This window comes from Brevundimonas sp. UYEF29, assembly GCF_040546195.1.
In the GTDB taxonomy this organism is placed as follows: domain Bacteria; phylum Pseudomonadota; class Alphaproteobacteria; order Caulobacterales; family Caulobacteraceae; genus Brevundimonas; species Brevundimonas huaxiensis.
In genome coordinates, this window is sequence record NZ_JBEPNH010000010.1 from 1 (window position 1) to 57,671 (window position 57,671).

51 protein-coding genes and 1 tRNA gene (1 of these 52 running past the window's edge) are annotated in these 57,671 nt (G+C 65.8%); 23 read left to right on the forward strand and 29 right to left on the reverse strand.

Features of this window, described 5'->3' with window-relative positions; genetic code table 11:
- The first annotated feature begins 428 nt into the window (after positions 1-428).
- Positions 429-1,892, forward strand: a complete 1,464-nt coding sequence (locus ABIB58_RS13670) for a carboxylesterase/lipase family protein (RefSeq protein WP_354041589.1) — start codon at positions 429-431, stop codon at positions 1,890-1,892.
- Here the strand turns inward: ABIB58_RS13670 and ABIB58_RS13675 are convergent.
- The 3 genes from ABIB58_RS13675 to ABIB58_RS13685 form a co-directional block, all read right to left on the reverse strand.
- The gene (locus ABIB58_RS13675; protein ID WP_354041593.1) at positions 1,889-2,875 is read right to left on the reverse strand and encodes an alpha/beta hydrolase; all 987 of its coding nucleotides are present in this window, start codon (positions 2,873-2,875) and stop codon (positions 1,889-1,891) included. The genes ABIB58_RS13670 and ABIB58_RS13675 overlap by 4 nt on opposite strands.
- A 96-nt stretch (positions 2,876-2,971) precedes the next feature.
- Positions 2,972-4,258: an MFS transporter gene (locus tag ABIB58_RS13680; RefSeq protein ID WP_354041596.1), complete on the reverse strand. Its 1,287-nt coding sequence runs from the start codon at positions 4,256-4,258 to the stop codon at positions 2,972-2,974.
- Positions 4,259-4,346: 88 nt separating this feature from the next.
- A complete protein-coding gene (locus ABIB58_RS13685; protein ID WP_045811473.1) occupies positions 4,347-5,183 on the reverse strand; it encodes a 2-keto-4-pentenoate hydratase in 837 nt (278 codons plus the stop codon).
- A gap of 135 nt (positions 5,184-5,318) precedes the next feature.
- Here ABIB58_RS13685 and ABIB58_RS13690 point away from each other — a divergent pair, with 135 nt between their 5' ends.
- Positions 5,319-6,368 (forward strand): LacI family DNA-binding transcriptional regulator, encoded by a 1,050-nt coding sequence (locus ABIB58_RS13690; protein WP_045811472.1) that lies wholly within the window; start codon positions 5,319-5,321, stop codon positions 6,366-6,368.
- A gap of 40 nt (positions 6,369-6,408) precedes the next feature.
- On the opposite strand, the gene ABIB58_RS13695 is transcribed toward ABIB58_RS13690, so the two are convergent.
- A complete protein-coding gene (locus ABIB58_RS13695) occupies positions 6,409-7,071 on the reverse strand; it encodes an RpiB/LacA/LacB family sugar-phosphate isomerase (RefSeq protein ID WP_045811471.1) in 663 nt (220 codons plus the stop codon).
- A 171-nt stretch (positions 7,072-7,242) separates the two neighbouring features.
- On the opposite strand from ABIB58_RS13695, the gene kduI reads away from it, so the two are divergent.
- From kduI to ABIB58_RS13715, 4 genes are all read left to right on the forward strand, one after another.
- Positions 7,243-8,088 (forward strand): 5-dehydro-4-deoxy-D-glucuronate isomerase, encoded by an 846-nt coding sequence (kduI, locus tag ABIB58_RS13700; RefSeq protein ID WP_045811493.1) that lies wholly within the window; start codon positions 7,243-7,245, stop codon positions 8,086-8,088.
- Positions 8,089-8,110: 22 nt separating this feature from the next.
- On the forward strand, positions 8,111-8,869 hold the full coding sequence (gene kduD / locus ABIB58_RS13705; protein ID WP_354041603.1) for a 2-dehydro-3-deoxy-D-gluconate 5-dehydrogenase KduD: 759 nt from the start codon (positions 8,111-8,113) through the stop codon (positions 8,867-8,869).
- A 21-nt stretch (positions 8,870-8,890) separates the two neighbouring features.
- Entirely contained in the window at positions 8,891-9,934 is a 1,044-nt protein-coding gene (locus ABIB58_RS13710) for a PfkB family carbohydrate kinase (protein ID WP_354041607.1), read from the forward strand.
- A 159-nt stretch (positions 9,935-10,093) separates the two neighbouring features.
- The gene (locus tag ABIB58_RS13715) at positions 10,094-11,737 is read left to right on the forward strand and encodes a pectate lyase (protein ID WP_354041610.1); all 1,644 of its coding nucleotides are present in this window, start codon (positions 10,094-10,096) and stop codon (positions 11,735-11,737) included.
- 60 nt (positions 11,738-11,797) lie between these two features.
- Here the strand turns inward: ABIB58_RS13715 and lldD are convergent, their stop codons facing one another.
- Genes lldD through ABIB58_RS13730 form a run of 3 tightly spaced genes read right to left on the reverse strand, consistent with a single transcriptional unit; the run spans position 11,798 to position 14,533 of the window.
- Entirely contained in the window at positions 11,798-12,931 is a 1,134-nt protein-coding gene (gene lldD, locus ABIB58_RS13720) for an FMN-dependent L-lactate dehydrogenase LldD (RefSeq protein WP_354041614.1), read from the reverse strand.
- A 9-nt stretch (positions 12,932-12,940) separates the two neighbouring features.
- A complete protein-coding gene (gene lra1, locus ABIB58_RS13725; protein WP_045811466.1) occupies positions 12,941-13,702 on the reverse strand; it encodes an L-rhamnose 1-dehydrogenase Lra1 in 762 nt (253 codons plus the stop codon).
- A 24-nt stretch (positions 13,703-13,726) separates the two neighbouring features.
- The gene (locus tag ABIB58_RS13730) at positions 13,727-14,533 is read right to left on the reverse strand and encodes an IclR family transcriptional regulator (RefSeq protein ID WP_045811465.1); all 807 of its coding nucleotides are present in this window, start codon (positions 14,531-14,533) and stop codon (positions 13,727-13,729) included.
- A 140-nt stretch (positions 14,534-14,673) separates the two neighbouring features.
- Between ABIB58_RS13730 and rhmD the strand changes: the two genes are divergently transcribed.
- The 8 genes from rhmD (at position 14,674) to ABIB58_RS13770 (ending at position 26,446) form a co-directional block, all read left to right on the forward strand.
- Positions 14,674-15,867, forward strand: coding sequence for an L-rhamnonate dehydratase (gene rhmD, locus ABIB58_RS13735; protein WP_354041621.1), 1,194 nt, complete (start codon positions 14,674-14,676; stop codon positions 15,865-15,867).
- Positions 15,868-15,888: 21 nt separating this feature from the next.
- Positions 15,889-16,737, forward strand: a complete 849-nt coding sequence (locus ABIB58_RS13740) for a fumarylacetoacetate hydrolase family protein (protein ID WP_045811463.1) — start codon at positions 15,889-15,891, stop codon at positions 16,735-16,737.
- Positions 16,734-17,486, forward strand: a complete 753-nt coding sequence (locus ABIB58_RS13745) for an SDR family NAD(P)-dependent oxidoreductase (RefSeq protein WP_045811462.1) — start codon at positions 16,734-16,736, stop codon at positions 17,484-17,486. The genes ABIB58_RS13740 and ABIB58_RS13745 overlap by 4 nt, the downstream gene beginning before the upstream one ends.
- 9 nt (positions 17,487-17,495) lie before the next feature.
- On the forward strand, positions 17,496-18,410 hold the full coding sequence (locus ABIB58_RS13750) for an amidohydrolase family protein (protein ID WP_502909774.1): 915 nt from the start codon (positions 17,496-17,498) through the stop codon (positions 18,408-18,410).
- A 46-nt stretch (positions 18,411-18,456) separates the two neighbouring features.
- Complete coding sequence (locus ABIB58_RS13755) at positions 18,457-19,722, forward strand: sugar MFS transporter (protein ID WP_354041627.1); 1,266 nt, start codon at positions 18,457-18,459, stop codon at positions 19,720-19,722.
- On the forward strand, positions 19,722-22,004 hold the full coding sequence (locus ABIB58_RS13760; RefSeq protein ID WP_354041630.1) for a hypothetical protein: 2,283 nt from the start codon (positions 19,722-19,724) through the stop codon (positions 22,002-22,004). The genes ABIB58_RS13755 and ABIB58_RS13760 overlap by 1 nt, the downstream gene beginning before the upstream one ends.
- Before the next feature lie 26 nt (positions 22,005-22,030).
- Entirely contained in the window at positions 22,031-23,482 is a 1,452-nt protein-coding gene (locus ABIB58_RS13765) for an oligogalacturonate lyase family protein (protein WP_354041633.1), read from the forward strand.
- A gap of 207 nt (positions 23,483-23,689) precedes the next feature.
- Positions 23,690-26,446 carry a TonB-dependent receptor gene (locus ABIB58_RS13770; protein WP_354041637.1) on the forward strand — a complete coding sequence of 919 codons (2,757 nt, stop codon included), beginning with the start codon at positions 23,690-23,692 and terminating at the stop codon, positions 26,444-26,446.
- Between the two features lie 117 nt (positions 26,447-26,563).
- Here ABIB58_RS13770 and ABIB58_RS13775 read toward each other — a convergent pair whose 3' ends face one another.
- Genes ABIB58_RS13775 through uxaC form a run of 3 tightly spaced genes read right to left on the reverse strand, consistent with a single transcriptional unit; the run spans position 26,564 to position 30,949 of the window.
- Complete coding sequence (locus ABIB58_RS13775; protein ID WP_354041640.1) at positions 26,564-28,063, reverse strand: UxaA family hydrolase; 1,500 nt, start codon at positions 28,061-28,063, stop codon at positions 26,564-26,566.
- 4 nt (positions 28,064-28,067) lie between these two features.
- The gene (locus ABIB58_RS13780; protein ID WP_045811458.1) at positions 28,068-29,537 is read right to left on the reverse strand and encodes a mannitol dehydrogenase family protein; all 1,470 of its coding nucleotides are present in this window, start codon (positions 29,535-29,537) and stop codon (positions 28,068-28,070) included.
- Positions 29,534-30,949, reverse strand: a complete 1,416-nt coding sequence (uxaC, locus tag ABIB58_RS13785; protein ID WP_354041644.1) for a glucuronate isomerase — start codon at positions 30,947-30,949, stop codon at positions 29,534-29,536. Before uxaC ends, ABIB58_RS13780 begins: the two co-directional genes overlap by 4 nt.
- Before the next feature lie 210 nt (positions 30,950-31,159).
- Here uxaC and ABIB58_RS13790 point away from each other — a divergent pair.
- Positions 31,160-31,235, forward strand: a tRNA-Thr gene (locus ABIB58_RS13790).
- A 21-nt stretch (positions 31,236-31,256) separates the two neighbouring features.
- Positions 31,257-31,883, forward strand: coding sequence for a TetR/AcrR family transcriptional regulator (locus ABIB58_RS13795; protein WP_354041647.1), 627 nt, complete (start codon positions 31,257-31,259; stop codon positions 31,881-31,883).
- Here the strand turns inward: ABIB58_RS13795 and ABIB58_RS13800 are convergent.
- The 3 genes from ABIB58_RS13800 to ABIB58_RS13810 are packed head-to-tail and all read right to left on the reverse strand — an operon-like array spanning position 31,880 to position 34,812.
- Complete coding sequence (locus tag ABIB58_RS13800) at positions 31,880-32,644, reverse strand: prepilin peptidase (RefSeq protein WP_354041650.1); 765 nt, start codon at positions 32,642-32,644, stop codon at positions 31,880-31,882. The two genes, ABIB58_RS13795 and ABIB58_RS13800, sit on opposite strands and share 4 nt — an antisense overlap.
- 33 nt (positions 32,645-32,677) lie before the next feature.
- Complete coding sequence (feoB, locus tag ABIB58_RS13805) at positions 32,678-34,546, reverse strand: ferrous iron transporter B (protein ID WP_354041654.1); 1,869 nt, start codon at positions 34,544-34,546, stop codon at positions 32,678-32,680.
- Complete coding sequence (locus ABIB58_RS13810) at positions 34,546-34,812, reverse strand: FeoA family protein (RefSeq protein WP_055754847.1); 267 nt, start codon at positions 34,810-34,812, stop codon at positions 34,546-34,548. The genes feoB and ABIB58_RS13810 overlap by 1 nt, the downstream gene beginning before the upstream one ends.
- A gap of 151 nt (positions 34,813-34,963) precedes the next feature.
- On the opposite strand from ABIB58_RS13810, the gene ABIB58_RS13815 reads away from it, so the two are divergent.
- Positions 34,964-35,467 (forward strand): c-type cytochrome, encoded by a 504-nt coding sequence (locus ABIB58_RS13815; RefSeq protein ID WP_045811452.1) that lies wholly within the window; start codon positions 34,964-34,966, stop codon positions 35,465-35,467.
- A 4-nt stretch (positions 35,468-35,471) separates the two neighbouring features.
- Here the strand turns inward: ABIB58_RS13815 and ABIB58_RS13820 are convergent, their stop codons facing one another.
- The 4 genes from ABIB58_RS13820 to ABIB58_RS13835 all read right to left on the reverse strand — a co-directional run bounded on the left by ABIB58_RS13820 (position 35,472) and on the right by ABIB58_RS13835 (position 41,428).
- Complete coding sequence (locus ABIB58_RS13820) at positions 35,472-38,678, reverse strand: efflux RND transporter permease subunit (protein ID WP_354041823.1); 3,207 nt, start codon at positions 38,676-38,678, stop codon at positions 35,472-35,474.
- Positions 38,678-39,781: an efflux RND transporter periplasmic adaptor subunit gene (locus ABIB58_RS13825; protein WP_354041662.1), complete on the reverse strand. Its 1,104-nt coding sequence runs from the start codon at positions 39,779-39,781 to the stop codon at positions 38,678-38,680. Before ABIB58_RS13825 ends, ABIB58_RS13820 begins: the two co-directional genes overlap by 1 nt.
- A gap of 112 nt (positions 39,782-39,893) precedes the next feature.
- Positions 39,894-40,472 (reverse strand): hypothetical protein, encoded by a 579-nt coding sequence (locus ABIB58_RS13830; protein WP_354041827.1) that lies wholly within the window; start codon positions 40,470-40,472, stop codon positions 39,894-39,896.
- 191 nt (positions 40,473-40,663) lie between these two features.
- A complete protein-coding gene (locus ABIB58_RS13835; protein WP_354041666.1) occupies positions 40,664-41,428 on the reverse strand; it encodes a class II aldolase/adducin family protein in 765 nt (254 codons plus the stop codon).
- 173 nt (positions 41,429-41,601) lie between these two features.
- Between ABIB58_RS13835 and ABIB58_RS13840 the strand changes: the two genes are divergently transcribed.
- The 3 genes from ABIB58_RS13840 (at position 41,602) to ABIB58_RS13850 (ending at position 44,090) form a co-directional block, all read left to right on the forward strand.
- On the forward strand, positions 41,602-42,726 hold the full coding sequence (locus ABIB58_RS13840; protein WP_354041670.1) for a DUF2336 domain-containing protein: 1,125 nt from the start codon (positions 41,602-41,604) through the stop codon (positions 42,724-42,726).
- A 31-nt stretch (positions 42,727-42,757) separates the two neighbouring features.
- Positions 42,758-43,552, forward strand: a complete 795-nt coding sequence (locus ABIB58_RS13845) for an NAD kinase (RefSeq protein ID WP_502909775.1) — start codon at positions 42,758-42,760, stop codon at positions 43,550-43,552.
- Between the two features lie 61 nt (positions 43,553-43,613).
- The gene (locus tag ABIB58_RS13850; protein WP_354041677.1) at positions 43,614-44,090 is read left to right on the forward strand and encodes an Hpt domain-containing protein; all 477 of its coding nucleotides are present in this window, start codon (positions 43,614-43,616) and stop codon (positions 44,088-44,090) included.
- Between the two features lie 120 nt (positions 44,091-44,210).
- Here ABIB58_RS13850 and spbR read toward each other — a convergent pair whose 3' ends face one another.
- The gene (gene spbR, locus ABIB58_RS13855) at positions 44,211-45,350 is read right to left on the reverse strand and encodes a SpbR family protein (RefSeq protein ID WP_354041679.1); all 1,140 of its coding nucleotides are present in this window, start codon (positions 45,348-45,350) and stop codon (positions 44,211-44,213) included.
- 88 nt (positions 45,351-45,438) lie between these two features.
- The gene (locus ABIB58_RS13860; protein ID WP_354041682.1) at positions 45,439-46,236 is read right to left on the reverse strand and encodes a transglycosylase SLT domain-containing protein; all 798 of its coding nucleotides are present in this window, start codon (positions 46,234-46,236) and stop codon (positions 45,439-45,441) included.
- 166 nt (positions 46,237-46,402) lie between these two features.
- Here ABIB58_RS13860 and ABIB58_RS13865 point away from each other — a divergent pair, with 166 nt between their 5' ends.
- The gene (locus ABIB58_RS13865) at positions 46,403-47,137 is read left to right on the forward strand and encodes a TonB family protein (RefSeq protein WP_354041685.1); all 735 of its coding nucleotides are present in this window, start codon (positions 46,403-46,405) and stop codon (positions 47,135-47,137) included.
- Here ABIB58_RS13865 and ABIB58_RS13870 read toward each other — a convergent pair.
- Positions 47,134-48,147: an NAD(P)/FAD-dependent oxidoreductase gene (locus ABIB58_RS13870; RefSeq protein WP_354041688.1), complete on the reverse strand. Its 1,014-nt coding sequence runs from the start codon at positions 48,145-48,147 to the stop codon at positions 47,134-47,136. The two genes, ABIB58_RS13865 and ABIB58_RS13870, sit on opposite strands and share 4 nt — an antisense overlap.
- A gap of 48 nt (positions 48,148-48,195) precedes the next feature.
- A complete protein-coding gene (locus ABIB58_RS13875; RefSeq protein ID WP_354041691.1) occupies positions 48,196-50,043 on the reverse strand; it encodes a phosphoenolpyruvate carboxykinase (GTP) in 1,848 nt (615 codons plus the stop codon).
- A 195-nt stretch (positions 50,044-50,238) separates the two neighbouring features.
- Here ABIB58_RS13875 and ABIB58_RS13880 point away from each other — a divergent pair, with 195 nt between their 5' ends.
- Entirely contained in the window at positions 50,239-50,874 is a 636-nt protein-coding gene (locus tag ABIB58_RS13880; RefSeq protein WP_354041695.1) for a DUF938 domain-containing protein, read from the forward strand.
- Here ABIB58_RS13880 and ABIB58_RS13885 read toward each other — a convergent pair whose 3' ends face one another.
- Positions 50,875-51,366, reverse strand: coding sequence for a hypothetical protein (locus ABIB58_RS13885; RefSeq protein WP_354041700.1), 492 nt, complete (start codon positions 51,364-51,366; stop codon positions 50,875-50,877).
- A 279-nt stretch (positions 51,367-51,645) separates the two neighbouring features.
- Between ABIB58_RS13885 and ABIB58_RS13890 the strand changes: the two genes are divergently transcribed.
- Positions 51,646-52,425, forward strand: coding sequence for a pseudouridine synthase (locus tag ABIB58_RS13890; RefSeq protein WP_354041703.1), 780 nt, complete (start codon positions 51,646-51,648; stop codon positions 52,423-52,425).
- On the opposite strand, the gene ABIB58_RS13895 is transcribed toward ABIB58_RS13890, so the two are convergent.
- From ABIB58_RS13895 to ABIB58_RS13925, 7 genes are all read right to left on the reverse strand, one after another.
- Positions 52,422-53,174: an ATP12 family chaperone protein gene (locus tag ABIB58_RS13895; protein ID WP_354041707.1), complete on the reverse strand. Its 753-nt coding sequence runs from the start codon at positions 53,172-53,174 to the stop codon at positions 52,422-52,424. The genes ABIB58_RS13890 and ABIB58_RS13895 overlap by 4 nt on opposite strands.
- Positions 53,175-53,191: 17 nt before the next feature.
- Positions 53,192-54,691 carry a putative 2OG-Fe(II) oxygenase gene (locus ABIB58_RS13900; protein ID WP_354041710.1) on the reverse strand — a complete coding sequence of 500 codons (1,500 nt, stop codon included), beginning with the start codon at positions 54,689-54,691 and terminating at the stop codon, positions 53,192-53,194.
- Positions 54,688-55,713: an RluA family pseudouridine synthase gene (locus ABIB58_RS13905; protein WP_354041713.1), complete on the reverse strand. Its 1,026-nt coding sequence runs from the start codon at positions 55,711-55,713 to the stop codon at positions 54,688-54,690. The genes ABIB58_RS13900 and ABIB58_RS13905 overlap by 4 nt, the downstream gene beginning before the upstream one ends.
- Positions 55,710-56,105 (reverse strand): fluoride efflux transporter CrcB, encoded by a 396-nt coding sequence (crcB, locus tag ABIB58_RS13910; protein WP_354041717.1) that lies wholly within the window; start codon positions 56,103-56,105, stop codon positions 55,710-55,712. Before crcB ends, ABIB58_RS13905 begins: the two co-directional genes overlap by 4 nt.
- A gap of 40 nt (positions 56,106-56,145) precedes the next feature.
- Positions 56,146-56,634 carry a CC0125/CC1285 family lipoprotein gene (locus tag ABIB58_RS13915; RefSeq protein WP_295234736.1) on the reverse strand — a complete coding sequence of 163 codons (489 nt, stop codon included), beginning with the start codon at positions 56,632-56,634 and terminating at the stop codon, positions 56,146-56,148.
- A 64-nt stretch (positions 56,635-56,698) separates the two neighbouring features.
- Positions 56,699-57,424, reverse strand: coding sequence for an RluA family pseudouridine synthase (locus ABIB58_RS13920; RefSeq protein ID WP_354041722.1), 726 nt, complete (start codon positions 57,422-57,424; stop codon positions 56,699-56,701).
- A 16-nt stretch (positions 57,425-57,440) separates the two neighbouring features.
- Positions 57,441-57,671, reverse strand: partial view of a replication-associated recombination protein A gene (locus ABIB58_RS13925; RefSeq protein ID WP_354041726.1) — the 3' portion only. The gene runs 1,086 nt beyond the window's last position; the window shows 231 of its 1,317 coding nt (coding positions 1,087-1,317); the start codon falls outside the window, past its right edge; its stop codon occupies positions 57,441-57,443.

The window sequence follows — 57,671 nt, forward strand, 5'->3', positions numbered from 1 at the left end:
CTGCGCGGCCCGGCCTGTTGCTCACCCCACGCTGCGAGGCGTAACTAACCCAAGGACTCTGGTCGCCGCTGGATGAAAACTCAGGGGCACGTCATACCGTGATAAATCAACACCTTAACGCAAGTGTGGCCATGGGCATCTTTTTCCCACCCTCTCCGCCACCGGCCTGACAAAGGCCTAGGCCAAGTTCCAACATCATCGAAACGAGGCTTCGGCCTTTGTCGTCGGGTGTCTACGCCTGCATCTCGATCTCGCAGGCATTGCGCATTGAATGATCATGATACCGGTGTCAGGGTCGCTCTCGTTGGATGGCAGATGGGCGACGACCGATGATCACGCGACGTAAGGCGCTGCTGAGCAGCATGGCGATCGCAGGTCTGCTTTCGGCGCCCTCCGGCGTTCTTGCGGCGACTGCGCCAGATCGCGTGATGACAACCGCAGGACCGGTGATCGGTCTGCGACGGGAGGGAGTCAGCGTCTTCAGAGGCGTGCGATATGGAGCGCCGACGCGGCGGTTCCAACCACCAGAAAAGCCGACGCCTTGGCGCGACCCGGTTCGTGCAACACGTTACGGCGCGGCTAGTCCGCAGCGCGGCGATGAGCCGAATCAAAGTGAAGACTGTCTGTTCCTGAACGTCTGGACGCCGGGGACCGACGCGGGTCGGCGACCGGTGATGGTCTATATCCACGGCGGCGCCTATTCGAGCGGATCGGGATCGGACCCGCTGTATGACGGCACGCGTCTGGCGGCGCGCGGCGATGTCGTGGTGGTGACGCTGAACCACCGGCTGAATGTCTTCGGCTATGCCTATCTGGCGCGACTAGCGCCGGGGTTCGAAGATTCGGGCAACGTCGGCCAGCTGGATCTGATCCTGGCGCTGCATTGGATACGGGACAATATCGCTGCGTTCGGCGGCGATCCTTCCAGAGTGATGCTGTTCGGTCAGTCCGGCGGCGGCGCAAAGATCGCTACCCTGATGGCGACGCCGGCGGCGCAGGGTCTGTTCCACCGCGCCGCGACCATGAGCGGTCAGCAGGTGACCGCGTCCGGGCCGATCAACGCCACGACGCGAGCCACGACATGGCTGAAGGCTCTGGGCCTGACGCCGGATCGGGCGGCCGAGGCGGCGACGATGCCGGTCGAGCGGCTGCTCGAGGCGCAGAGCAACGAGGATCCGATCCTGGGCTTTGGCGGCCTGTATTTCGGGCCGGTGCTGGATTTCCGCACCCTGCCCCGCCACCCCTTTTATCCCGACGCAGCGCCGCTGGGCCGGTCGATCCCCATGATCATCGGCAACACGCGCGAAGAGACCTTGGGCTTCATGGGCAACGATCCGAAAAACGTCGGCCTGACGTGGGACACCTTGGCGGCGCGGCTGTCGCCCGGCGTCATGCGGATCGACATCACGCCCGAAGCCGTGATCGCCGGCTATCGCGCCATGCATCCCGAATGGTCGCCCGACCAGGTGCTGATCGCCGCGACGACGGCCGGGCGGTCCTGGCGCGGCGCGGTGATCGAGGCCGAGGAGCGGGCCAAGGCCGGCGCACCCGCCTGGGTCTATCAACTCGACTTCCCTGGCGAACTGGCCTCGGGCCGCCGGGGCGCCTTCCATACCGCCGACATTCCGTTGGTGTTCGACAATGTCGAGGCGCCCGGCTCGCGGACGCGCGGGCCGGGCGCGCAAACGCTGGCGGATCGCATAAGCGACGCCTTCATCGCCCTGGGCCGCGACGGCGATCCGAACCATGCCGGACTGCCGCGCTGGGACCGCTATGAGCTGCCCCGTCGCCAGACGATGTTGATGGATGTCCAGCCGCGCATGGCCGATGATCCGCGCGGCGACGAGCGGGCCTTCTTCTCGGCCATTCCCTATATCCAGCCGGGAACCTAGAGCGGAAAATCCAGCCGGGCGGCCCAGGCGCGAACCAGATCGGGCCAGACCTGGGCGGGCTTGCCCTGGATCAGGCGGACGCCGAAACCGTGGCCGCCTTCCTGGAACAGATGCGCCTCGGTCGGGACAGCGGCGGCTTTGAGCGCGGCCAGCAGTTGCAGGCTGTTCTCCACCGGCACGGACGCGTCGTCCATGGCGTGCAGCAGGAAGACGGGCGCTGCATTGCGCCACTCCATCTGCTCCAGAGAATAGGCTGCGATCCGCTCGGCCGACGGCCTATCGCCCAGCAGATGCGTCCGCGATCCGGCGTGGACGTACGGGTCCGCCATGGTCGCGACCGGATACATCAGAACGGTCAGATCGGGTCGCAATGAAACCGTGTCGGCCGCGTCGATCGGTTCGTAGGTCGCGTCCGTCCGGGCGCTGGCCAGCCCCGCCAGATGGCCGCCAGCCGAGGCGCCCAGCACGGCGATCTTCTGCGGATCGACGCCATAGTCAGCGGCGCGGCTGCGGATCACACGGACCGCACGCTGTGCGTCCTGAAGGGGTGCGTCGGCCCCGGCCGCCCAGCCGTCAGCCGGCAGGCGATAGCGCAGGACGAAACAGGTCGTGCCGCTGGCGGCGAAGACGCGCGCGACGTCATACCCTTCCTTGTCCAGCACAGCCCAGCGATAGCCGCCGCCGGGGATAAGAAGCATCGCCGAACCGTTCGGCCGCTCGGGGCGAAAGACGGTCAGGATCGGATCGGTGGTGTACTGGGCGTAGCGGTCGTGAAAGGCGGGATCGGTCGACCGCTCTGGCACGACGGGGGTGACGGTCACACCCTGCCCGCCCGGCGCGCCGGCGGGCCATAGGCGGATGATCTCGGTTGGGTCGGCCGGACCGGCGCGGCCGCCGTCCGCCACTGTCTGCGCGCTCGCCCCGGATGCGCCAACCACGGCCCCCATCGCCAGACCCAAAAGCGTCCTGCGTTCCAAATCCATCACGGTTCTTTCTTCGTGAAAAGACGACGGCCGGACGATCGCTCGCCCGGCCGCAATCCTTGATGACGTCGCGGCATTGAGCCACGCAGCCTTTCGTCAGACCTTGGCCAGTTCGTATTTCGGCGTGATCAGGTGAATGACCAGAAGCGCGATCAGATAGGCCGAGGCCGCCACGATGAAGATGGGCGTATAGGTGCCGATCTTCTCCAGGACGTAGCCGGCGTATTTGGCCATGGCCATGCCGCCGATGGCGCCCAGCATTCCGCCGATGCCGACGACCGAGCCCACCGCCGAGCGGGGGAAGACATCGCCCGGCAGCGCATAGAGATTGGCCGAAAAGCCCTGGTGCGCGGCCGTCGCCAATCCGATGATGCCGACCGCGAGCCAAAGGTTTGACGCCTCAGCCGCGAAGGCCACCGGCACGGCGCACAGGGCGCAGATCAACATGGTGATCTTGCGAGCCTTGTTGATGCTCATGCCCCTATGCATGAAGCGCGACGACAGCCAGCCCCCACCAACCGAGCCGATGTCGGACAGGAGATAGATGGCGACCAGCGGCGGGCCGAAGGTCTTCAGATCCAGCCCATAGGTCTTGCCCAGGAAGTCCGGCAGCCAGAACAGGAACATCCACCAGATCGGATCGATCAGGAACTTTCCCAGGGCGTAGGCCCAGGTTTCCTTGACCGTCAGCAGTTTGATCCATTTGACCTTTTCGACAACGTCGGCCGGGTCCTGCTCGATATAGGCCAGCTCAGCCGCGGACAGCTTCTTCTGCTCGCGCGGCTTGCGATAGACCAAGAGCCAGATCGGCAGCCAGATCAGGCCCAAGGCCCCGGTGATGACGAAGGCCATCTGCCAGCCGAAGGCCAGCACGAGGCCCGGAACGATCAGAGGGGTGACAATGGCGCCGATGTTGGTGCCGGCGTTGAACAGGCCCGTGGCGAAGGCGCGTTCCTTTTTGGGAAACCACTCTGCGACCGCCTTGATCCCGCCAGGGAAACCGCCGGCCTCACCGACGCCAAGGACCATCCGCGCCATCATGAAGTGTGACAGGTCTCGCGCTGCACCGTGCATGATATGACCGATCTGCCAGATGCCGAAGGCGATCCCCAGCCCCCAACGCGCGCCGATCCGGTCCATGATCCGGCCCCACAACAGGTAGGCGACGGCGTAGGACGCCTGGAACCAGAAGACGATGTCGGCATAGTCCGTCTCGGACCAGCCGAATTCAGCTGACAGCGTCGGCTTGAGGAATCCGATCATCTGGCGGTCGACGTAGTTGATGACCATGGCCGCGAACAGCAGCCACATGATCAGCCACCGGTACTTGCCCGGTGACGGCGCCTTGATCTGGAGAGGCGGCCTGACGGAAGCGTCTGACATGGTTATGAAAACCCGTTCCTGAATATTCCTCGACGCGTCCCTGCTCTTTTCCGTCCCTGAACGGCGGCGGGGTAGGCGTCCGATGATGTTACTGAGCTTCGGCCCTGACGACCGAACAGTGAAGTTCTGCGATACCCTTGAAGATGCACACGGCCTCGTCGCCCGCGTGAACACGGTGGACGCCGGTGACAGCGCCGGTCGAAACCAGCGTGCCCGCCTTCAGCGGGCGGCCCCAGCGCGCGCAATGTTCCAGCAGAAACCGCACGGATTCCATCGCGCCGCCCGCTAGGGATTGCGACCCGCCCGTGCCGACGCTGGCGCCATTGATCACCGTCTCGACCTCGATGCCGTCCAGACGCTCTCGCCAGTTCTCGACCTCGGGACCGATCATCAGTCCGCCATTGTTGCCGAAATCGGAGGCGACGACGGCGGAGCCCAGGTCGTTGATCGTCGAAAGCGGACTGCCGGCCAGCTCGACGCCGATGAAGACCTTGTCCACGACGCCCATGGCGTCTTCGATGGTCCAGTCGGTCTTGGCTGGATCGGCGTCGGCGCCGATCCGAGCAATGAACTCAGCCTCCACCGCCGCGAACCCGCCCTCGATTTCGGGCAAAGGCACGACCGTATCGCCGGGCGCCGGCCAGACGTTGCGCGCGAAAATGGCGCCGGCCAGACGATGGATCCCCAGCTTCGGCTGCTGCTCGGGCGGGACACCGCCCACCTTCCAGCCCACGACCTCATCGGGAAACAGACCGATGGCGACGTCCTGGATGGCGTAGGATTCGGCCATGCTTTGAGGGATCACGCCCGGATAGTCGGGCGTGCTGCGCGCCGCCAGACGCGCGGCGACGAACTGCTGTGCGATCGCCGCCGGGTCGGCCGACAGCGCGTCGTCCTGGCTCGCAAGAGAGGGGGTCGAAGTCAAAGGTGTCGCCTCGTGAATAGGCTCCGATAAGAGCGACGAAGGAAACCGGTGTCAATACGCTTTAACGGAGCCCCATGGCGTCGGCCGCGAGTCGCGGCTATGCCTTCAAGCTGCACATAGGGAAGGAGCCGAACCTTGGCTCAAGACGATCCGCGATCCGGCAAGCCGGGCAAGCGGGCAACTATAAACGATGTCGCCCGTGAGGCGCAGGTCTCCAAGAAGACCGTCTCGCGGGTCATCAATCAGTCGCCGTTCGTCAAGGAAGACACGCGCGAAAAGGTCAACGCCGTCATCAAGGCTCTGGGATTCACGCCTGATCCACAGGCGCGCGGCCTGGCCTTTCGACGCTCGTTCCTGGTCGGTCTGATCTACGACAACCCCAGCCCGACCTACGTCGTGAACATGCAGCAGGGCGTGCTGGATGCGCTGAAAGGGTCCGGCCTGGAACTGGTCGTTCATCCTTGCAATCGCAACTCCCCTACCCTGCTGGAAGACATCAGGGGCTTCGTCGAGCGCCAACGTCTGTATGGCGTCATCATGCCGCCGTCGGTGTCCGAGGACGAACAGGTCATCGACCTGCTGCGCGATCTCGACTGCCCCTATGTCCGCATCGCTTCGGTGGCGTTGGATGAACCTCAGGCGATGGTGGTCACCAATGACTGGATCGGCGCGGCTGAGGCGGCGGGGCATCTGGCCGACCTGGGACACAAGCGAATCGGTCTGGTGCGCGGGCCGGACCTGTTCCGTTCGTCGGCCGTGCGGGGCAAGGGGTTCCTGGACGCTCTGGCCGAACGCGGGATCCCGCTGGACCCGGCTTACGATTTCAAAGGCGCCTATACGTTCGAATCAGGTGTGGAGGCGGGCCACGCCCTCTTGGCGCTGGAAACGCCGCCGACCGCGATCTTCACCCTCAACGACGACATGGCCATCGGGGTTATGCAGGCGGCGCGAGATCGCGGCCTTGAGCTGCCGCGCGACCTGTCCGTCGTCGGCTTCGATGATCTGCCGATGGCGGCGCGGGTTTGGCCCAACCTGACTTCGGTGCGCCTGCCGATCCGCGACATGGGACGGATGGCGGCTGAAAAGCTGCTGGCGCCGATGCGGGGCGTCGATCCAGCCAAGATGCAGCAGCCGGAAGTTCGACCGGCCCTGGTGGTGCGCAAGTCGGCAATCCCGTCAGTCTGAGTTGGGGCGGCGCGCGTGATCGCGCGCCGCCCTCTCTGCCTCAGGCCGTTTCGAGCGCAGGCTTGGCGGCGAGAACGCCCTTCAGATAGTCGCGAATGCCTTCGTCGGTGGCGTTGGCGAAGAAATAGTCCTGGAACTTCTCGCCGGCGATGGCGGCCTTCAGCAGGTCCTGGTCCATCGTCTTCAGAACCGTCAGCATGTCGTGGCAGGTCACCGACTTCAGGTCGCTGAGCACGCCACGATTCTTGCGCATGATCTCGGCGCGTTCCTTGGGATAGCCCAGGCCCCGCTCGCCCTCGAACAGCTTGCGATACACGTCCTGCAGATTCAGTTCAGCAGCCCAGCCGAAGCCCTTGGCATAGGGCATCGAGATGGCGTTGCCGTCGTTGATCTGGCCGAACAGGAAGGCGTCGGTCGGGTCGATCACCAAACCGCAGAAGACGCCCGGCATGCTGTTGCAGGCCAGCATCGAGCCCATGCCGGTTCCGCAGCCGGTGACGACGAAATCGGCTGCGCCGGAGTTCAACAGAATGCCGGTCAGCACGCCGTTCATGACGTAGGTCAGCGAGGCCTTATCGTCGGCCGCGTACATTCCATAGTGGAAAACTTCATGGCCCAGCGGTTCGGCGACAGCGGTTAGAGCGGAATGCACCGTCTCGCTTTTGGCGGCCTGGCTGTTTTCGATGATGAGAGCGATCTTCATGGGGAATCCTCAAGACGGTGGCGAAGCGATGCCGGCATATGTGAGCGGCATTGGTCTAATCGATTGCATCATTATATGACACCGGTTACCTAGTCCACAGAAGGACGGGCGCAAGATCCGTTTCGGTGGCTCGCGCTGCGAGTTCGCAGGGAGACCGGCATGTACGACCCCATGTACGACAAAGTCTATCAGGCCACCCATCCCGACATGATGGACGGGGCCTCGAACCAGCAGCTGCGCGATCGCTATCTGATCCAGGGCCTGTTCGTTCCGGGCAAGGTCGGCCTGAACTACTCCCACCACGAGCGCCTGATCATCGGCGGCGCGACCCCGGCTGAGACCGCACTGAACCTGCCCACGCAGTCGGAGCCGCCCTCCTTGGCCGGCGCGCCCTTCCTGCAGGCCCGTGAACTGGGCGTGGTCAATATCGGCGGCCCCGGTTCGATCACAGTGGATGGTGAGACTATCGAACTGGGCTTCCGTGACGGCCTGTATGTGCCGATGGGATCGAGCGAAGTCAGCTTCGCCTCGAACAACGCCGCCGAGCCGGCGAAATTCTATCTGGTCGCCACACCCGCCCACGCCCGCTACGACCTGACAAAGATATCGATCGACGAGGCCGTGCCGCTGGACATGGGCGCGTTGGAGACGTCGAACGAACGGACCATCTACCAGTATGTCGTGCCGGCGAAGGTGAAGTCCTGCCAGTTACTGCTGGGCTTGACGGTGCTGAAGCTAGGCTCGGTGTGGAACACCATGCCGCCTCACATTCATGACCGCCGCTCGGAAGCCTATCTGTATTTCGGTCTGGGCGGAGACGATCGGGTCTTTCACTTCATGGGCGAACCGGACAAGTCGCGCCACATCGTCATTGCCGACGGGGAGGCCGTAATCTGCCCGCCGTGGTCGATCCATACCGGCGCAGGCACTACGAACTACACCTTCATCTGGGGCATGGGCGGCGAGAACCTCGACTACACCGACATGTACAAACTCGACATCTGCCAGCTGAAGTAATCAGGACAAGAGGAAGAAAAGCATGAGCAATCCATTCGACCTGACCGGCAAGGTCGCGCTGGTGACCGGCGGCAATGTCGGCCTGGGCCAAGGCATCGCCCTGGCTTTGGCTGAGGCGGGCGCCGACATCGTCTCGGTCGCCCTGTCGGAGTCTGACGACACGGTCGCCAAGGTACAGGCGATGGGCCGTCGCGCCCACGCTATCAGCGCCGACCTGACCTCGATAGATCCGGTCGAACGCGTCGTGCAGGAAACTCTGGCCGCCATGGGCCGGATCGACATCCTGGTGAACAACGCCGGCCTGATTCGCCGCGCCGACGCCGTCGACTTCACCGAGGCGGACTGGGACCTGGTGATGAATATCAACCTGAAGACCGTCTTCTTCATGAGCCAGGCGGTCGCCCGTCTGTTCATCAAACAGGGCGACGGCGGCAAGATCATCAACATCGCCTCAATGCTGTCCTTCCAGGGCGGAATCCGCGTGCCGTCCTATACGGCGTCCAAATCGGGCGTCGCCGGCCTGACCAAACTGATGGCCAACGAATGGGCGCCGCACCGCATCACCGCCAACGCCATCGCCCCCGGCTATTTCGCCACCGCCAACACCCAGGCTCTGCGCGAGGACCCGGTGCGTTCGGCCGAAATCCTGGGCCGCATCCCGGCCGGGCGTTGGGGCGAGCCGTCGGACCTGGGCGGCGCGGCCGTGTTCCTGGCCAGCCGGGCCTCCGACTACGTCCAGGGCGCCATCCTGCCGGTCGACGGCGGCTGGCAGGCGCGTTGATCCGGGGCTAGCGTTGCGATCATGACCCAGGCTGCATCTTCCCGCCGCATCCTCTGCTTCGGCGAGATGCTGCTGCGGTTTTCGCCCAACGCCAACGAACTGCTGATGCAGTCCCCTGCCCTGACTGTGCGTCCGGCCGGCGCCGAGGCCAATGTCGCCGTGTCGCTGGCCCGCTTCGGCGCGCCGACCGGCATGGCGACGGTCCTGGCCGACAATGCGCTGGGCCGCGGCGTGCGTGACGAGGTGCGCAAGCACGGAGTCGACACCTCTCAGGTCGTCTTCAAACCCGGCCGTATGGGCCTGTATTTCCTGACGCCCGGCGCTGTGCGTCGTCCGTCGGAAGTCCTCTATGACCGCGCCGGATCGGCCTTCGTCGAACATATCGATACGGCCTTCGACTGGGACCAGATGTTGAACGGCGTGGAGTGGCTGCACGCCTCGGGCGTGACGCCGGCGACGGGGCCGAATGGCTCGGCCGCCGCCGTCGCCCTCATCGAGGCCGCCGTCAAGAAGGGCGTGAAGGTCAGCTATGACGGCAACTTCCGCGGCAAGTTGTGGGAACAATGGGATGGCGATCCGCCAGCCACGCTCGGCAAGATGCTGGCCGGCGCCACGGTCGCCTTCGCCGACGACCGCGACTTCGCCCTTGTGCTGAAGACGACATTCGACAGCCCCGACCCAGCCGTGCGTCGTCGTGAAGCCGCCAAGGCCGCCTTCGCCGCCTTCCCGCGCCTGCAACGCATCGCCTGCACCCTGCGCGTTCAGGATAGTGTCGCCGATCAGGCCTTGTCGGCGGTCATGCTGACGCGCAATGGGGTAGAAGTGATCGAAACCAGAGCCGAGGCCATTCACATGGCCGGCGTCGTTGACCGGGTCGGCGGCGGCGACGCCTTCGCCGCCGGCGTCTTGTTCGGCCTATGGAGCGGGTGGTCGGATCAAGAGGCGCTGGACTTCGGCCTCGCCGCCGCCGGCCTGAAACACTCCGTCCCTGGCGACTTCAACCTTTTCACCGCCGACGAGGTTCGCGCCGCCATGGGCGACGGCGGGTTCGATATCCGGCGCTGAGGCTGCGAATTTTGAGATTGGGTGGAGGCCGCATGGAGAAGTCTATGCGGCCTCTTTCAATAGCGCCAAAGGACTAGGAAACCGGTGTCAATCATGCTTCAGTGACGATGCTAAACGGTCAGAAGAAACCGTGCGAGAGAGGTCACACCAGGAGTTTCCATGTCCGTCACGTCCATGAACCGCCGCGCTCTTTTGGCCGCGGGCGCCGCCGCCACCTTCTTCGCCGCCTCAGGTCCCGCCCTGGCCCAGGCGTCGCCAGAGCGCGCCGCCATTCTGGACACCATGAAGCGCGCCGCTCGGTTCATGAGCGAAGAGGCCGCCGTCGAAGGCGGCTATGTCTGGCAATATCTGCCCGACTTCTCGCGACGTTGGGGCGAGCTCGAGGCCAACCCGACGATGATCTGGGTCCAGCCGCCCGGCACCGCGACCGTGGGCCATCTGTTCTTGGACGCCTATCACGCCACCGGCGACGAATTTTACTATGAAGCCGCCAAGAAGGCTGCGGACGCCCTGGTCAAGGGTCAGCACCCGCTGGGCGGCTGGAACTATGTGATCGATACCGCCGGCGAGGAGTCGCTGAAGCAGTGGTACGGCACGGTCGCCGCCAACGCATGGCGGCTGGAAGAATTCCACCACTACTACGGCAACGCCACCTTCGACGACGCGGGCACAGCCGAGGCGTCGCAACTGTTGCTGCGGATCTACCTTGAGAAGAAGGATCGCAAATATCTGGCGCCGCTAAACAAGGCGATCAGCTTCGTGCTGGAGAGCCAGTACGAAAACGGCGGCTGGCCCCAGCGCTATCCGTTCGTCGAGAACGGCGGCCTGCACGGCCATGCGGACTATACGCCCTACATCACCTTCAACGACGACGTGGCCGGCGAGAACCTGGAGTTCCTGATCTACGCCTATCACGGGCTGGCGCGGAACGGCCGGGGCGATGCGAGGATTCTGGACGCCATCAATCGCGGCATGGACATCTTCGTGAAGACCCAGCAGCCGCAGCCGCAACCGGCCTGGGGTCTGCAACACTTCCCCGACACGCTGAAGCCGGCGGGCGCGCGGACCATCGAGCCGCAAGCCTTCGTCACCCACACGACCGGCACCAACATCAAGTCGATGATGGGCTTCTATCGCCTGACGGGCGACCGCAAGTATCTGGCCCGCCTGCCCGAGGCCATGGACTGGCTGGATCAGGTCGCGGCCAAGCCGCCGCTGAACACGCCGGGCCGCACGCACCCGACCTTCATCCTCGAAGGCGCCAACACCCCAATCTATATCCACCGGCGCGGGTCCAACATCGCCAACGGCCAGTACTACGCCGACGACAACCCCACCAATCTGATCGTCCACTACGGTTCGTTCCGCAATGTGGACACCCCGGCCCTGCGCGCCGAATACGCGCGTCTGTCGGCCATGCCGGTCGATGAGGCCACGCGCGGTTCTCCGCTGAAGGCGCGCCCCGGCTCGCTGAATCTGCCGAAGTATTTCACGCTTCAGGACGTCGATGTCTGGGACATGTCCAGCGACGCTCGTCGCTCGACCGCGCCTCACGCCGGTCGCGCGGCCGAAGTCATGGCCGGGCTGAATGCGCGCGGCTATTGGCCCACGCCGCTGACAACGACGTCAAACCCGTACAAAGGCCCCTCGCCCACCGCCGTGACCGGCGGCGAATACCAGATGACCCGCGTCGGCGACCTGTGGGACACCTCGCCTTACAACACCGACTTCCCGGTCGAGGGCGTCTCCACCTCGGTCTTCATCCGTAACATGGGCGACCTGATCGAGGCATTGGGGGCTTAGGACTTGCGAAGATGTGCGCCGTCCCCGCTTTCGTGGCGGGGATGACGCACTGATCCGGTGTCAAATCGCCAGCATCTCGCGGGTCACGCCCGTCACCGACTTGGCGCCGGTCAAGGTCATGGCGACGCGCATTTCCTTTTCGAACAGGTCCAGCAGGTTTTCGACGCCGGCCTGACCGTTCGCCGCCAGGGCGTAGATGAAAGCCCGGCCCAGCAGGACAGCGTCGGCGCCCAACGCGATGGCGCGAACCACATCCAGGCCGTTGCGAATGCCGGAATCCACCAGAATCTTCAGCTGGCCCTTCACCGCGTCGGCGATGGCGGGCAAGGCGCGAGCCGACGACAGCACCCCGTCCAGCTGCCGTCCGCCGTGGTTCGACACCACGATGCCGTCTGCGCCGAAGCTGACGGCGTTGCGGGCGTCCTGCGGATCCAAGATGCCCTTGATGATCATCGGGCCGTCCCAGAAGTCGCGGATCCATTGCAGATCCTTCCACGAAATCGACGGATCGAAGTTATTGGCCAGCCAACCGATGTAGTCGGCCAGGCCCGTCGGCTTGCCCAGATAGGCCGAGACATTGCCCAGATCGTGCGGCGTGCCGCGCAGCCCGACATCCCAGGCCCAAGCCGGATGGGTCATGGCCTGGACCATGCGGCGGATTTCGGCGTTGGGGCCGCTCATGCCCGAATGGGCGTCGCGATAGCGAGCGCCCGGCGTCGGCATATCGACGGTGAAGACCAAGCTCTTCACTCCTGCGGCCCTGGCCCGTTCCAGCGCATTCCTCATGAAGCCGCGATCGCGCAGCACATAGAGTTGGAACCACATGGGCCGGTCGATGGCCGGCGCGACCTCCTCAATCGGGCAGACCGACACGGTCGACATCGTGAACGGCACGCCGCGCGAGGCCGCCGCCCTGGCCGCCTGCACCTCGCCCCTGCGCGCATACATGCCGGTCAGGCCGACGGGCGCCAGGATGATGGGCAGGCGCAGGGTTTCCTCGAACAGCTTGGTCTCAAGGCTGAGGCTGGCCATGTCCTGCAGCACGCGTTGGCGCAGCGCGATGGCCTGCCAGTCCTCGACATTGCGACGCAGGGTCTGCTCGGCGTAGGCGCCGCCGTCGATGTAGTGAAACAGGAAGGGCGGCAGCTTGCGCCTCGCGGCTTCCCTATAATCGCTCGGCGACGAAATGATCACGCGCTCATCCTACTGGAAGTTGGCGAAGGCGCCGCCGTCCACCAGCAGCGCCGCGCCGGACATATAGCCCGCCATGTCCGAGGCCAGGAAGGCGACGACCGAGGCGATGTCCTCGGGCCGGCCCAGACGCCCAAGCGGAATGCGGCCTTCCATATATTCGCGCTTTTGCGGATCGGCGAGGTCGTCCTTGTTGATGTCGGTGGCGATGGTGCCCGGCAGGACCGAGTTGCAGCGGATGCCGTGACGCCCCAGGGCGACGGCACAGGACTGCATCAGACTGTGCACGCCCGCCTTGGTCGGGGTATAATGGGTCTGCATCTCGCCGCCGACCAGGGCCGAGATCGAGCTGATGGCGACGATGGCGCCACCCTCCCCCTGCTTGACCATCTGATTGGCCGCCGCCTGCACCATGTAATAAGCGCCGTGCAGATTGACCTCCATCGTCCGGCGCAGGGTCTCGACCGGCATGTCGAGAAAGGCATGGAACGGACAGATGCCGGCGTTGGAGACGAAGACGTCCACCCGGCCCAGCGCCTGGACGGCGGCGGCGATGAAGGCTGCGGCGCTCTCGGGCTGGGCCACGTCGCCGTCGACGGCGATGGCCCGGCGGCCCAGCGCCTCGATCTCGGCGACCACCTGGGCGGCGGCTGCCTCGTCTCGAAAGGTGTTCAGGGCGACATCCGCCCCCTGACGCGCGGCTTCGATCGCCGTCGCCCGCCCGATGCCCCGCGATGCGCCCGTGATCAGGACGACCTTGTTTTCAAGCAGCATGCGGGCTCCGGCGGTGGTTCGGTTTCAGGGTTTGGGCGACCAGCCCAGGTCGGCGCTGATCGCGTTGGCGGCGTCAGTGACGGTCTTCGTCAGCTCGGCCATCCGCGCATCCGACATATATTGCGCGGCGGAAGAAACGCTCAGGGCAGCGACGATCTGTCCGTTCACCGACCGGATCGGAGCGGCGACGCAGCGGATCTGATCCTCGTTCTCTTCCAGATCGAAAGCGTAGCCCTTCTGGGCGTAGCCATGCATCCGCTCAAGCCAGACCGCGCGGGCCGACGAGTCGAAGGCGGCGCCCGGCTCGGCGTAGAAGTCGATCCATTCCGGCTCGGTCTTGTCCAGAATCAGCGCCTTGCCCAGGCCTGTCGAGGCGATGGGGTGCCGCTCGCCCAGACGCGAGCCGATGTTGATGCGACGCCGGCCGGCGACCTTGTCCAGATAGAGCGCATGGCGGCCGTCCAGCACGCCGAGGTGCACCGTGTCGTCCGTCTGGGCCGACAGTTGCTCCAGCCAGGGCCGGGCCACGCGCGGCAGATGCATCTGCTGGCTGGCGGCGTGGCCCAGTTCCAACAGTTTGGGACCGAGGGAATAGCCCTCGCGCGGGCGGAACGACAGCAAGCGACGCTCGACCAGCGCCGAGGCAAGACGGTGCGTCGTGCTGCGCGTCAGCTCCAGCTTTTCGGAGAGTTCCGCCAAGGGCAGAGAGCCTTCGATGAGGGCGTCGATGACGTCCAGACCACGCAGCAGGGTCTGGCTGCCGGACGCCTTCGCTCCCGCATCTTCTTCCCCATCGACCTGCACGGTCTTGATTGACGCCGATCGTCCCATTTCGTAATCCTCATTCTCAGAATGTAGCAAAACGCGCAAGTCGTCTGAGGCTACACGGGTGACATTGACGTGACGCACGGAGGAAAGCCAGTGAAATCCCGCATTATGGGAGCGGATCGCCAGTTTTTGGTGGTCATGCCATGAGCCGCCTGCCTCGCATCAAGCACGTCCGCGCCTTCGTTGTGAAAAACGACGGAACCGGAGGCGGCGCCGACTATCACGATCAGGGCGACGGCCACTGGATCGACGACCACATCGCCACGCCGATGGCGAGATATCCCGAGTATCGCCAGAGCCGCCGCAGCTTTGGCATCAATGTCTTAGGCACCCTGGTGGTCGAGATCGAAGCCGAGAACGGCGTGGTCGGGTTTGCGGTCACGACCGGCGGCGAACCGGCGGCCTATATCGTCGAGAAACACCTGGCCCGCTTTCTCGAAGGGCGCGATCCGGCCGAGGTCGAGAAGATCTGGGACCAGATGTATTTCTCGACCCAATACTACGGCCGCAAAGGTCTGGTGGTGAACGCTATCTCCGGCGTCGATCTGGCGCTGTGGGATCTGCTGGGCCGCCTGCGCCAGGAGCCGGTCTTCGCCATGCTGGGCGGGGCGGTGCGAGACGAGCTGACCTTCTACGCCACCGGCGCGGGGCCCGACAAAGCCAAGGAACTGGGCTTCATCGGCGGCAAGATGCCGCTGCACCACGGCCCGGCCGAGGGAGAAGAAGGCCTGCACAAGACCATCGCTGAACTTGAAGCCATGCGGAACGCCTGCGGCGACGACTTCTGGCTGATGTTCGACTGCTGGATGGCGCTGGACCTCAACTACGCCACGCGGCTGGCCCACGAAGCCCACAAACTGGGTCTGAAATGGATCGAGGAGGCGCTCAGCCCCGACGATTACTGGGGCTATCAGGCGCTGAAGAAGAACGCCCCCAAGGGGATGCTGGTCACGACCGGCGAGCATGAGGCCACCCGCTGGGGCTTCCGCATGCTGCTGGAAATGGAATGCTGCGACATCATCCAGCCGGACGTGGGCTGGTGCGGCGGCGTCACCGAACTGCAGAAGATTTCGGCCTTGGCGGACGCCAAGGGCGTGCTGATGATCCCTCACGGCTCGTCGGTCTATTCCTACCACTTCGTGGTGACGCGCCATAACAGCCCGTTCGCCGAATTCCTGATGATGGCCCCCGACGCCGACGAGGTCGTGCCGATGTTCCATCCGCAGCTGATCGGCGAACCCGTCCCCGTAAACGGCCGCCTGAAGGTTCCCGACACTCCCGGCTTCGGCGTCGAGCTGAACCGCGACATCGCCCTGCATCGCCCCTACGCGCGTTAAGACGAAAGCCTCTCCGCCACCATGAAACTGCTGCGTTACGGCCCCAAGGGCCAGGAAAAGCCGGGCACGCTGGACGCCGAGGGGCGCATCCGCGATCTGTCGGGCGTTATCGCCGACATCACGCCGGACCAACTGCATGGCCCGGCGCTCGACGCGCTGAAGGCCGTCGACTCGACCACCCTCCCTTTGGTCGAGGGCCAGCCCCGCTACGGAGTGCCGGTCAAGGGCAGCCGCAAGTTCATCGCCATCGGCCTGAACTTCGCCGACCACGCGGCCGAATCCAACCTGCCGATCCCCGAGGAACCGGTTGTCTTCACCAAGGCGATCACCTGTCTGAACGGACCGAACGACGACGTGGTCATTCCGCGCGGGTCCGAGAAGACAGACTGGGAGGTCGAGCTGGGCATCGTGATCGGCAAGCCCGCCACCTACGTCACCCAGGCCGAGGCTCTGGACCACGTCGCCGGCTACGTCTTGATCAACGACGTGTCCGAGCGCGCCTATCAGACCGAGCGCGGCGGCACCTGGGACAAGGGCAAGGGCTGCGACACCTTCGGCCCCGTGGGCCCCTGGATCGTCACCACCGACGAGGTCGGCGACGTCCAGAACCTGGACATGTGGCTGGACCTCAACGGCCAGCGGATGCAAACCGGCAATACGAAGACCATGATCTTCGGCGTCGCCGAAATCGTCTCCTATCTGTCGGAGTTCATGACGCTGGAGCCCGGCGATCTGATCACCACCGGCACCCCGCCCGGCGTGGGTCTGGGCCAGACGCCGCCCCTCTATCTCAAACCGGGCGACACGGTCCGTCTGGGCATCCAGAAGCTGGGCGAACAGGGTCAGACCTTCGTGGAGTGGACGCAATGAGCGCCTATCAGGGCCGCTTTTCGGGCCGTACCGCCGTCGTCACCGGCGGCGCATCTGGCCTGGGGAAGGCCGCCGCCGCCCGCATCGTCGCCGAGGGCGGCAAGGTCGTCCTGTGGGACCTCAACGCTGAAGCGCTCACGGCCGCCGCCGACGAGGTCGGGGCCGTCCATGTGATCGCCCTGGACGTCGCCGACCCCGACGCCGTCGCCGCTGCGGCCAAAGCTTCAGCCCAGGCGCTGGACGGCCGCATCGACATCCTGATCGCCTCGGCCGGCATCACCGGCGCCACCGTCCCGGTTCATGAGTTTCCGATCGACAGCTGGAGGCGCGTCGTCGATATCAATCTGAACGGCGTCTTCTACTGCTCGCGCGCCATCGTGCCCTTCATGCTGGCCAACGGTTACGGCCGGATCGTCAATGTGGCCTCGGTCGCGGGCAAGGAGGGCAATCCCAATGCCTCAGCCTATTCCGCCTCAAAGGCCGGCGTGATCGGCTTCACCAAATCGCTGGGCAAGGAACTGGCCGGCAGGGGCGTCATCGCCAACGCCCTGACCCCCGCCACCTTCGACAGCCCGATCCTGGAGCAACTGCCCCAGAGCCAGGTCGACTACATGCGCTCCAAGATCCCAATGGGACGCCTCGGCGAGGTCGAGGAAAGCGCCGCCATGGTTTGTTTCATGGCCTCCGAAGAATGCAGCTTCACCACCGCCTCGACGTTCGACACGTCTGGCGGCAGAACGACCTATTAGGACGCGCGCGTGGCTTCGGACCTTCGCATTGTCGACAGCCACGTCCACCTGTGGGACCTGTCGCGTGCGCGCTATGGCTGGCTTCAGGACGATCCCCTGCCGAACAATCCGGCGGGTGACATGTCGCCCATCGCCAACGCAAACTATCTGCTAGACGACTACCTGGCCGATACGGCCGGTTGGCGTCTGGACAAGATCGTTCACGTCGAGGCGGGCCAGCCGATGGGTCAGCAGCTGGCCGAGACAGATTGGCTTCAATCGATCGCCGATGACACCGGTTATCCGCACGCCATCGTCGCCGGCGCGGATATGCTGGACCCCGACCTGGACGCCCTGCTGGAAGCCCACGCCGCCCGGCCGAACGTACGCGGCGTGCGCCAGATCGTCTGCTGGCATGAAGACCCGCTGAAAACCTACACGACCCGCGATCTGTTGCGTGATCCGAAATGGGTCGAGAGCTTCGCCAAGCTGCCGCGATACGGCCTGTCGTTCGACCTCCAGCTCTATCCGGCACAGATGGCCAACGTTGCCATCATCGCCGCACGCCACCCCGACATTCCCATGATCGTCAACCACGCCGGCCTGCCGACCGACCGGGACGCGGCAGGGATGGAGCGCTGGCGCACAGGTCTGCGCTTGCTGGCCGCCCAGCCTCAGGTCTCGATCAAGATCTCGGGCTTGGGCATCACTGACCGCGTCTGGACACCCGACAGCATACGCCCCGTCGTCTGGAGTGCATCGACGCCTTCGGAACCGAGCGCGCCATGTTCGCCTCCGACTTCCCGGTGGAGAGCGTCCACGGAACCTTCGACGCCTTCTATTCCGCCTTCGATGCGATCACGACCGACTTCTCGGTCGACGAACGCGACCGCCTGTTCGCCGCCAACGCCGAGGCGATCTACCGTATCTGACCCATCCGCCTAAGTCGCATCAAGACGGCGAGGCCCGAGGAACACCAGGAGAATACCCCATGGTCATCGAGACCGACGCCGCCCACACTCCCGGAGGCTTGGCGAAGCCCGCCGGGTCGTTGAAGGGCCCGCTGGCCTTCGCCATCGCCTGCTTCCTGATCTGGGGCCTGGCCTACGGCCTGCTGGACGTGCTGAACAAGCATTTCCAGGAGACGCTGAGCATCAGCCAGGCCGACAGCGCCTGGCTGCAGATCGCGTATTTCGGGGCCTACCTGCTGCTTTCGATCCCGGCGGGCATGCTGCTGCACGCGCGGGGCTACAAGTTCGGGATCGTGTCGGGTCTGGCGGTGACTGCCATCGGCGCCCTGTTGTTCATCCCGGCGGCGGGCGCGGGCGCCTTCCTGCCCTTCGTCGGCTCGATGTTCGTCCTCGCCGCCGGCCTGTGCATCCTGGAGACCAGCGCCGACACCTACGTCAATGTCCTGGGCGATCCGGCCAAGGCCTCACAGCGGCTGAACCTGGCCCAGTCGTTCAATGCGCTTGGCGTCTTCTTCGGTCCCCTGATCGGCGGCGCGGTCTTTTTCAGCCCTACGACGACCGAAGCCCTGGGCGGCGCGACCCGTTCGATCCAGATTGTGTACGGGCTGATCGCCGTCGGCGTGGTCCTGTTCGCCCTCGCCGTCTGGCGCGCGCGCCTGCCGGAAACCGGCCTTTCGGACCACGGCGGCGCGGTGGAGGGCGACGCCCCCGCCCTGCCCCTGTCGCAACAGCCGCACTTCATCGCCGGCGTGATCACCCAGGCCCTCTACATCGGCGCCCAAGTCGGCATCGGCGCCTATTTCATCAATCTGGTGACCCACAACTGGCAGGGCCTGACCTCGCAGCAAGGCGCCTTCATGCTGTCGCTGGCGGCCATCGGCTATCTGGTCGGACGCTTCTTCGCCACCGCCCTGCTGCTGAAGGTCCGCCCGCGCGCCTTGCTGACGGCTTATGGCGTGATCAATGTGGTCCTGACCCTGGTCGTCGCCGCCGGCATCGACAAGGTCTCGCCCATCGCCCTGCTGGCCGTCTTCTTCTTCATGTCGACCATGTTCGCCACCATCTTCGCCTTGGGCACCACCGGCCTGGGCGCGGGGACCAAGAAGGCCTCGTCCCTGATGGTCATGGCCATCGGCGGCGGCGTGCTGCTGCCCTGGCCCATGGGCAAGATCGCCGACCTGTACGGCGCCAATGTCGCCTTCCTGCTACCCGCCGTCTGCTTCGCCGTCGTCGCCTGGTACGGCTGGAGGGGCGCTGGCCTTGGACTGAAGAAGGACGCCGCCTGATGCGCCTGCGCACCGCCCTCCTCGCCTTCACCCTGCTCGCCGGCCCCACGGCCGCCTGCGCCCAGACGGTGACGCCTACCGCCACCGTCGCGCCTGCCGCGCCGATAGACCGGCACGCCCTGGTCACGCGCCACAACGTCAGCCTGACCGCCATCGACCGACATGCCCCGATCATGCTGGGTAACGGCGACCTGGGCTTCACCGCCGACATCACCGGGCTCCAGACCTTCCCGGAGCAATATTCGGAACTGTCGCCCCTGCTGACCATGGCCCAGTGGGCCTGGCACAGCTTTCCCAATCCCCACGGCTATACCGAACAGGACGGCCTGATCGACGTGCCCGTGCCGGGTCGGGGCGAGCAGCCCTATGCCTGGATGAAGTCGTGGGACGTGGCGGAAACCCAACCCGCCTACACCTGGCTGCGGGCCAATCCGCATCGGTTCTCGCTCAGCCGCATCGGCCTGACCTTCGCCGACGGCAAGCCGCTGGACTTCGCCAGGGTCGCCGACACACGTCAGACGTTGGATATGTGGTTCGGCGCCCTGACCAGCCGTTTCACCTATGACGGCCAACCGGTCGAGGTGGTGACCCGCGTCCACCCAACGCTGGACATGGTCATGGTCGAGATCGCCTCGCCTCTGGTGGCCGCCAACGGCCTGGGCGTTCAGGTTCGCTATCCGGGCGTGACCCCCGCTATCAATCCCGATCCGACAAGCTTTGACGCCACGGGCGCGCAAAGCCTGAGCATCGTCGCCTCCGACACGGGCGACGTCCATATTCGCCGCACCCTGGACGACACCACCTATTATTCCGGCATCACCGCGTCCGGTAAGATCGAACAGAGCGGCGCCGACGCCTTCCGCATAGTCGCTACTGGTCGCGACCGGCTGACCGTCATGGTCCGCTTCGATCAGCAGGAGCCCGTTGAGAAGACGCCTGCTTACTCTGCCAGCGTCCAGGCAACGACTGAACACTGGAACGCCTTTTGGACCCAGGGCGGCGCCGTGGATTTCACCGGCTCTAGCGATCCGCGCGCGGCAGAGTTGGAACGTCGCGTCGTCCTCTCGCAATACCTGTCGGCCGTGAACGGCGCCGGCGAATTGCCCCCGCAGGAAGAAGGCCTGTTCTCCAACAGCTGGTACGGCAAGTTCCACCTGGAAATGCATCCCTGGCACGCCGGCTGGCAAGCGATGTGGGGTCACGCCGACATGCTGGAGCGCAGCCTGCCTTGGTATGTCGGCAATCTGGACAACGCGCGCGCCGAGGCCGCCCGTCACCACGTCAAGGGCGCTTGGTGGCCCAAGATGGTGGGGCCAGAGGGTCGCAATAGCCCCAGCCTGGTCTCGCCCTTTATCATGTGGCAGCAGCCGCATCCGATCCTTTTGGCCGAACTGGTCTGGCGGGCCGAGAAGGATCCGGCCGTGCTGGATCGATACGGCGAGGTGGTCGAAGCCACGGCCGATCTTTTGGCCTCCTGGCCCATCGAACACGACGGCCGGCTGAACCTGGGCACGCCGATGATCCCGGCGCAGGAAAATTATGATCCCTTGACCACGGTGAACCCGACGTTTGAAGTCGAGTATTTCCGCTGGGCCCTCCAAACCGCGCAACTGTGGCGCGAACGCAAGGGTCAGGCCCGCCGCGCCGACTGGGATCAGGCCCTAGCCAAGATCGCGCCGCCGCCAATGAGGGACGGCCTGTATCTGCCTGTCGAGAGCGTGCCGGACTTTTGGGAGACGGCCATGTCCGACGCCTGCCGCAGGCACGCGGCGGCGGCCCAGTGCAAGAACCGCGACCACCCCTCCTTCCTGATGGCCTATGGCTTCATTCCCGGCGCGCGGATCGATCCAGCCGCCATGCGCCGCACGTTTGAAGCTGTGGAGCAGAACTGGGACGTGCGCCAGACCTGGGGCTGGGACTTCCCGATGATGGCGATGACGGCGGCTCGCCTTGGCGAACCGGAGAAGGCGGTGAACTGGCTGTTCGCCGACATGAAGAATAATCAGTGGGGCGTCACCGGCATGACGCCTCGCGTTCACCTGGATGAACACGCCGACGAACTGGTGCCCGTCTCGGCCGGCGCCGGCGGCGTGACGATGGCGGTCAATCCGGATGGTCCGGGCTATCGCCGCGCAGCCGAGACCTATTTCCCGTCCAACGGATCCCTGCTTATGGCCGTCGGTCTGATGGCGGCGGGTTGGGACGGGTCCAGCGGCCACGCGCCCGGCTTCCCAAAGGAAGGCTGGACCGTCCGTGTCGAAGGCCTGACCCCCGCGCCGTAATCAAGAAAACCGAGAGGACCGCCCCAATGACGACCTCGAGACGCACCGCCCTGAAGGCCCTGCTCAGCGCCCCCGCCGTCGGTGCCTTCACCACGACGACCGCTCAGGCGCGGACCACGCCGGCCGTCCCGCCAGCGCCGGGACAGACCCCCGTCTGGCCTGCGCCCAACACCGCCCCGCCTTCGACTCAAGAGACGCCGGTCGAGCGGCCGCGCTGGGACGGCCCGGTGCCGACCGAGTGGGTCGATCCGAAGACCGGCCATCGTATCCGCCGCGTCTCCCCCGATGGCGGGGGCGGAAAGCCCTATTTCTACAAGAACATGTTCTTGCCCAAGAAGGTCGGGGCGCCCGACCTGATGGTCATCTCCACGCCTCAGGGCATCTCAACGGTCGATCTGGCGACCTGGGCCGTCAAAGTCTTGGTTCCCGACCATGACGCCGACCTGATGTTCACGGGCCGCAAGGGGCGCAACGTCTATTATTCGGTGACCACACCTGGCGAAGTTCAGTTGATGGACCGCGCCAAGACCCTGTTCGTCATCGACGTTGACACCAAACAGCGTCGCGAGATCGGCCGGATTCCGAACGGCCAGGTCAATTCGGTCAATGCCGATGAGACGCTGCTCCTGGGCTTCGTGGCATATGACAGCCAGCCGCTGCAGCCGACCGTGCCCGACCCGCGCAACCGCCGCTTCGATCAGGCCGAATACGCCGCCAACGGCCCGGACGGAAAACCGCTGAACTTCGCCCGCGCCAAGGGCGTGCGGATGCTTCAACGCTGGGCCGCGCGCTATCCGATGGAAATCTTCGTCATCGATCTGACCACGGGCGAGCGACGCGTGATCCACAAGACCAACGAATGGATCGGCCACACCCAGTTCTCGCCCACCGACCCCCAGCAGATCATCTTTTGCCATGAAGGGCCTTGGCACCGCGTGGATCGAATGTGGGCTATCCGCGCCGATGGCACGGGCCTGAGAAAGACCCATCAGCGGACGATGAACTTCGAGATCTTCGGCCACGAATGGTTCAGCCCGGACGGCAAACAGGTGCTCTATGATCTGCAGACCCCGCGCGGTCAGGTTTTCTGGGTTGCCTCGGTCGATCTGGAAACGGGCCGCCGGGTCTATCGTCGGGTCGAACAGAATGACTGGTCGGTCCATTACAACGTCTCGCCGGACGGCAGCCTGTTCGCTGGCGACGGCGGTGACGGCGACATGGTCGCTCATGCGCCCGACGGTAAATGGCTCGTCCTGTTGCGCCCCGAACCGATCGTCGATGAAGATCCGTCCAGCGACAAGGACAACCAGATCTTCGTCGAATATCTGCGCTCCGAGCGGATCGTGGATCTGTCCAACCACGACTACAGGCTTGAGCCGAATCTGACTTTCACACCGGACGCAAAATGGATCGTCTTCGTGTCGAACATGCACGGCGCCAACCACGTCTATGCTGTCGAAATCGATCGTGGAGCTTAGAACCATCGGCAGTTTCTCGAGCCCTAACGCCTGAGATGTCGAGGATTTATCGACGTTCTCGGCGGAATCTCTCGGTCCTGACATCACCTTGTTGCAAAATGCGGGAAGCTGTTGCAATAAGCGACACGTCGCTAATCCGAATATACGCGACAGCATGCCACAAAATGACACCGGTGCCAGATGGACGCCGGGATGGGGAGAGAACGAATGCGACGGACCAACACCCGGACTCTGTGCGCGGTTGGCGTATCCCTGGCGGCCCTGATGGGTGCGTCGGCGGCTGTGGCTCAGGCCCTTCCTGCCTCAGAACCCGTCACGCAAGACGCCGCCCAAGACGCAACCGTGGTCGATGAAATCGTCGTCACCGGCTTTCGGTCCAGCCTGCAACAGGCACTGAACATCAAGCGCCGCGAAGCCGGAGCGGTGGACGCCATCTTGGCCGAAGACATGGCCGACTTCCCCGATCAGAACCTGGCCGAAGCGATCCAGCGCCTGCCCGGCGTGACCATCGACCGCGTGAACGGCCAGGGCACCACCATCTCGGTGCGTGGTTTGGGTTCCGATTTCACCCGCACTCGCATCAACGGCCTGGAAGCCCAGGCCGCGTCTGGCGGCAACCGCAACCGCAGCTTCGACTTCTCAATGTTCGCGTCCGAACTGTTTAACAGCATCAAGGTTCGCAAGACGCAGTCGGCCGAGATCGAAGAGGGCTCGCTGGGCGCCACGGTCGATCTGCAGACGGGTCGCCCCCTGGACTTCGGCGGCAGCGGCCTGAACTCCGCCCTGTCTGTACAGGGTTCGTACAATGATCTGTCTGAGAAGACGGTGCCGCGGCTCGCGGGTCTGCTCAGCTGGTCGAACGAGGACCGAACTTTCGGCGCCTTGGTGTCAATTGCCTATTCCGAGCGGTCGCCAATCCTGGGCAGCTTCAACACGACGCGTTGGCAGAAGGGCGACCCGTCAAACGTCAACGCCGCCGGCAATCCCTATGGGCGCGGCCAGAACTTCGGCGGCTGCATTCCCTGCACCACGACAGCGCAACGTGACGCCGTCCTGAACGCCTTCTATCCCCGCATCCCGCGTTACACCTTGGGTAATACTCAGGAAGACCGCCTAGGCATGACGGGCGCGCTGCAATGGCGGCCAAGCGACCGCACCGAGGCGGTGCTGGACGTCCTGTGGTCGCGCTTTAACTCGGAACTGGAAAGCCCCAACATCGAAGCTTGGTCGTTCAGTCGCGCCAACGTCAACAGCGTCGTCGTGCGCGATTATGCGATCGACGCCGACAAGAACATCCTGTCCTACGGCGTCTTCGACAACATGCTGGTGCGCGCCGAGAACGGCTTCACCCGCAACGAAAGCAACTTCTACCAGGCCTCTCTGAACGTCCGCCACGATTTCAGCGACCGGCTGCATGGCAATCTGAAGGTCGGCGCCAACCGATCCGAAGCCCGCACGCCGCTCAATGTCGCCTATGCCTTCGAGGCCGCGGGCGTAAACGGCTACACCTTCGACTTCCGTGAGGACGATCGCCGGCCGCGCATCAACTACGGCTTTGACGTCACTTCGGGTCAACGCTTCACCCTGGTCAATGCGACGCGCAGCAACGCCGGCGGCAACTTTGACAACAAGGTCGGCGCCGGTTCATTGGCCTACGACTGGTCCGATTCTCTGACCTTCAAGATGGGCGGCGAGTATCGCACCTATGGGTTCGAGACCTTTGGCCTGACACGGACCAAAACGTCTCCGACCGGCGCCGATCGACTGACCGGGGTCGACAGCATCGGACGCGTCGTCAGCATCGGGGATGGAGTAAGCGCCGGCGCAGGCTCGGACCTCAGCTTCATCGTTCCCGACATTTCCAAGATTGCTGACTTCCTCAGCTTCTACGACGATCCCCTTGTCCCTAATCGCAGCGAGCGTGAAGTCGACGAAACGGATAAGGGCGTCTTCTTCCAGGCCGACTTCAATACGACTGTTGGAGGTATGGTCCTGCGCGGCAATGCGGGCATCCGCTATGCCCAGACTGAGGTCACGGCCAAAGGCTGGCAAACCATCGCCGTGGGGACGCCGCCGGTCACGACCTATGACTATGTCACGATCGATAACGACTACGAGGACGTCTTGCCATCCTTCAATCTGGCGCTGGAGCCGCGTGACGACGTCGTGATTCGCCTGGGCGCCGCCAAGGTGATGTCGCGTCCGACCCTCGGCGATCTGACCCCGGGCGGCAGCGTCTCACCGACAACCCGCACCGTCTCCTACGGAAACCCGCTTCTCGACCCGTTCCGCGCCACCAACTACGATTTCTCGGTCGAGTGGTATTTCCAGAATGAGGGTCTTTTGGCCGCCGCCGTCTTCTACAAGGACATCGACAGCTTCATCACATCGGAAACCGTCGGCACCCCCTACAACCAGCTGGGCCTGCCCAACGAACTGCTTCAGGGGGCTGCAAGCCCGACCGACATCTTCCAGGTCACGCGCCGCCTGAACGGCGAAGGCGGCGCGCTGAAGGGAATCGAAATCCAATATCAGCAACCCTTCTTCTTCCTGCCTGGCCTTTGGTCCAACTTCGGCTTCACCGGCAACGTCACCTGGGTTGATTCGGAAGTCAGCTACGGCACGGCCGGCAAGAACCGCCTGACGGGCCAGTCGAAGAACACCGCCAACGCGACCCTGTATTATGAGGATGGCCCGTTCCAGGCCCGCGTCTCGGTCGCACACCGCAGCCAGTATCTGCTGTCCTTCCCCGGCGCGAACGGCAACTCCGAAGAAGGCGTCAACGACACCACCAATGTCGATGCCTCCATGTCCTACGAGTTCACGCCGAACCTGACCTTCTCGCTTGAAGGCATCAATCTGACGGACGCCTATACCGACCGTTATGTCGACGTGACCAACCGCGTGTCCGACTACCGTCACACCGGCCGAGAGATCGCCGTGGGATTGCGCTGGAAGTATTGAGCTTCCCTCCCTGACGCCCCCAGCGTGACAAACTAAAGGCCCGGAGCGAACGGCTCCGGGCCTTCTTTTTACTCAGGCAAAAAGCGACGATTGAGGTTTTCGGATCCCTCGCCGCCTCTACAAATACGCTCCCACCTGCCAGGGCACGAACTCGTTGTCGCCGATGCCGAGGGCCTCGGATTTGGACGGCTCGCCTGACGCGACATCGAGCATTTTGCGGAAGATGACCTCGCCGACCTCGGCCAAGCTGGTCCCGGTCAGGACGGGCGAGGCGTCGATGTCCATGTCCTCATCCATCCAGTTCGCCAGCCTGGCGTTGGAGGCGACCTTGATCGACGGGGCGGGCTTGGCGCCGAAGACCGAGCCCCGGCCGGTGGTGAAGACGATCAGATTGGCGCCCGAGGCGATCTGGCCCGTGGCCGAGCACGGGTCGTAACCGGGGCTGTCCATGAAGCTGAGGCCCTTGGCCTGGATCGGTTCGGCGTATCCGATCACGTCGTTCAGCGGGCTCGAACCGGACTTGGCCACCGCACCTAGCGATTTCTCAAGAATGGTCGTCAGGCCGCCCTTCAGATTGCCGGGCGACGGATTGTTGTTCAGCTCCATCTGATGGCGGTCCGCATAGTCGCGCCACCATTCCAGGCGCGCGTTCAGCTTATCCGCCACATCCTGAGACGCCGCACGCCGCAGCAGCAGATGTTCCGCGCCCCAGATTTCAGGCGTTTCCGACAGCATGGCCGAGCCGCCGTGCGCGACCAGCACATCGACAGCCGCCCCAAGCGCCGGATTGGCGGTCACGCCGGACCAGCCGTCCGAACCCCCGCATTGCAGACCGACAGTCAGGTGAGATGCGGAAGCAGGTTGGCGCTGGACCTGCGCCGCCTCGGCGAGCAGATCGCGAACGATCTCGATCCCGGCGTCGATCGCACGAGCCGTGCCTCCGGCCTCCTGGATCGTCAGGGCGCGCAGTCGCGGGCCGGATTGAAGGCCTTCATTGGCGAGCCAGGCGGGAATCTGATTGGCTTCGCAACCCAGACCCACGATCAGGATGGAGTGGAAGTTCGGATGCTTTGCATAGCCCGCTAAAGTCCGCTGCAGCAGCGTCACGTCGCTGCTCAGCGACGAGCCGCCGCAACCTCCCTGATGGGTGAATGCGACCACGCCATCGACGCCCGCAGGCAGGCTGGAGTCCGGGAAGGCGTCGGCGATGCGGCGCGCCACGGTGGCTGAACAGTTCACGCTGGTCAGGACGCCGATATAGTTGCGTGTGCCGACGCGGCCGTCCGGGCGAACGATGCCGTTGAACGTCGCGCCAGACAACGGCGCCGGCGGACGCAAGTCGGCCCCGACCTCGGCTTCACGCCCATCCTCGGCCATGGCCAGATTATGAACGTGGACGTGATCGCCGGCCGCGATGGCGACCTTCGCGCGCCCAATCACCTGACCGTAGCGCCGGATTAGACCGCCCTTATCCACCGCATGACGGGCGATCTTGTGGCCGGTGGGGATGTCGGCGCACGCCGGCGCGTTCAGACCATCGGGCGTATCGCCGCTGGCGATGTCGTCCGAGGCGATGGCGACGTCGTCGGCGGGGTTCAGGATCAGGACGCGAGACATGGATTCACTCCGCGACCAGACGCGCGGCCTCGACGGCGCCGTTCCGGCTGAGCGACAGATAGGCTGACGTGACCGCTGCGGCGAACCGGTCGTCAGCGGCCAACGCGGGCGGGAAGACGGCCGACAGGCTCAGCAAGGCCGAAACGCGCGACTGATCAGTGTCGGCGCCGGCCAACAGTTCGGAGGTCTTGGCCGCCAGAGGATCGTCGACGACGACCTGCTCACCTGTTTCGGTTACGCCCGACTGCCACTTCATCCAGGCGGCGACGCCCAAGGCCATGGCCGGAATGTCCTGCCCGGCCGCCAAACGTTCGGCGGCGCCTGCCAGCAGGCGCTGAGGCAGTTTCTGCGAGCCGTCCATGGCGATCTGGCGCGTGCGGTGCATCAGGGCCGCATTGGAGAATCGGGCCATCAGCGCCTCGCGATAGGCGGGGATGTCCAGACCCGGCGGCGGATTCAGCGTGGTTTCGGCCTCGTCCCACAGAGCCTCGACATAGGCGCGGAAGCCGGGAACGGCCACGACTTCGTGGACATGCTCATAACCCGACAAAGCGCCCAGATAGGCGATGGCCGAGTGTGCGCCGTTCAGCAGGCGCAGCTTGGCGTCCTCCCACGGTTCGACCGCGTCGGTCAGTTGCACGCCGAGGGCGGCGAAGTCTGGCCGCTCGCCGGCGAACCAGTCCTCGATCACCCACTGGGTGAAGGGTTCGGCCTTGACCATGCCCCGGTCCTCGACTCCGAGACGCGCGGTCAGGCGGACGATGTCGTCGGAGGTGGTCGCCGGGACAATTCGATCGATCATCGTCTGGGGGAAGGCACCCTCGGCCTCGATCCAGTCCGCCAGCGACGGATCGATCCGGCGCGCCATGGCGATGACCCCGGCAAGGATACGCTTGCCGTTGTGGGGAAGGTTGTCGCAACTGATGACGGTGAAGGGCTTCCGCCCCGCCGCCCTTCGCGCCTGCAACGCCGCGACGATGAATCCAGGCGCGGTACGGGGCGCGGCGATATCAACCAGATCGGCCGCGACATCAGCGTCGCTCAAAAGCAGGTCGCCGGTCGCCGGATCGAGGCGATAGCCCTTTTCCGTCACGGTCAGGGTGACGATATGGACATCGGCGTCGGCCATGGCGGCGACCAGAGCGGCGGGATCATCCGGCCCGACCATCACGCCGGCGCAGGCGCCGATCACCCGCAGATGCTCGTCCGATCCGTCACGCACGACCAGGGTGTACAACCCGTCCTGCGGGTTCAGCTGATCGCGCACGCCGGGCGATCGCAGCGAGGCGCCCAGCACGCCCCAGCGCGGATCGCCTCGCCTGATCGCATCGTCGAACACGACCGCCTGGTGGGCGCGGTGGAAGGCGCCGATGCCCAGATGGACGACACCGGTCTTCACTTCGTCGCGGTCGTAGCCGGGGACGGCGACGTCGGCGGGCAGTCCCTTCAGGGCGGCTGGATTCAGTCTGCTCACAGCTTGTACGCCGCCTTGACCAGGCCATAGGTCAGGGCGTGGGCCAATTCGTGCGCCTCGTCCTCCTCCATCCGGTGCTCGACCACCAGCTTGGCCAGGAAGCCGCAATCCATGCGCCGCGCCACGTCGTGACGCGCGGGAATGGACAGGAAGGCGCGGGTGTCGTCGTTGAAGCCGACCGTATTGTAGAAGCCGGCCGTTTCGGTGACCTGTTCGCGGAAGCGACGCATCCCCTCTGGACTGTCGTGGAACCACCAGCTGGGCCCCAGTTTCAGCGCCGGATAGTGGCCGGCGAGCGGCGCAAGTTCGCGGCTGTAAGTGGTCTCGTCCAGGGTGAACAGGATCAAGGACAGACGGCTGTCCGAGCCGAACCGATCCAGCAGCGGCTTCAGCGCGCGGACGTAATCGGTCTGGGTCGGGATATCGCAGCCCTTGTCACGGCCGAAGCGGTTGAAGACGGTGGCGGAATGGTTGCGGAAGCTGCCGGGGTGAAGCTGCATGACCAGACCGTCCTCGACCGACATGGCGGCCATTTCGGTCAGCATCTGGCCGCGGAACAGTTCGGCGTCGGCGGCGCTGGCGGCGGCGGTCGAGACGCGCCGGAACAGGGCTTCGACTTCGGCCTTGGGCAGATCGGCAGTAAAGGCTGTCGGGTGGCCGTGATCGGTCGAGGTGGCGCCCATTTCAATGAAGAAAGCGCGCCGGTCGCGCAGGGCCTGCAGGTATCCGTCCCAGCTTAGGGTGTCGCGGCCGGTCTGCTCGGCCAGGATTTTCAGATTGTCGCGGAAACCCTCGTAGTCGGGATCCAGGACCGGATCCGGGCGATAGGCGGTCAGTACCCGTCCCTTCCAGCCCGAGGCTGCGATGGTCTTGTGATGCTCCAGCGTGTCGAGCGGGCTCTCGGTCGTGGTCAGGACCTCGATATTGTAACGGGCGAACAGGGCGCGCGGCCTGAAGGCGTCGGTCTTCAGGGCCGCGTCGATCACGTCGTAATAGTGATCCGCCGTCTCGGCCGACAGGCGCACGTCGATGCCGAAGGCCTCGGCATAGACCCAGTCGTGCCACATCCGCGAAGGCGTCCCCCGGAACAGGTGATAGTTCTCGGCGAAGCGCCGCCAGATTTTGCGTGGATCGGTCTCGACCGGCCCGCCATCGGCGCGCGGCACGCCCAGATCCTCCATCGCCATGCCCTGCGAGTGCAGCATGCGGAAGACGTAGTGGTCGGGCGTGATCAGAAGTTCGGCCGGATTGGCAAAGGGTTCGTTCAACGCAAACCAGCTCGGGTCCGTATGACCATGCGGGCTGATGATCGGCAGCCCCTTGATCTCGTCATACAGACGACGCGCGATCGTCCGGGTGTCGGCGTCCGCCGGAAACAGGCGATCGGGGTTCAGTTTGAGCGGATGAACCATAGCGTTCCTCATGGCCTCGTGGCGGAGGCTTGGTTCGCCTCTCGATCTTGATCCAACAAGCCTACAACATGGGCCGCAAAAAGACACCGGTTACCATAGTCGAACCTCAACTTGTTCTCGGCGTCAGACGTCGGATTCTCCGCAAGCCTGCGCTGGCGCCTTGCGTCCGGGCGCGAGGCTGGACATAAGGGCCGCTCACCGCCCGTTCGGGCCGGCTTAGCTCAGTTGGTAGAGCGCCAGTTTTGTAAACTGGATGTCGCGGGTTCGATTCCTGCAGCCGGCACCACGCCTTTCGACCATCGGGGACATGGCCGACACAACCAACAAGCTGGGCCACAAGATCGGTGCGCGAGGCGGCAGAACCCGCCAAGCGATCCTCGACGCGACCCAACGCCTGTTGAACGAGCGGCATTATGGGGAAATCCGCGTCGCCGATCTGGCCTCGGCCGCCGGTGTATCGCCTTCCAACTTCTACACCTATTTCAAGACGGTCGAAGAACCTGTTCTGGCGCTGTGCGAGGTCGCCGCGACGGATTTTCAGGGGCTGGCGGCGCATTTCCAGGCCGACTGGCCGGGCGATAGGGCCTTCGTCATCGCGCGCGCCTTCATTCTGGACGTGATGGCCATCTGGCGCAGTCACGGTCAGGTGCTGCGTGTCGAACATATGCTGGCGGACAATGGCGACGCCGCCTTCGTCGAAAGCCGGGTGCGCCGTTTGCGCCGGCTGCACCTGTCCATCGAACGCCGTGTGGCCCAGGCCCACGCCAGCGGCCTGCATCCCAAGGATTACAATCCGCGTCTGGCCTCTTATCAGATCGCCTCCATCGCCGAATCGACGGCGGCCAGCTTCGACCTGTTGCGGCGGGCCGACACGCCAGAGGCCATTCTGGATACGGCGGCCATCATTATCGTGAAGCTGACGACGGGACGTTAGAGGCCCAACGGCCCATACAGCCAAGTCAACCAGATCCCGACGGCCAGGAAGACGCCGAACGGCAGCTTTTCCGATCCGCTGACGCTGCGCCGGACCACCAGAATACCGAAGACCAGACTGAGCCCGACCGCGCAGGCCCACAGCAGCACGCTGGGCAGGCCCATCCAGCCGACCCAGGCCCCTGCCCCCGCGAACAGGAAGGGGTCGCCTCCCCCCAATCCCTGGCGTTTTCGGACGAGCTGGTACAGCCAGCCGACCAGCCACAGACCACAAAACCCGACAGCCGCGCCAATCAGATTGGATAAACCGAGGCCCCAATCCAGGATCAGCGCGACCGTGACGCCTGTCGAGATCAAGGGCAGCGTCAGACTATCCGGCAGCCAGAAGTGTTCACCGTCGACGATGGCGATCAGCAACAACTGCCAACCTAGAACGGCCGTGGCGGCGATCATGAATGCCGAGGCGCCGCCCGTCACACCCCACACCCCGGCCCAAATCCCGACTCCGGCCGACGCCAGTTCGATCAGCGGATAACGCGGCGAAATCCGAGTGTGGCACCGCGCGCACCGCCCGCGCAAACCAAGCCAGCTGAAGACAGGCACAAGCTCCCAGGAACGGAGCGTCTGATCGCAGCCCCGGCATCGCGAGCGGGCGACGACGATGTCCTCGTCGCGCGGCAGGCGAACGCTGATGGCAGCGATGAAACTGCCGACGATCAGGCCCAGCCCGCCCATGACGGCGGCGGCGATTACAGGATTCATCAGGGGGTCCCGAAGGCGGCGAACCGTTCAGGCTTAACCGCCTCCAAGCGCCACCGCCACATGATAGGTCACCAGCGACGCCAGATAGGCCAGACCGAACATGTAGCCGATCATGATCCAGGTCCATTTCAGCGAGTTGGTCTCGCGCCGCACGACGCCGAGCGTCGCCACGCACTGGGGCGCGAAGATGTACCAGGCCAGGAAGGACAAGGCTGTCGCAAGCGACCAGTGCGATGCCAGAGTCGAGGCCAAAAGGCCCGTCGCGTTCTCGGCGTCAGCGATGGCGTAGGTCGTGCCGAGCGCCGCCACCGCGACCTCGCGCGCCGCCATGCCGGGGATCAGAGCGATCACCATCTGCCAGTTGAAGCCGATGGGCGCGAAAATCGGCTCCAGAGCACGGCCGATCATGCCCGCGAACGAATAGTCGATGGCCGGCAGGGTCGCATTCTCCGGCGGATAGGGGAAGGTCGCCAGCACCCACAGAATGATCACGAGCGGCAGGATGATGCGGCCCGCGCGGTTCAGGAAGATCTTGGCCCGGAGCCACAGGTTGAAGCCGACGCTACGCAGGTCCGGCGTCTTGTAGGCCGGAAGCTCCATCATGAAGGGCTCGACCGCCCCGCGCCAGAACACCTTGCGGATGAGCAGGGACACGATCAGGGCGCTGACGATCCCGGCGGCGTAGAGGCCGAACATCACAAGGCCTTGCAGGTTCGCAAAGCCCCAGACCGTCTCATTCGGAATGAAGGCGGCGATGATCAGCGTATAGACCGGGATGCGCGCCGAGCAGGTCATCAGCGGAGCGACCAGGATGGTGGTCAGGCGATCGCGTCGCGAATCGATCACCCGCGCCGCCATGACGCCGGGAATGGCGCAGGCGAAACTGGACAGCAGCGGGATGAAGGCCCGACCGTGCAGCCCCGCCCCGCCCATGATCTTGTCCATCAGGAAAGCCGCGCGGGCCATATAGCCGAAGTCTTCCAACGCGATGATGAACAGGAAGAGGATCAGAATCTGCGGCAGGAACACCAGCACGCTGCCGACGCCGGAAATGATGCCGTCCACGATCAGGCTTTGCAGCAGACCGTCGGGCAGCACATTGGCGACCAACCCGCCCAACCAGGCGATGCCGGCCTCGATCCCGTCCATTACGGGCGCGGCCCAGCTGAACACCGCCTGGAACATCACGAAAAGCAGGGCGAACAGGATCAGCAGCCCGCCGACCGGATGCAGCAGCACCGAATCGATCTTGCCGGTCAGCGTATCGGGCCGCTCGGGCGGCCGGACGCAGCCCTTCATGATCCGCTCGGCTTCGCGGGCGGCGGCTCGTAGCTCGGTGGCGTCCGGACTGCGCCATTGGCTTTCGGTCGCGGCGGCGACGGCGGCCTGGTCCTCGATGGCGGCGACCAGATCGTCGATGCCGCGCTTGCGCGTGGCCACGGTGGTGATGATCAGCACGCCCAGTTCGGCGCGCAGTCGCTCCAGGTCGATGCGCAGGCCCTGGCGCTGGGCGATGTCATACATGTTCAGCGCCAGAACCATGGGCCGCCCGACGGCCTTCAGCTCCAGGATCAGCCGCAGGACCAGACGCAGGTTGGTGGCGTCGGCGACGCAGACCACGACGTCGGGCGGCGTCTCGCCGGCCAGTCGCCCCAGAACGGCGTCGCGCGTGACCTCCTCGTCAGGGCTACGGGCGCGCAGGGAATAGGTGCCCGGCAGATCCAGCACCGACATCGTCCGGCCCGAGGCGGCGCGGATCAGGCCTTCCTTACGCTCAACCGTCACGCCGGCGTAGTTGGCGACCTTCTGGTGGGCGCCGGTCAGGGCGTTGAACAGAGCCGTCTTGCCGCTATTGGGATTGCCGACCAGCGCGACACGAGCCGTCTTCAGCGCAATGTCCATCAGGCGGCGCCCAACCGGATCGACAAGCTTTCCGCCTCGTGACGACGCAGGGCCACGCGCATGTCGTCCACCTTCATGGCGATCGGGTCGCGTCCGAACAGACCTTCGTGCAGCAGTTCGATCTGCGCGCCTTCGACAAAGCCCAGCTCCAGCAGACGGCGTTCCAGTTCGACCGCCTCGCCCTGATGGTGACAATGGGCGCCCACCTGAACGATGACGCCGCGATCGCCGCGTCGGGCCTGGCTCAACTTGATGGTGTCGGTCAATTCTACGCTCGCACGGGCGAGGCCGCTCCCCCACGGCTCCGCGTTTCTTTGACACTGATTATCAGGTGCGAGGGGGCTACGTCCAGCAGGACAGCTTGACCAATTGCCGCGCCGATGCGTTGCGCTATCACAAGGCAAACAGGAAGCCGCAATGACACGCCACGCCCTCGTCGCCCCCCTTCTTCTGGCCCCGCTTTTGACCCTGGCAGCCTGTGGTCAGGACGAGCCGTCCGCAACCACGCCTGCCGCGCCGGCTCATGTACTGACGGATGCGGAAAAGGCGACCCTGCTGGCATCCCTGCCCGCCCCCTACAATGCGGGCGATCTCGAGAACGGGCGTCGGGCGTTTGCGCGCTGTCGCGCCTGCCACACCATCGGCGAAGGCGGCCCCGACATGGCGGGGCCGAACTTGTACGGGGTGTTCGGCCGCAAGGCGGGCGATCGCCCGCGCTACAACTATTCAAACGCCATGCGTACGGCGACCTTCACCTGGGACGCCGAGAAGCTGGATCACTGGCTGGAAAACCCGCGCACCTTCCTGCCCGGCAATAAGATGACCTTCCCCGGTCTGCCCGACGCCACGGATCGCCGCGACGTCATCGCCTTCCTGAAGGTGGAGACGGGCTACAAGCCGGAGCCTGCGCCCGCCGCCTGATCGATCACGCCTCGGGCAGTTCCCTGGGGCCGCCTTCGCGCAGTTCCTGGGCTTCCCACTCCTCGATCTTGCGGGCGGTCCATTCCGGCGACTTGGTGAAGCGCGCCAGGACGCCATAGATCACCGGGACCACGAACAGGGTCAGGACGGTGGCGAAGATGGCGCCGGTGAAGATCACCACGCCGATCGTCTGACGGCTGCCGGCGCCCGCGCCTTGCCACAGCACCAGCGGCAGGGCGCCGAAGGCGGTGGCGATCGAAGTCATGATGATCGGACGTAGACGCAAGGACGACGACTCGATGATCGCCTCCCGGATCGACCGCCCCTGGTCACGCAGTTGGTTGGCGAACTCGACGATAAGAATGCCATTCTTGGCCGCCACGCCGATCAGGATGATCAGGCCGATCTGGCTATAAATGTTCAGGCTCGAGCCCGCCATCAGCAGGCCGAAAAGCCCGCCCGCCGCCGCCAGGGGCACCGTCAACATGATGACCGCCGGCGTAATCCAGCTTTCGAACTGGGCCGCCAGAACCAGGAAGACCAGCAACAGCGCCAAACCGAAGGCTGCGAACACGGCCCCGCCCGCCTCCTGCTGATCGCGCGCCGCCCCGCCCCACTGCGTGACGACGGCGCCTTGCGGCTGCTTCGCCGCCTCGGCGTTCAGGAACTGAATCGCGTCGTCGATCGTGGTGCCAGGGTTGAGGTCGGCTTGAAGCGAAATGGCGCGCTGGCGATCCAGACGGCGACGGTCGGGCGTGTCGCCGCTGGTCTTGGTCGTGACCACGGCCGACAAAGGCACCAGTTGGCCGCCCCCGGTCGCGACATACAGGGCTTCCAGATCGGCGACCTCGCGACGATTGTCGCGCTCGGTCTGCAGGATGACATCGTATTCCTGACCGCCCTTGATGTAGGTCGTGGCGCGGCGAGAGCCGAACATGGTCTCCAGCGTGCGGCCGATGGACTGAGACGAAACGCCCAGCGCGGCAGCTTTCTGCGGATCGACATCGACCAGCAGACGCGGGGAGTTCGGCTCATAGTTCAGGCGTGGACGCGAGAAGCCGGGATTGGCCTGGGCCGCAGCCAGCATAGGCTGAAGCCAGGCGTAAATCTGCTGATAGTCGCTGCCGGTCGCGATCAGCTCGATGGAGTTGGAGTTGCCGCCGCCCCGCTGGAAGGCGCCGGGGGTCGAGGCGTTGACCTGGGCGCCCGTCTGGCCGCGCAGCTTGCCGTTCAGCTCCTGAGCGATCTCGGCCGCTGAGCGGTCGCGCTTGGACCAGTCGGCGAGCGTAAGGACCGCATTGCCCGAGTTGAAGCTGCCGCCGCCGAAGCCGGGCGCGGACACCAGATAGCTGTCGGCCTCGCCGCTGGTCTTGTATTCGGCCAGCAGAGGCTCCAGCCCCAGCATGATCTTGCGCGTGTAGTCAAAGCCCGCGCCTTCGGGTCCGGCGACGCGCACCGTGACCCGGCCGCGATCCTCGTCCGGCACCAGTTCGTTGGGCAGGGTCAGGAAGATGCCGCCCGCCCCCGCTGCGACCAGGAGGATCAGGGCGCCGACGCCGATCACCGCGATGCGACGGCCCAACAGCATGTCCAGCGACCGGCCATAGGACGACTTCAGCCGGTCCATGCCCCAGTCGACCTTGCGCGCCACCCAGCCGCCGCCATGGGCGGGTCGCAGAATCTTGGACGCCAGCATCGGCGACAGGCTGAGCGCCAGGAAGGCGGAGAAGGCCACGGCCGCCGCGATCGCCGCCGCCAGCTCTACGAACAGACGCCCGACATATCCGGGCAAGAAGAGCAGGGGCGCGAAGACCGACAGCAGCACGATGGTCGTGGCCACGACCGCGAAGAAGACCTGGCGCGCGCCACGCTCGGCGGCGACCAGCGGCGGCTCGCCGTGGTCCAGACGACGCTGGATGTTCTCGACCACCACGATGGCGTCATCGACCACGAGGCCGATGGCCAGAACCAGGGCCAACAGCGTCAGCAGATTCAGCGAGAAGCCCAGCGGCGCCAGGACGATGAAGGTCGCCAGCAGACAGATCGGCGCCACGATGGACGGGATCAGCGCGGCCCGCAGGCTGCCCAGGAAGATGAAGTTCACCAGGGCCACCAGCGCCATGGAAATGCCGATGGTGATCCAGACCTCGTCAATGGCGTGTGAGGTGAAGACCGAGTTGTCGGATCCAACCTCGATGGTCACGCCCGGCGGCAAGGTCGGCCGGATTTCCTCGATCATCTTGTGGACGCCGTCCGAGATGGCGAGGTCGTTCGACTGCGCCTGACGGGTCACGGCCAGGCCGATCTGATCCATCCCGTTGCCGCGGAACAGACGCCGGTCTTCTTCCGGCGCTTCCTCGACGCGGGCGATGTCGCCCAGGCGCGTCACATAGGTGGGCTGCCCCTGGATGATGGCCGACGACCCGCTGCCCGTCCCTGTGGCGACTGTCGCCGAGGTCGAGGCCGAGCCGCGCGTGCCGATGGGCAGTTGGCGGAAGTCTTCCGGCAGGGCGTAGGTACGCGCCACGCGGACGGTGTAGTCCTTGTCCGTCGATTCCAACGAGCCGGCGGGCAGTTCGACGTTCTGGTTCGTCAGGGCCGTCTCGACGTCGTTGACCGTCAGGCCCCGCGCCGCCATTGCGGCGGAATCCAGCCAGATGCGCATGGAATAGCGCTGCTCGCCGTAAATGTTGACCTGGGCCACGCCGGGCACCGTCGCCATGCGGTCGATCAGATAGCGGTCGGCGTAGTCGGTCAGCTGAAGCCGGTTCATGCTGGTCGAGCGCAGGAAGACGATGATGATCGGCTGGCTGTCGGAATCGGCCTTGGCGACCTCCGGCGGATCGGCCTGATCCGGCAGGCGGCCCACCACGCGGCTGACACGGTCACGCACGTCGTTGGCGGCGTCGTCGATATTGCGGTCCAGCGAGAACTCGATGTTCACGTTGGAGCGCCCGTCGCGGCTGGTCGAGTTGATGCGCTCGACGCCCTGGATGCCGGCGATCTGCTGCTCCACCGGCTCGGTGATGCGGCTCTCGATCACCTCGGCCGAGGCGCCGGCGTAGCTTGTGTTGACCGAGACGATAGGCGGATCGACGTCCGGCAGTTCGCGCACGGGCAGGAAGAAGAAGGCCGCCGCGCCAATGACGCACAGCACGACGGCCGCGACGGCCGCGAAGACGGGCCGCCGGACCGAAACGTCGGACAGCATCATTTGGCGGCGCCCGACTTGCGACCCTGGCCGCCCACGCTAACCGGCGCGCCCGGCTGAATACGGTTCAGGCCCGATCCAACGATGCGGTCGCCCGCCTCGATACCGGACAGGATTTCGACGAAGCCGTTCTCGACGGCTCCGGTTTCGACCTCGACCCGCTGGGCGGTGGAGCCGTTCTGGCCGGGCGCGATGCGATAGACGAAGGCGCCGGCGCCTTCATATTGCACGGCCGACTCGGGCACGGCGGCGCTCTGACGCTGGCCCTGCTGAACCGCGACACGCATCAGCATGCCGGGACGGATGCGGCCGCCGGGGTTGGGGAACTCCGCGCGCGCGGTTGCGGCGCGGGTCGTTTCGTTGACGCGCGTGTCAATCAGGGCGATCCGGCCCGTGAACGGCTCGTCGCCATAGGCGTCTGCCGTCGCCGTCAGTTGGGCGCCGGGACGCAGCAGGTTCAGATAGCGCTCAGGCAGAGGGAAATCGACGCGGATCGTCGAGGTGTCGTCCAGCGTCGTGATCACCGCGCCCGGGTTGATCAGCGTGCCGGGCGTCACCGTGGTCAGACCGACACGACCGGAGAAGGGCGCCCGGATCACCCGGTCGCCGCGACGCGCCTGGGCCGCCTGCAACGACGCCTGGGCGGTTTCGAGCGCAGTCTCGGCCTGTTCCAGCATGACCTGGGGCGCGACGCCCCGGTCGGCCAGGGCCTTGTAGCGATTGTATTCGCGCTGAGCCTGATTGACGTTGGCGCGGGCCTCGATGATGGCCGCGTCTTCCTCGCGCGCCTGAAGCTCGACCAACGGTGCGCCGGCCGAGACGTACTGGCCGTCCGCAAACAGGACGCGGGTGATCAGTTCGGTGGTCGAGGAGGTGACGTTCACCGAGCGCTCGCCGCGCGCCACGCCTAGGACGCGAACCTGGTCCGAGAAGGGTCGCTGCGCCACGACGGCCTCGGACACCTGCTGCGCCCCGCGTCCGCGACCGCCGCCCGGCCCCGCCGCCTTCTTTTCATCTCCTGCGGAGACCTTGACGATGGCGGCGACGACCATCAGAGCAAGCAGGACAGCGGCGGCGACGAGGAAGAAGTGACGTTTGATCACGCGGGGGTCTCTCGATCAGGGGGACGCCGCATGCATTACCGGGTAATGAAGTGCGCGCAATGTTACGTATCAGTAACGTGCCGGATCACATTTTCCGTCGCAGAAATCTTCCCTAAAATCTTCGCCAGATCGCGAGAACGGGCCCACGGCTGATTGGAATTTCCTGGCCTGCGACGGTTCGTCTCCATCCCGCCTGCACGCTCCACGCGCCGAAATCACGCACGACCGAGGCTTCCAGAGACAGCCAGCGCGCGCCGCCGTCGGCCGCGCCGCCGAACGCCTGACCCAGCACCGTCCAATCCTCGCCGATCCGTGTGCCTGCCGTGGCGTCGATGCGGGTTTCATCCGGCAGGCCGTCACGCAGACGGCGTGCGGCCTGAAGCTCGACGAATGCGCCGTCCATTCCCCAGCGCTCGCCAATGCCGCCCAGGGATCGGCCGACCGAAACTCGCGCCTCCCAATCGTGATCGCCGACGCCCGGCGCGGCATAGCCGGCGTTGCGCCCCTCCCCGGCCTGGGTATAGCCGCCGTAAAGGCTGACGGCGTTCCGGTCGTCGCGCCAGACCTGCCAAGTTGCGCCGATCTCGATGGGGCCGCGCCCGCTGTAATCGACGAAGGCGTCCTCACCGTCCTGCCAGTCCGCCTTCAGCTGAAGCGTCAGCCGATCCGACACGCCGTATTCGGCGAACACGCCCAATGTCGCGTCACGCCGCCGCCCAGGCAGATCACCCTCCTCGCCAGCAGCGTCGAAGCCGGTATCGGCGCTCAGCCGCTCGTATTTGACGATGGCCTGGCCCTTACCCTTCGGCTGGGTCCAGGTGCCGGCGAGCGCTTGGGTCGGCGTCAGCGCCGCGAGGACCAGCGCCCCCGCGATAAAGGGAACTAGGCGTCGTAGCCCGGCGACTTGCGATCCAGCTGTCGCAACGCGCCCGGCCAGGCCAGAGACGAGATGAAGCCGATGCCGCGCCCCTGCTCCTTGGTCTCGACCTGCGCCTCGTCCGGCGCCAACAAGATGTGCTCGCGCCCGCCAGACAGAGCCGCAACCTGCTGCGCGCAGGCCCTCTCCAGGAAGAAGATGCCGATCCATGCCTGAGCCGCCGTTTCCCCGACCGCCAGCGTGCCGTGGTTTCGCAGCAGCATCAGCGGTTTGTCCCCCAGGTCGGCGACCAGACGTTCGCGTTCGTCATGGTTCAGGGCCAACCCCTCGTACCCATGATACGCAACCTGATGCTGCAGTAAACACGCGTTCTGACTGACGGGGAGCAAACCTTCGGCCTGAGCGGCGACGCCCACCCCGTTCACCGTATGCAGATGGATGACGAACTTGGCGTCCTCGCGCGCGGCGTGGACGGCCGAGTGGATCGTGAAGCCCGCCGGATTGATGAAATAGGGCGTGTCCTGGACGATGTTCCCTTCCAGATCGACCTTCACCAGCGACGAGGCCGTGATCTCGTCGAAGTAGTAGCCGTAGGGATTGATCAGGAAATGATGCTCCGGCCCGGGCACGCGCGCCGAGATATGGGTGAAGATCATGTCGTCCCAACCGTTCAGGGCGACGAGCCGATAGAGGGCCGCCAGCTCGACGCGGACCTGCCATTCGGCCTCCGACACGCGCGACTTGATCGAGGGACTGGTTCCGTCCGCCATGATTTCCTCCTGCCTCTGGATGGGCTTTTACAAACCGTCACCCCGCGCGGTCGCGTCGTCAAGCCGACACGGCCGCCGTTGACGTCACGTCACCCGCTGCAACCGCCTTGCTTAACCCGGTCTTCATCACGCAAGCATATGGTTAAGCATCGTCGCCGGTTCGGGGAGCCGCCTTGTCTGTCGTTCAACTGGAGCCGCCCCGCGACGCCTGGGACGACCGGACTGTGTCTGAGCTTCTGGCGCTGGCCAGCAGCCGTTCGGCCGACGACCGTCAGCGTCTGCTGCTGAAAGTCACCTCGCTGTGTGAATCCAATCCGCCGCCGCCCAAGGTCGCGCCGCTTCTCAGCGACATCTTCCTCGCTCTGACGGCCCAGGCCGAGCGGGATATTCGACTGGCCCTGTCCGAACGGATCGCGGGCGTCGATTGGGCGCCGCCTGCCCTGGTCAATATGCTGGCGCTGGATGAGATCGAGATCGCCCGCCCGATCATTACCTCCAGCCCGCTTCTTCAAAACGCCGACCTGATACGCCTGCTGATCGAGGCGACGCTGGAGCATCAGATCGCCGTCGCCCGGCGCCCGCAGCTGGCGCGGCCGGTCGTGGACACCATCGTCGATCGCGCCGAACCCGTCACCATGACGGCGCTGGCGTCCAACCGCACGGCCGACATTGGCGAGGAGGCCATGCGCAAGCTGGTCGATCACTCCCGCCGCATCGCGGGCCTGCGCGCGCCGCTGACGCGTCACCCCAGGCTGAACGAACAGTTGGCTCAGCAGCTTTATCAATGGGTCGGCCAGGCTCTGCGCCAGTCGATCGGCGAACGCTTCCGCATCGACGACGCCCAGTTGAACGCGGCGGTTCAGGACGCGGCGGCGAAGGCCGTCGGCAGCCCGGACTGGCGCGCCATGCCCGCCCGGATGACCGAGGATCGCACACGCATCGACGCGGAACGACGACTGGTGGAAAAACTTCAATCCGCCGGTCAACTGCGCCCCGGCCTGCTGGTCCGCGCGCTGCGGGAACAGCGTTTCGAACTGTTCGAACAGACGCTGGCGGTTCTCGGCGGCTTCAGCGAGGCTCAGGTGCATCACGCCATCCGGGCTCCAACCGCCGAGCCGCTTTATTTGGCCTGCATCGCCGTGGGCGTGGATAAGGCTGTCTTCGCCTCCCTTCTGGTCGAGGTGCGCAAGCTTTCGGGCGGAATGCCTGCCGACGGCGGCTGGAAGGCGACGCCGATGAGCGCGCACGCCGCCTCTCGCGCCTTCCATCAGATGATGCACAAGCCCGCGACCGTTTGACTCTGCGCCCAAGCTCGGGCCACGTCGCCAAGTGACTCAGTCAAGCTCCCCTCCCCTGCCGTCATCGCCCCGATTGGCCTTCGTCGCCAGCGACCGGCCCGAAGCCCAGGCGGCGCGCAAGGCCTTGATCGCCCGCTATAGCGCCGTGCCCGAAGACCAGGCCGATGTGATCGTGGCCCTGGGCGGCGACGGGCAGATGCTGGAAACCCTGCACGGCAATCTGCGCCAGCGTACGCCCGTGTACGGGATGAACCGGGGGTCGGTCGGCTTTTTGATGAACGACTACGACGAAAGCGGTCTGCTGGAGCGGATCGCGACGGCCGAAAAGACCGTCATCCACCCGCTGCAGATGGATGCCTGGACCGAAAGCGGCGAGGTTCACACCGGCCTGGCCATCAACGAGGTGTCGCTGCTGCGCCAGACGCGCCAGTCGGCCAAGCTGCGGATCACCGTCGACGAACGCGTACGGCTTGAAGAACTGTCCTGCGACGGCTGCCTGGTGGCGACGCCTGCAGGATCGACCGCCTACAATCTGTCGGCGCACGGCCCGATCATCCCGCTGGACGCCCGCATCCTGGCTCTGACGCCGATCAGCGCCTTCCGGCCGCGTCGCTGGCGCGGCGCCCTGTTGTCGCACGGCGCCAAGGTGCGGTTCGAGGTTCTGGAGGCCGACAAACGCCCGGTCTCGGCGACCGCCGACAACTTCGAGGTCCGCCGCGTCGCACGTGTGGAGGTGCGCGAGCGTCGTGACGTCACCCTGACCATGCTCTTCGATGCGGGCCGGTCGTTCGACGAGCGGGTGATGGCCGAACAGTTCGCTAACTGATCGGTCACGGCTTCTTAAGCCCGCTACCGTATCTTGGGGCGAACGTCCTATGGAGCCCGCCATGAGCAATCCGGCGCAGATCACCCCTCCGACCAACTCGCTGCGGCTCAAGGTCGGCGGCGGCTTCGGCATCAACGCCGACGCCATCGCCAAGGCTGAGGAGGCGCTGAAAGCCATGTCGGCCCAGTTCGGCCAATGGCTGAACGACGAGATCGTCAAGCTGGACAAGGCCCAGGCCGACATCCGTGAGCAGGGCTACTCCCCCGCCACCGCCGAGGCCCTGTATTTCCGCGCCCATGACTTGAAGGGCCTCGGCACGACATACGAGTATCCGCTGGTGACCCGCATCGCCGGTTCGCTGTGCAAGATGCTGGACGACGCCGATCGCCGCATGACTGCGCCCATCGCCATCCTGGACGCACACATCGACGCCATCCGCGCCGTCGTCCGCGACCAGATTAAGACTGACGAACATCCGACCGGCCGCGCCCTGGCCGAGACTCTGGAAGCCCGCGTCGCAGATCACCTCGCAGGCTGAAGTCCCTCCAGCCGTTTGCGAAAGGTCCGTCGTCTCCGGCGGGCCTTTTTTCTTGTAGCCTGATCGGTTGAGAAGAATCGCTTCGCGATCTCGTCAATGCCGTGAATCAGGCTCTCAGGATCAGGCCGCGTTGGCGGCGGCCAGGCTGAGCGACGGCGACTGATCCAGCCGCTCCATCAGATACGCCAGATCGTCGCGCAGCACGGCCGGACGCTGGGTCAGGAACCGCTCCAGCATCTGATCGCGGAAATAGGCGCTCGACGTATCGATCCCCTCCGCCGCCAGCGCACGCCAGGTGTCGACGCCCGCGCGGAAGGCCTGGAACAGGCGCGGCGGCAATCCCGCGCGATCATAGATTGCCTTCAGCCCCAGCGGACCGGCGTCATGCACCATCAGCCAGGCGCGGTGATGGGGCGTGTTGGCCAGTTCGGCCAGCCCATATTCGAACATCGCCATCTGACCCCGCGCCAGTCCGCGCAGCAGCAGCGATGCGTTCAGGACGCGACGGGCGTTGAGCTGGGCCATGAAGGCCGCCAGATCGGCGCTGACGCTGGCCTGATCGACCAGATCGACCGTCATCCGCTCACGAGAGTATTGGGCCAGACGGATCGCGGTTTCCGGCGCCACAGCGTGATGGCTGATCAAATGTTCGCGCACCGCCTCGCTGGCCAGTTGGATCAACCGCTCGGTCACATGCAGCGGCAGGACCTGGCGATAAGCCACCGCGGTCAGGACTTCGGGCGCTTCGGCGAAACGATCGACGACGGTCGCCAGCGCCCCTTCGGACAGATCGGCGTTGTCGTTCGCCGCCAAGGTGCGAACTGACTGCTCGCATCCTTCGGCCGCCAGCACGGTTGCGACATCGCGCGACACCCGCGCCCGCCCCGCCACGGCGACCTGACGCACGACCGATCCGGCGCGCACGATCTCGATCAGATCCTCGTCGCTGAACGCCGGCGAGGAAGCGATGATCGGCAGGGCGATGCTGTCCAGATCGCCGGCCAGTTTGCGCGCCACGTCGTTGGGAATCAGATCGGACGCCTTCAGCGTCACGGCCATAGCGCGACGCACCAGTTCGGCGGCGTCATTGGCCAGCAGACGCAGGATTTTCTGCGCCGCCGCCCTGTCGTCCTCATTCAGTTCCGCGCGCTCCATATTGCGGCAGAGCTTGTGCGCCGCCTCGGCCCGCTCATCGTCGTCCGTCGCCTTGATCAGGCGTCGAATGTCCACTTCTGTCAGGCGGGCGCGGAAGGCGGTCATGGACGGCTCATGATGGAATCGGACGTTGATCCCAGAATGAGACTGCCATGCTTAACGGGCGGTTTACCATCGGTTGCAATGCAACGACTCAGGTCGATTCCTTGCCATTTGGCGAGAAAGCGCCGCCGAAGCCGCTGCTGGACGATCCATCCTGACCGAGCAGTAGAGCCAGAAGGCCTTGATCCTGCTTCAACCTATCCAGACGCGCGGCCAGCATCTGGTCCTTGTCGCTAAGGTTCGGCACGGCGTATTTCGTCTCGCCGGTTCCAGCGGCGGGTGCGCCCTCGCCAGCCGTGCGCTGCAGATTGGCGTGGACCTCAGCGACCGTGGCGGCGCGTCCATTGCGATAGAAGATGCTGCGGTTGGCCCGCGCAGCATCGGGGAACAGAGCTGCGGCGCTGCCGCCCGGATTGCGATCCATCGCCTCCATCAAACCGGCGGCCCCAGCCGGCCCCAGGAAATGAGCCGCATACAGATCGCCTGCGCCCGGTTCCTTGCCCGTACGTCCGCGCAGATAGGCGGCATTGGACGCCGTCAACTCAGCCGCCATGGTCGAGGCCGCATGAGGATCGAACCGCAGATCCAGCACCACATTGCGCGCCGAACCGTCGACGCGCCAACGCCCGTCCGAACCGCGATGGATCAGGTCGGCGTACTGGCCATAGCCGTGCTGGGCCCCGTGCTGCTTGACCGTGCCCAGCCAAGTCTGTTCGATGAATTGGAACAGGCCGGCGGCCGAAGAGGTCGGGGCCTTGGCCGACGGGTTCATCGCGCTCTCGCGCCGCGCGGTCTTGACCAGGAAGTCATAGTCCACGCCGACGGCGTTCGACGCGCGCCGGATGGCCGCCTCTACCCCGCCAGTCGATGGAATCGCTCCGATACCCATGTGCGAAGGGTCGGCGAACGTAGTTAATCAACTCTTAATTCTTAACAGCCACGTTAACGCCTAGACCTTCGTCGAACGGGAAAACTTCGCCGTAAAGCCGCCACAACCTGAGCGCTCAACTTCCAGTTACGGGCGCTGCGGGGGCGGTGAACGAGGGAGTGACATTATGATGATCCGTGCCGCCGGTGGTCCCGGCTTGATCAGCCCGATCGACTTCGGGGAACGCAAGAAGCCTATCCCGCGGTGGATGCTGGGCGCCATCGGCGTCTCGGTGGTCCTGCACGTGGCGGCGGGGGTGGCGCTTTATAATCAACGGTTCGAGCTGAGTGGGCTGACGCCACCAGTGAAGCCCGATGATCCCATCGATATCGTCTTCCAAAGGCTGCCGGAGCCCAAGCCGCTTCCGCCCACGGTTACGGCCGCCCCGCCGACGCCAATCCACAAGCCGGCGCTGACCGTTCCTGTCGATGTGCCGACAATCGCACTCACCCCGCCAGAGAACGCGTCCAACACGGCGCCGCCCGGACAAGTGATCGTCAGCACCGCCCCCACCGGCGTCGAAGGCGGCACGGCGACGGTCGAGACACCACCGCGTCCGCCTTCGGTGATCAACAATCCATCTTGGGCCAGTCGCCCATCGGCGGCGCAGATGGCGCGGGCCTATCCGACTCGCGCGGCGGAAAACGGCACGCCGGGCTCGGCCACGCTCAGTTGCGTGGTCAATGCGGACGGCGGCCTGACCGGCTGCCGGGTCGTGGGAGAGACGCCGAGCGGCCAGGGCTTCGGCCGCGCCGCGCAGAGCCTGACGCGGTCGTTCCGCATGAACCCGCGCACCGTGGACGGCCGGCCCGTCGACGGCGCGACCGTCAACTTCACCGTCCGGTTCGCGATGGAGGGCTAGAACCGACCAGGGTCGAGGGCGCGGGCGTGCGGCGACGCCGTCCGCCCCTCGATCGCATCGGCGACCACGGCGCCGACCAAGGGCCCCAGCAGCCATCCGTTTCGACGCGGCGCCAAGGCCAAAAACAGACCCTCTTCACCAGGCGCCACGCCCGCGAGGGGCAGACCATCCGCCGTCGCGCCTCGGATGCCGACGCGCCATTCGATAGACAGCGGCTCAGGCGACCGACCCAGCGCGGTCCACGCCGCTTGGGTCAGGCGTTCGGACGCCTCGGCATCCGGCGCCGTATCCCGCCGCCCCGGCTCCATCGTCGCTCCGATGGCCGCGCCAGACGCCATCGGCGCGACATAGGCGCCCGGCCCGCGCACGACATGATCGACAAGATGTCCGGCTGCGACGCCGATCTGTCCGCGGATCGGCTTAATATCTGCGATCAAACGGCGCGCGGCCTCGGGCAGACCCGCGACAGCGTCACCGGCGCCGGTGGCCAGTACGACCGCCTCGGCATCCAGCCGCTGATCGCCGACTTCGAGCCGCCAGCCGCCATCGGTGCGGGCGATCGTCGTCACCCTTCCCGCGATCACAGCCTCGCCCAGCGACTGCCTCAGCGCCTCTAGAGCCTGTGCTGGCTGGACCTGATAATCGTCATCGGTCGTGACGCCGACGCCATCGCGCCGCGCGTCGAAGCCCAGCGCGCGCAACCGCGTCTCCATCCCCTTCACATCGCCGCCTCGCCATTCGGCGGGTCGATGCGCCAGAGCGATACCGGCTGCCGTCGCGAACGCGGGCCACAAATCACGGCCTGCTTGAAACAGCCGGGCGCGATCAACCGACACGTCGTCGATTGCCGACTCCATCGCCGGGGCGATCATCCCCGCAGCCACGAGCGAGGCGTTCACCTCGCCCGGATCGACCACCAACACCGTCCGGCCGCGCCGATGCAGCTCGAACGCCGTGCAGAGGCCCAGCACGCCCGCGCCGATAATCACGATGGGAGAGGAAGACGTCACGGGCCGTCTGATCGACCCGCAACGCCCCTATTGCAAGATGGCTTTCGCCTATTCCGCCGCCATCGAGGCCGCGCCGGCGTCGTCCAGACGCGCGACCAGGGCCGCGTGCTGGTTCCACAGGGCGGTCGGCAGTCGATCGCCGAACTGGCGATAGAAGTCGGGGATCAGCGCCGCCTCTTCGACCCAGACGCCCGCATCCACGTCCAGCAGGGTCGACAATTGCGCCGGCGTCAGGTCCAGGCCTGACAGGTCCAAGGCCGTGACTGACGGCACGCGCCCGACCGCCGTATCGACCGCCTCGGCGTCGCCGTCGATCCGCTCGCTGATCCACTTCAGCACGCGCGCATTGTCGCCGAAACCGGGCCAGACGAAACGGCCGTCCTGATCCTTTCTGAACCAGTTGACGAAGAAGATGTGCGGCAGCTTCGAGGCGTCTCGCCCCTGACCCATCTTCAGCCAGTGGGCGAAATAGTCGCCCATGTTGTAGCCGCAGAAGGGCAGCATGGCGAAGGGATCGCGGCGCAGTTCGCCCACCTTGTTCTCGGCCGCCGCCGTGCCTTCGGACGCCACGGTCGAGCCCATGAAGACGCCGTGCTCCCAGTCGAAGGCTTCGGTCACCAGAGGAACGGCGCTGGCGCGACGCCCGCCGAACAGGATGGCGTCGATCGGCACGCCCCTGGGATCTTCCCATTCCGGCGCGATGGCCGGGCATTGGCTGGCGGGCGCCGCGAAACGGGCGTTGGGGTGGGCGGCGGGTTCGCCGGACGCGGGATCGTGCGGACGCCCCTTCCAATCGGTCAGACCTTCGGGCGTCTCCTTGGTCAGACCCTCCCACCACACGTCGCCATCGTTGGTCAGGGCGGTGTTGGTGAAGATGGTGTTGGAGGCCAGGGTCTCCAGCGCATTGTGATTGGTGTTGCGGCTGGTGCCCGGCGCGACGCCGAAGAAGCCGGCCTCGGGATTGACGGCATACAGCCGTCCGTCGTCGCCGAACCGCATCCAGGCGATGTCGTCGCCGATGGTCTCGGCGGTCCAGCCCGGCAGGCTGGGCTGCAGCATGGCCAGGTTCGTCTTGCCGCACGCGCTGGGGAAGGCGGCGGCGACGTATTTCGCCCGGCCCTTCGGATCCGTCAGCTTCAGGATCAGCATGTGCTCGGCCAGCCATCCCTCGTCGCGAGCCATGATCGACGCGATGCGCAGGGCGTAGCATTTCTTGCCCAACAGGGCGTTGCCGCCATAGCCGGAGCCGTAGGACCAGATTTCCCGCGTCTCCGGGAAATGCACGATCCACTTGTCGTCGTTGCAGGGCCAGGCCACGTCCGCCTGACCGTCGGCCAGCGGCGCGCCCAGCGTATGGACGGCCGGCACGAACACCCCCTTGTCGCCCAGCTGATCCAGCGCGGGCTTGCCCATCCGGGTCATCACCCCCATCGACAGGGCGACATAGCCGCTGTCGGTGATCTCGACGCCCAGGGCGCTGATCTCGGACCCCAGCGGGCCCATGCAGAACGGGACGACATACATCGTCCGCCCGGCCATGCAGCCGTCGAACAGACCGTCCAGACGCTCACGCATCTCGATCGGATCGGCCCAGTTGTTGGTCGGGCCGGCGTCAGCTTGGTCATCCGAGCAGATGAAGGTGCGGCTCTCGACGCGCGCGACGTCGCGGGGATCGGAGGCGGCGTAGTAGCAGCCGGGCCGTTTGGTCTGATCCAGCGTCTTCAGCGTGCCCTTGGCCACCAGGTCGGCGGTGATGGCCTCTTTCTCGGCCTCGGAGCCGTCGCACCAATGAACCTTGGCGGGCTTGGTCAGGGCGGCGATCTGCTCGACCCAAGCGATCAGCCCGGCATGGGCGGTGGGCGCCGGGCGCAAGCCGGGCGTGGAAAGATTGGACAAGGACGTCTCCTGAGCAAAAAGAGCCCGGCGATCTGACGCCGCCATGACCCGACACATAACGATCACACACTGTTACAAGCGGAATGCGCCGTCGTTTCCGCCACGTCAAACCGCGCACGAAAGCGCCGATGTCTACCGGTGTCGTCGGCAAAAGATCGCAGATGCGAGAGCGCCGTCGCAGCGGTAGAAGGGCCTGTGCAAACACTGGATTCGCTCACTGTCCTGCCTGACGGCGCGCTCACCTCGCCTGCCGCGCGTCGAAACGCCGAGGCGATTCTTCGCGTGCTCCGCGCCCATTTGCCGGCGCGTGGATCGGTGCTTGAGATCGCGTCCGGATCGGGCGAGCACGCCGCCGCCTTCGCCGCCGCCCTGCCGGATATGGATTGGACGCCTAGCGACCCCAGCGACCAGGCCCGCGACAGCATCGAAGCCTGGAGCCGTCAGCTCGCTGTGTCGAACCTAAACCCGCCGTTGGCCCTCGACGCAAGCGATCCTATGACCTGGCCGACCGACACGTTCGACGCTCTCTATTGTGCGAACATGACGCACATCAGCCCTTGGTCGGCGACCGAGGGGCTGATGGATCTGGCCGGTCGGGTCCTGAGACGCCCCGGCGGCCTGCTGGCGCTTTATGGCCCCTACCGCGAGGCCGAGGTTCCGCTGGCGGAGTCGAACGCGGCCTTCGACGCCAGCCTGAAGGCGCGAAACGTGGAATGGGGCTTGCGTGAGCGCGAAGCGGTCGAGGCCGTGGCCCGCTCACATGGCCTTGCGGCCACGCTGCGGGTTCAGATGCCGGCGAACAACCTCATCCTGCTGTTTCGCGCCGTCTGATCAGCCGATCGCGCCGACCAGCTTGGACAACTCGGCCCGCTCGTTCAGCAGGGTCACCGCCCCGTCCTTGAACACTGCCCCATCCGCCTGGGCCGGCACGCCGAAGCTCTCTGCCGCCAGCGTGACGCCGTCGGCGAAGGCGATGACCGTCAGGCCGTTGGCGCGCGCCAGGTCGATCAGCGACCGCACGGCCGCCAGCGGCGCCTCGTCCGTCGAACCGCCTGGCACGACCAGACCCTTCAGACGCCCCTCGGCGATGTCCTTGGCCGTTGCGGTGGCCAGCACGGTCACGCCGCCGGCGATCAGGCTGGCGTCGCCCGTCGAGATCGGGGCCAGGCCCACGCCCTCGGCCCGCAACGCGCCCTCCATGTCGCCTAACTCGCCAAACGCCATGTCACGCCGCATCACCAGCCCCATGCGCAGACGGGTAGGAACAGGACGGTTGTAGCCAGTGCGACGGGGGGCTGCGGAAGATTTGTTTTGAGCGAACAAGACGTCTCCTTGAGATGTTTCAATACTGATACAGGTCCGACAAGCGACGCTGTCGAACCACCCACGCCGATGACCAGAAAAACGAAAATCGACGGGCCCGACGCGTGTCGTCCCGCACTCTGGGTCATTTGTGGAATGCCGCCAGATATAGTGACGATCCCATGTGGATCAACCTGCCAGTTTGAACGGACTCGCCTTGCTGATCCTGAAAACGGCGCCCCGCTTGCTCGCGATCCCGCCCGGCTTTAGACACCCGCATCGACTGGACGACGGAATCGCATGGCCTTCACCCGCACCTATGACGGCGACGAACCCGTTCGCGTGAACAAGTGGCTGGGCCAGACCGGCGTCTGTTCGCGGCGCGAGGCCGATACCCTGATCGCCAACGGTTTGGTCTCCATCAACGGCGAGACGATCAGCGACGCCGGCCGAAAGATTCAACCGGGCGAGACCCTGACGCTGAACGACACCGCCCAGGCGGCCTTGGCGACGGGCCTGACCCTGGTGCTGCACAAGCCGGTCGGTTACGTCTCGGGTCAGCCCGATCCGGGCAAGATCCCAGCCGTGCGATTGCTGAAGACGCCCAATCGTATCGGCGAGGGCGAGACGCCTGCGCGAGACGCCTCCCTGCCCCCGATCGGTCGGCTGGACGAGGATTCACGCGGCCTGCTGCTGCTGTCATCGGACGGCGTCGTCGCCAAGGCGGTGATCGGCCCGGCGTCCGAGCTGGACAAGGAATATCTGGTCGTCGTCGAAGGCCAGATCACCGAAGGCAAGCTGAGCAAGCTGCGCCACGGCCTGTCGCTGAACGACAAGCCGCTAAAGCCCGCCCGCGTCACCCAGACAGGTCCGCAAAGCCTTCGCTTCATCCTGACCGAAGGCAAGTATCGCCAGATACGACGCATGTGCGAACTGGTCGGGCTGAAGGTCGTGGATCTCTATCGCATCCGCATCGGCCCGCTGGAGCTGGGCGACCTGCCCGAGGGCCGCTGGCGTCACCTGACCAATCAGGAACGCGCGATGCTGATCGCGGCCTCGACGACGCCTCCAGCGCCCTAATCGAGCGCTCTGAACCACCGATCCAGCAGTTGCGCTTCGGCGCGGCGCGCCTCGGTGCGTTCGGCGGCCTCGGCGTCCACGCCCCACTGCTCTTCCTGGAACAGCTCGTCGATCCGCGACAGGTCGAACGCCGCCCCGCCATCCAACGCCCCCTGCTCCACCGCCAAGGCCAATACGGCCGACCCCAGCAGAGGCACGGCCGTCGCCAGTCCGGTCAGGCGGAAGTCGTCCAGTGACAGGGCATGCGCTTTCACCTTGGCGATAGCGTCCGGCGACTGCGACCGATGCACGATGCCTTCAACCGGCTCCAGCACCACACCCATCTCGCGCGCGGCCCAATCGCGCCACGGACCCCACCCCCGCGCCTGCCGTTCGACCAGCGGCGTCGGATGCTCAGCCAGATAGCAGACCACGTCCGATCCGGCATAGGCGGCGATCTCGTCCGCCACCGCATCGCGCGCCTGACCGATCCGGTCGATCGCGGTCGAGGCCAAGCGCGTCGCCGGCATGGTCGACGGATCCAGAAACTGCCCTTGGGCCGCCCATTCGTCGGCGACCAACTGCGCCGCAGCCTGCGTCGGCAAGACCAGCGCCGCCTTGGCCGGCGTCTTCGGCTCACGCCCATCCAGCAACACGGCCCAGGCCCCGTCTGCATGCGGCCCGACGCCCACCTCGGTCCAGAAGCGGGAGATGCGATCCGGCGACTGTTCGACGAAACGCGGACGATGCGGGGCGGGTTGATCGGTCATCAGAAGGTCCGTTGGAATCAGGCCGGCACGACGTCGAACGCCAGGGTCAGACGCGACGCCTCGCCGCCGAACGGCTGGGTGCCATGCCACATATAGGAAGGAAACAGCACCAAGGTGCCGGGTTGGGGCTGCACATAGTGTTCTGCCGCCAAGCTCGGCAGGCCGGGCGGCGCGCCGAACCGCAACCAGCCCTCGCGCCCCTCGCCCTGCACCGCCGGCGGCAGTTCGATATGGCAGGCCGAGGACAGCCAGCCGTTCGAATGGATATGGTCGGCGTGAAATCCGTTCGGCCTCAACCGCACCGACCAACTGCCCTGGACGCGATAGTCGCCCGTATTGCGCGCTCTCAGCGGATCGTCGCCACGGCCCAGCGCCGCCATATAGTCGCGGATCGGCTTGTCGATGGCCTGGAAGAAGGCGCGAATGGCCGGATTGTCGTTCTGGGCCAGGGACGCGCTGGTCTGCGATCCCCCGCGCAGCGACTGGCCTACCGGATGAGTCTTCAATGTGTGCAGATCGTGCAGCGCCTTCGCCAGATCGACCAGATAGGCCTCCAGCGACGCCCACCCTTCCGGCGCCTCCAGCCGACACGGCCGCACGAAGGCGTCGTAGTCATACAGTTCACGATATCGAGGATCGCCCAACATCCGCCACGCCGTCGCCTGAAAGGCCAGCACATGCTGGTTCAGCGGCTCGCGCGCCCTTAGCGCTTCAATGGTAGCGAGCGCCGCCTTAGCCTCGCCCAACGCCAGAAGACATTCGGCCTGGGTCACCATAATCGCCGCGACCTCGCCGCCGGCCAGCGCCGCCGCCCGATTTGCGTGGTCCAGCGCCCGACGCGGGTCCCGCGTCAGGCACGCCTGCGCCGCCGCCAATTCTCCCGGCCCATCCAGCGGCCCGGCGACTAGGGTGTGATAGGCCCGCTCGCCCTGCCCTGCATATTCCAGCAGCTTCGCCTTGATCTGGCGCAGCAAGGGCGTCGCCGGCGAAACGGCGATGGCGGCGTCCAGCGGCGCGCAGGCGCCCTCCAGATCGGCATCCCGCATCCAGATCAACTGGCTGAGATCGCGCAACACGTCGCCATAGCCGGGCCGCCGCAGCAGCGCCTGACGATAGGCGTTCTCGGCCTCGTCGAAGCGGCTTTGCGACTGCAGCGCCCGCGCCAGCACCAGCCAGGTTTCCGGCGCATCCCCGCCGATGGACATGGCGGCGCGACACGCGACCTCGGCCTCGGCCGCCCGCCCGAGATCGCCGAAGGTGGACGCCAGATTATGCCAAGCCGGCACGCTCTGCGGCCGAACGGCGATGAGGCGCTGCGACAGCGCCGCGCTGTCGTCCAGACGCCCCGCCCGCTTCATCAGATCGGCCTGCACTGACAAGGCCTGCCACGGCGCATCGGCCTGCTGCACTATCGGCGCCAGCATATCCAAGGCCGCGTTCAGCCGCCCGGCGGCGGCCAGAGCCTTGGCCCCTTCGACCGTAGCCTGCCAAACCAGCGCTTGGAGGCCCGACGTCACCGGATTCGCTTCACGCCCAGGAACGGATCGTCTTCGGCCTCATCCTCGGAGAAGCCGAAGTGGGCGAAGCCGGCTTTCATCTCGGGGCTCAAGGGGGCCGTGACCGTGAGAACGCCGCCGCGCGGATGATCCAGTTCGATGCTGCGAGCGTGCAGTTGCAGCTTCAGGGGGCCCGACAGTTCGCGCGATTTCTCGTCGCCGTATTTCGGATCGCCCAGGATCGGATGGCCGATCCCCGCCATGTGTGCCCGAAGTTGGTGCGTCCGGCCGGTGAAGGGGCGCAGCGCCATCCACGCCGCCCGGTGCGAGGCGCGGCTGATGGTGCTGAACGCCGTCTCGGCCGGTTCGGCGCGCGGGTCCTTGCGCTCGGCCGGGCGCATCATCTCGAAGTCGTTGATGCCGGTCTTCTTCAGCGGCATGTCGATCTGGCCCGAATAGGGTTTCGGATTGCCGATCACGATGGCCCAATAGGTCTTCTTGGCCTGCCGCCGCGCAAAGGCGCCCGACAGACGCTTGGCCGCCTCCGGCCCCTTGCCCAAGAGCAGGACGCCCGAGGTGTCGCGGTCCAGCCGGTGGACCAGACGCGGCCGCTCCAATCCCTCGCCCCAGGCCGACAGCAGACGATCGACGTGACGGCTCGTCTTGGTCCCGCCCTGCACCGCCAGGCCATGCGGCTTGTTCAAGGCGATGACCATGTCGTCTTCGTACAGCACCAGCGACTTGGCGAAGGCGATGTCCTTTTCCGACAGGGTGTGGGCGTCGCCCGCCTGTCGTGATGTGTCGTCGGGGATCGGCGGTACGCGCACGGCGGCGCCGGCGGTCAATCGCCCCTCGGGCTTGATGCGGGCGCCGTCCACGCGGATCTGACCGCTGCGGGCCATCTTCTGCACCTGGATGTTGGACAGGTGCGGCCAGCGCCGGCGGAACCAACGATCCAGCCGGATGCCGTCCTCGTCCTCGGCGACATAGATCGTCAGGACTTCGCGCTTGGGCGCATCTGCTGCGGGCGGCTGATCGGTCAAGCGGGAACTCCAAAGGCGCGGCGGGCGACCATCAGGCCGACGAACAGGGCCGCGATCGCCAGAACCACCGAGCCGATCACATAGGCCGCGGCCAGGCCGATCTGGCGGCGCTCGATCATCTGCACCGCTTCCAGCGAATAGGACGAAAAGGTCGTGAACCCGCCCAGCACGCCGACGGCGGCGAACAGACGCACCATCTCCTGCTGCGCCCCGCCCCGGAACGCCAGCCAGCCGACGAGCAAACCCATCAGCAGGCCCCCGGCGACATTGGCGGCGAAGGTGCCCACGGGCCAACCGGCATTGGGCGCGAACCGCCCGGCGGCAAGGCCCAGGCCATAGCGCGCCATGGAGCCGATAGCCCCCCCTGCCGCAACGAGAAGAAAACGTGTCATCGTGCGGCGATATATACGCCGCCCGCGCCGAAAGCGATGGTCAGCGCGGGATGGCGCTCTGGACCGCGCGCGCGTCATAGGCGTTCGGACGATCCGGCTTCTGGCCGCGTCCCAAAACGACTTCCAGCGTCGTCGAGGTCGGCTGCGGCCCACTGAAGTTCAGACCGACGCCCACGCCGACGCCCGAGGCCGAATAGCCCCCATATCGGCTGCTGCCGCCGCCGATGGAGACGCTCGGACTGACGCCGCCCGCGCCTCCCGGCCGGCCATCGGTCCAGCTCTGCGTCACCTCAAACCAGTCGTAGCCTTGTTCGGTGGTCAGGTCGGCAGCGCGCACCAGCGCCCAATCGGCGACACGGCCCGCGGCGCCGACGCCGTTGTAGGTGACACGATAGCGGTTGGATTCGATCCGCTGCTCGGAATACCCCTGCCCGTTCGGGCCCATCTGTGCGCCATAGGGCGCCAGGCTGGCGCAGGCGGTCAGAGCCAGGGCGGAAAGACCGGTCAGGGCGAGGGCGAGACGCTTCATCGGAGGTATCCTTTCAACGACATAGCGCCAAAGCGCGCACGGCGTTCCCTGAAGCGCCCGCGCCCTAAAGACCCAGCGCCGTCTTCAGCTTGGCGAAATCCTCGGGTGGCGGCGCTTCGACCGTCGTCGTCCCGCCTTCGGGATGCGGAAAGCTCAGTTTAGCAGCGTGCAGCATCAGGCGCGGCGCCGGCCCGACCGGCGTGGTCAGGGCGCCGCCGTAGCGCACGTCCCCGATCAACGGCCGACCGATATGGGCCATGTGCACACGCAGCTGATGCATCCGCCCGGTCAGCGGCTCCAGCTCGACCACGGCCCCTTCAGGTCCTGCGGCCAAGGTCCGATAGCGGCTCTGCGACCCTTGCGCGCCCGGCGCGTCAAAGGCGACGACCCGCATATAACTCTCGCGCCCGATTTCCTCGCGGCGCAACGGCGCGTCGATGGTCGCCGCCTTGGGCTCCGGCGCGGCCGACAGCAGGGCCAGATACTGTTTCCTGAAACGCCGCATCTGCAACGCCTTGCCCAGAAAACTGGCCGCCGGCTTGGTTTTGGCCGCCAGGATCACGCCGGAGGTGTCCCGGTCCAGCCGATGCACCAGCTCCGGCCGCTTGCCGTTCGAACGCGCAAACGCCCACAGCAGGTCGTCCAGCGTATGGGCCTTGATCCGCCCGCCCTGGCTGGACAGCCCCGGCGGCTTTGAGAAGGCGATGACGTGCGCATCCTCGTGGATCACCCACGACCGGACGGCGGCGATTTCGTCTTCGGACAAGGCGACGGGCTGGCGGTCGGTCATCGGGGGCTTCTAGAGGTCAGTCCGCCTGGCCGTCCACCGCCATCCGTGCTCGCATCTCGGCCCAGCGCTCCAGACGCGCCTTGACCTTCTCTTCGTGCCCCTCGCCTTTGGGCTTATAGAAGGTGCGACGCTCCATCTCGTCTGGGAAGAAGTTCGCGCCCGAAAAGCCCTCGGCCGTGTCGGGGTCGTATTGATAGCCCTTGCCGTACCCCAGCGACTTCATCAGCTTGGTCGGGGCGTTGCGGAT

Coding starts and splice junctions, on each gene's coding strand:
- ABIB58_RS13670 (WP_354041589.1), top strand. CDS start 429: ATGACAACCGCAGGACCGGTGATCGGTCTGCGACGGGAGGGAGTCAGC.
- ABIB58_RS13675 (WP_354041593.1), bottom strand. CDS start 2,875: ATGGATTTGGAACGCAGGACGCTTTTGGGTCTGGCGATGGGGGCCGTG.
- ABIB58_RS13680 (WP_354041596.1), bottom strand. CDS start 4,258: ATGTCAGACGCTTCCGTCAGGCCGCCTCTCCAGATCAAGGCGCCGTCA.
- ABIB58_RS13695 (WP_045811471.1), bottom strand. CDS start 7,071: ATGAAGATCGCTCTCATCATCGAAAACAGCCAGGCCGCCAAAAGCGAG.
- kduI (WP_045811493.1), top strand. CDS start 7,243: ATGTACGACAAAGTCTATCAGGCCACCCATCCCGACATGATGGACGGG.
- kduD (WP_354041603.1), top strand. CDS start 8,111: ATGAGCAATCCATTCGACCTGACCGGCAAGGTCGCGCTGGTGACCGGC.
- ABIB58_RS13710 (WP_354041607.1), top strand. CDS start 8,891: ATGACCCAGGCTGCATCTTCCCGCCGCATCCTCTGCTTCGGCGAGATG.
- ABIB58_RS13715 (WP_354041610.1), top strand. CDS start 10,094: ATGTCCGTCACGTCCATGAACCGCCGCGCTCTTTTGGCCGCGGGCGCC.
- lra1 (WP_045811466.1), bottom strand. CDS start 13,702: ATGCTGCTTGAAAACAAGGTCGTCCTGATCACGGGCGCATCGCGGGGC.
- ABIB58_RS13730 (WP_045811465.1), bottom strand. CDS start 14,533: ATGGGACGATCGGCGTCAATCAAGACCGTGCAGGTCGATGGGGAAGAA.
- rhmD (WP_354041621.1), top strand. CDS start 14,674: ATGAGCCGCCTGCCTCGCATCAAGCACGTCCGCGCCTTCGTTGTGAAA.
- ABIB58_RS13740 (WP_045811463.1), top strand. CDS start 15,889: ATGAAACTGCTGCGTTACGGCCCCAAGGGCCAGGAAAAGCCGGGCACG.
- ABIB58_RS13745 (WP_045811462.1), top strand. CDS start 16,734: ATGAGCGCCTATCAGGGCCGCTTTTCGGGCCGTACCGCCGTCGTCACC.
- ABIB58_RS13755 (WP_354041627.1), top strand. CDS start 18,457: ATGGTCATCGAGACCGACGCCGCCCACACTCCCGGAGGCTTGGCGAAG.
- ABIB58_RS13760 (WP_354041630.1), top strand. CDS start 19,722: ATGCGCCTGCGCACCGCCCTCCTCGCCTTCACCCTGCTCGCCGGCCCC.
- ABIB58_RS13765 (WP_354041633.1), top strand. CDS start 22,031: ATGACGACCTCGAGACGCACCGCCCTGAAGGCCCTGCTCAGCGCCCCC.
- ABIB58_RS13770 (WP_354041637.1), top strand. CDS start 23,690: ATGCGACGGACCAACACCCGGACTCTGTGCGCGGTTGGCGTATCCCTG.
- ABIB58_RS13775 (WP_354041640.1), bottom strand. CDS start 28,063: ATGTCTCGCGTCCTGATCCTGAACCCCGCCGACGACGTCGCCATCGCC.
- uxaC (WP_354041644.1), bottom strand. CDS start 30,949: ATGGTTCATCCGCTCAAACTGAACCCCGATCGCCTGTTTCCGGCGGAC.
- ABIB58_RS13795 (WP_354041647.1), top strand. CDS start 31,257: ATGGCCGACACAACCAACAAGCTGGGCCACAAGATCGGTGCGCGAGGC.
- ABIB58_RS13800 (WP_354041650.1), bottom strand. CDS start 32,644: ATGAATCCTGTAATCGCCGCCGCCGTCATGGGCGGGCTGGGCCTGATC.
- feoB (WP_354041654.1), bottom strand. CDS start 34,546: ATGGACATTGCGCTGAAGACGGCTCGTGTCGCGCTGGTCGGCAATCCC.
- ABIB58_RS13815 (WP_045811452.1), top strand. CDS start 34,964: ATGACACGCCACGCCCTCGTCGCCCCCCTTCTTCTGGCCCCGCTTTTG.
- ABIB58_RS13820 (WP_354041823.1), bottom strand. CDS start 38,678: ATGCTGTCCGACGTTTCGGTCCGGCGGCCCGTCTTCGCGGCCGTCGCG.
- ABIB58_RS13835 (WP_354041666.1), bottom strand. CDS start 41,428: ATGGCGGACGGAACCAGTCCCTCGATCAAGTCGCGCGTGTCGGAGGCC.
- ABIB58_RS13850 (WP_354041677.1), top strand. CDS start 43,614: ATGAGCAATCCGGCGCAGATCACCCCTCCGACCAACTCGCTGCGGCTC.
- spbR (WP_354041679.1), bottom strand. CDS start 45,350: ATGACCGCCTTCCGCGCCCGCCTGACAGAAGTGGACATTCGACGCCTG.
- ABIB58_RS13860 (WP_354041682.1), bottom strand. CDS start 46,236: ATGGGTATCGGAGCGATTCCATCGACTGGCGGGGTAGAGGCGGCCATC.
- ABIB58_RS13865 (WP_354041685.1), top strand. CDS start 46,403: ATGATGATCCGTGCCGCCGGTGGTCCCGGCTTGATCAGCCCGATCGAC.
- ABIB58_RS13890 (WP_354041703.1), top strand. CDS start 51,646: ATGGCCTTCACCCGCACCTATGACGGCGACGAACCCGTTCGCGTGAAC.
- ABIB58_RS13895 (WP_354041707.1), bottom strand. CDS start 53,174: ATGACCGATCAACCCGCCCCGCATCGTCCGCGTTTCGTCGAACAGTCG.
- crcB (WP_354041717.1), bottom strand. CDS start 56,105: ATGACACGTTTTCTTCTCGTTGCGGCAGGGGGGGCTATCGGCTCCATG.
- ABIB58_RS13915 (WP_295234736.1), bottom strand. CDS start 56,634: ATGAAGCGTCTCGCCCTCGCCCTGACCGGTCTTTCCGCCCTGGCTCTG.
- ABIB58_RS13920 (WP_354041722.1), bottom strand. CDS start 57,424: ATGACCGACCGCCAGCCCGTCGCCTTGTCCGAAGACGAAATCGCCGCC.